The following is a 54,829-nucleotide window of genomic DNA, read 5'->3' on the forward strand; positions in this document are numbered from 1 at the left end:
CTTTCAGAAGTTGAGTTTGTGACTGATGCGCATGAAGAATCTCTTCATTTGCTTGTCGCAACTTCTCTTCTACTTCTTCAAACATCTCTTTACGCATCGAGCGAAATGCTTCATGTATCAGTGTCCGTGCATTTCCGCTATGGAAAATGATATCAAAAGAAGTCACTTGTAGTGTTTCACTGTTTATTTTTTCAGCCATCTGTTTTCCTCCTTATTCGATCAGTTTGATAAATTTACTGCTGAAATTCTCAAAAATAGGTTCAGCTAAGATTTCCTGCTGTACTTTTAGCTGGTCAACTAACCTAACGATTGCTTTAGTCACGACCGTAATTCCTTCATTTTCGACATAAGAAGGCGAAACTAAAAAAACAAAATGAATTTCTTGATATTGATCCCACTGCATCCCAGAAGGAATCAATGCAACGGCTACCTTTGTTTCGATTCCAACTGGAACAGCGGGATGTGGGACTGCCACTGTATCACTGAATATGATTTGTCCCATATTTTCACGTTGCTGGATCTGCTTTCGCATTTCTCTTATATATCCTTCTTCTTCATTTATGCTCAGCTTTTGCAGCAAATCATGAAGAATTTCTTCCTTTTTCGGTTCGTACGTATAAGTCTTGAAAAATTTTTCAGACAACTGTTCGGTGTAAATCTGCTTTTTTTGCTGTAGAGAAAATGCTGGTATCGGTCTATCTGAGGAATGATAGGGTATAGATTCTCCAACTACCTTTCGTATTTTACGAACATCATCTTCATTCAAAAAAATACTGACATGTAAAACTGGAATTTTGAAAAACATTGTCGAAAGATCAATAGAAGAAATAATCAGGTCGATTCCTTTTAAAGTTGTTTCATTGATCTCATAATAGCCTTTTACACTTACCACTGTAATATTTTTACCGAATTCACTGACTACGCGATTCTTTAATAGTTGGGCACTGCCGTAACCCGTTGCACAGATAATCAATGCATGTAGTTTATGCGCAGCTCTTTCTTTTTCCAATGCCGCCATGAGATGCAAAGCCAAATAGGCCCATTCATCTTCATTGATGGTATAGTTTTTCAAAGCCGGCATGTTGCTGAAATGCCTTTTTACTGCGTCAAAGACTTTGGGATTTTCTTTCTTTATCTCCTCAGTCAATGGGTTCTCAATGCGAATACCTCGGCTCAATCGAATCATCATCGGTGACAAATGATCGAGTAGTCCATTGAAAAGCTGGAGATCCTCTACTAATGAAAAATGAAATTCCTGAGACAATCTTTTCAGAACTTTCGCTAATTCCTTTGATAGTTCCTGATCATTTTGATTTTCTTTGTGATTCGACTTAGCCATGAGATGTAATGTCAAATAAGCAATTTCTTCTTCGGGAAACGATACACCTGCGATTACCTCAATACGTTGAACGATCCGCTGCGCCACTTGATACTCTACTCGCTTAGAAACTTCTTGTTCGATGCCTAATTCCTTGATTTCAAACCCTTCTCGGAGCCGTTTGATCCCCAAAGCCAAGTGTAAAGTCAGATTCTGTATGATAAAATCCGAAACTTTTAACTTAGCTTCTCTTGTTTCATCGAGAATGATAATGACTAGCTCTTCAAAACTGATGTCTGGGAAAAAACGGCTTTGTCCTAAATATTCTTTCAATGAATTTCCATAATGGTTTCCAAAAAAAGTATCCATGATAAAATGCCGTCGATTTCTTTCTTCCCCTTCGATCCATGTCCCTTGACCATGCTTAGAAACGATTTTTAGTGAATATGGAATCAATCGCTCCTTGATTTCTTGCATGTCCTTTGTCAAACTGGAACGACTGATATAAAGCTCTTCTGCCAAATCATCCATAAAAAGAATGGCATCTTCCAAAAGCAATTGGTTCAATATATACTTTTGTCGATCTTCGGACTCATAAAATCCTTGCGGTTCTCTAGCATATCCAGGTACTATTTCTTGCCGACTCAAAAACAAGTCAAATGTCAGTCTTTGTAAAATATGCAGTTGGTAGCCATAACCTGGTTTAGCAATGATCTTACCTCCGTTTTTTTCTACTAACTCTTTGATCCGCTGCAAGTAATTACGGATTGTCCGATCAGATAATAACAATTCAGAAGCTAAACGTTGACTGGTGACATACTCCTTCTTGTGATCAATCAAATATCTCAACAGCAATTTTTCCTTCTGTTTCATTATCATCCACTCCTATTCCATCATATGTTCTCTTCGATCACCTCTGCTAACTTCTGGATGCCTGTAGGGATTGGGACATACGCTTGGAAAGGGATACTAACAACAGGCTTTCCAACAGATTCTCCTAATTTTTTGAATTTATCCAAAAACATCGTCGTTTGCGGGCTGATCAGAAATAAATCAAAATCACTATTCTTAATCATATTATCGCCTTCTGTAGCTGAAACTGCATCTACGAGTACCTCTTCTCCTTTTTGCTTAAAGAAATCCGTTGTCTTTGAGGCCATCATCGAGGATGACATTCCTGCCGCACAAATAATCAATGCTTTTTTCATAAATCAATCACTCCTTTTATTTTTATAAAACAAGCATATCTTGTAAGCGTTTTCTATTCAAAATATATATTTCCGTAGCATTGCGGAAAAAATGTGTATCATATCTTGAATAATAATTTCTGGCACCGTGATATACTAGTGATAGAATTTTTTCAGGAGGGGATTTAGTGAGTATCACAGTGAATATTTTGTATACAAGTACAAATGGACAAGCCAGAAAATTTGCAGAAGAAATGGTCGAAAGAAACATTGTCAAAGCGATTCGTGCAGAAGAAGGAAACGAGAAATATGACTATTACTTTCCACTAGAAGATCCAGAATCTCTTTTACTGATCGACCGTTGGAAAGATGAAGAAGCAATCGAAAAGCATCACAAATCCGAAATGATGGCTCAAATAAACGAACTCCGTAAAAAGTATAAATTAAAAATGAAAGTCGAACGTTTCACTGATTTACCGTAAAAAGATACACATGGAATGATAGCAATTTATCATCCATGTGCATCTTCACTTTTTCCTTATTTTTTATTCAATCTCATCTAATGATTCAAACCGTGTTTTTCTCTTATTTTTCGGATAAGTATTTCAGTCACCCCAATATACATGATTCCTAAACATACCCCAAGGATATTCTCAAAAATGCGGATCGTTACTGCTCCTGGAACCCCGAATAAACTGGCAGTGATTGCCAAAGCACCAAAAGAATTAAAAACTGTTTTATATCTATAGGTAGAACAAACACCTAAAGCTAGACCACCTAATATACCGACCCAGTTAAAAGGAATAAATTGGCTGATACCAATAAATAAAACACATCCAATCAATGAGCCAATGATTCGGTCTACTGCTCGTTCTTTGAAACCAATCGACATCAATCCATAGCTAGATACAATAGAAGAAAATGCAAACCCTGCCCACATCAATCGCTGAAAAGGGACATACTCTCCTGCAACGATCAAAAGACTAATGCCAAATGCATAGATGAGCATCCAAATTTTTTCCTGCGAATACATGCCTTTCAAAAAAATCTCTTTAAACAAGCTTTTGTCTTTGTTCTTTTCTCGATGTTTTCTGTAAAGGAGAACTGAAAACCAACAAAAAAACAAAAATAATAAGCTACTTGTTTGTGTAAAGAAATTCTTGTTCAACGAATCTTTAGGTAACGAATAAACAATAAAGAGATATGAAAAGCCGTACAAAGAAGCATTCCCCATTTTGGGATCACTAGCGGTTGCCATTAATATGCTGCTTAGTAAAATAAAATGAATCAACATGCCCATAACTGACCATTTGATCAGCTGGACATACGGTGCTACTAATAGTGAGAACATGACGATTGCTAAACCTATGATCGAATGGGAAATCTTATAACCAAAGTCAACAAAACGAATACTCATCAACATACAGAATAAAACCACAGCGTATGGTTTATGCTTCGATTCAAATAATGTTGTAATTATAATGATAAAACAAATGGCAAACAATACGATGAATAATGATCGTAAAAACAATGAACAAATATACATGCACTTTTCTTTTTTAGAAGCTGCTTCTCGTATTTTTTGTTTTAAAATAAACGGATCTAGTTGTAGAGACTGATAAAAATCCACCTGTTGTCGTCCTTTCTTTTTACTTTTATTTTTTACAGTCATCTATGACAGGTTGTAAATACTATGGAACATCATATGGCGTTGTCATTTTCTTGTCAACTATTTTTCCTATTCATGTTTTTATAAAAAAACATATCGTTTTCTTGTATGATTAAATCATCACAAAATAAACAACTGAGAGAACGATATGCTTTATGAATGGTTCTATCAAAAAAATTCTGAGATCAATAGACAAAAATTTGATGATTACAGAGGTCTCTTACGAAACCTTACAGAAGAAAAAAACATTGATCGTTGCTGCAGTTCTCTTCCCTGCTCCATGTGTCTGTAGAAATTGTGGTTCTGCTGTGGTAGATGGAAATAGGAAATTAATGGTGGTGAAAAACAAGAAGAAGGAAACCATTGTCCACTTTGAATAATATAATCATATGCCAATGGTTATACGCCTAAAAAAGCAGCGCTATACCTGTAAAAACTGTCGAAGCCATTGGACCGCTCAAAGTTATTTTATCCGTCCAAGGCACTCGATTTCAAATCATGTCAGACATAAAATCACTTCTTTACTGACTGAAAAAGTGTCGCTATTTTTTATTTCGAAAAGTTGTTAGGTATCTTTGACAACCGTTATTCGCACATTGAAAGAGTTGAAAAGCTATTTACCAAAGTCTTCCAAAAGAATTCTGTCTTGAGTGTTGAGGGTTGTGAATTTCGTTCTCACGTTTCCGTTGAGGATAAACTGAGTTTTATTTCCGCGGATGGCGAGACAGAAAAATTAATCGAGAAAATTTACCTACACAAAAAATTCCTCGATTAACAAACTATTTCCTTAGCTGCACTAATCCTAAAGAAATAGAATTCTTAGTTACAGACATGAACGCCACCTACTTTCAGCTCACCAAACATGTTCTACCAAATGCGAAATTGGTGATTGATCGATTATTTGGTTTTTCCACGCCTTTCAAGGAGGCGTAACCTTTATTCACGAGTTGGTTGAAGCTTTTCGAGACAAAAGACCCGACTTGTTTTTCTCCTTATTGACAAAGAGCCATTAAAACTAGAGAAAAAATTACAACTGATCGCTGATTATTTGTAGAAAGAAAATCAAAGTATTACCCAATAAACTTGAGTTATTAGGAAAAAAACACTGCGAAACTCAAGAATGATTTTCGCAGTGTTTTTGTATATTTTTTATTAACTAGTATTACTACAAAGGTTTATTTTTCACTTCTCAACGCAGCACAAAATTGTCTTTACTTATTTACTGGTTGGGTTCAACCTTCTCTACTTCGATACTAATATTTGTTTGTATACCCCTTCTAAAATCGGTAGTTTCCATTCAATTGATGGGTACTAGTTAATTTTAAAAACTATGCTTATTCAATTTTTTATTTTAGCTCATATATTTCGTTTCTTTCTAAATTTTATACTGATGAAAACAAGTAGCACACCCAATATTGACAATATAAACTGGCTAATGGTGGTTTCTCCAGTTTTTGGAAGATGCTTATTTCCACTGCTTGTTGGAGTGTTTCCTCTTATATCTGAGCTATCAGCAACTTTTCTATTCTCTTTTGTTAAAAAGATCGCCGCTTCTTGTTCTTTTTCGATCTTGAAAGTTACTGGTGTCGCATCCAATTCATACCCCGTTGGCGCTTGAGTTTCTACCAGCTGATATGCTCCTGGTGCTAAGCCATCTATCGCCAGTTTTCCATCTGCTCCTGTAGTTAAACCGGTTTGTAGTGTTTCTCCTTCTCGGTTCTGTAACTCAAAAACAGCTCCTTGTAATACTTCCCCGCTTTGGTCATCGATCTTTGTCAACACGACACCGCCTGGTGTAAGTCGATTTTCTTTCGTCAATTCTACCACCGCTGTCTGACTTCTTTCGATCTCAAACTCGATTGGTGTCGCATCCAATTCATACCCCGTTGGCGCTTGGGTTTCTACCAGCTGATATGCTCCTGGTGCTAAACCGTCAATTGCCAGTTTTCCATCTGCTCCTGTAGTTAGACCGGTTTGTAGCGTTTCTCCTTCTCGGTTCTGTAACTCAAAAACAGCTCCTTGCAGGATTTCCCCGCTTTGGTCATCGATCTTTGTCAACACGACACCGCCTGGTGTAAGTCGATTTTCTTTCGTCAATTCTACCACCGCTGTCTGACTTCTTTCGATCTCAAACTCGATCGGTGTCACATCTAATTCATACCCCGTTGGCGCTTGAGTTTCTACCAGCTGATATGCTCCTGGTGCTAAACCGTCAATTGCCAGTTTTCCATCTGCTCCTGTAGTTAGACCGGTTTGTAGCGTTTCTCCTTCTCGGTTCTGTAACTCAAAAACAGCTCCTTGAAGGACTTCACCACTGCCTTCAGCATGTTTAATTAGTTCAACACCACCCGTATCAAGGATGTTTTCAATGGTTAACGTCACTTCTTCTATGGAGTATTCATTTATAAAAACATCATGTACCGTCGCATCTAAAAGATACCCTTCCGGTGCTTCTGTTTCTCGGACTTGATAGCTACCTACAGGAAGCGGTTCACTTAAAAATTCTCCGTTTTCTGCCGTTATACCTTCTTGTATCACTTGTGAATCGCTTGATAAAATTTCAAATTTTGCTCCTGCCAGCCTTTGGCCATTCTCATCAGTTTTAATTACTTTAATACGCCCATCGATTTTCCTTGTTCTTACAGTACTCGTATTCAATCGACTGTCACTATTCACAAGCGTTGCAAAGTTTAAAATTTGATCGCCGACTGCATACGCCTCTACATTGACCTTAAAAGAGAGGGTAAAACTTGTCGGCCCAACAATCATATTATTCGCACTGAAACGAACCATTCCATTATTGACTTCGGCATCAATGAAAGAGGGAATATCTGATAGAAATGACACAAATTCCATGCCTTCTTCCAAAACATCTTCAATAACGAGTGTATTGCTTGTTCCAGAAAACATCGAGACATGCAGAGTATACGTTAGTTCATTTTCATTGAGATTGATAACATTTTTGTCCACACTTTTTCTTAAAGAGATTGCCGGAAGATTACTTTCAGGGATTCTCAAGCGGTAGTTTCGGCTCATTACCTGATTATTGTAGGTCATACTCGCTCGATTCCGAGAAAACCCATCCTCTTGTCTTCCTTCATTGAACAAGTCGACATCGGTCACTTCAAGAGCATATTCAATAAAATACGATTGACCCTCTGCTAGATTACCAAAGTCCACAACAAGTGTATTCGTTTCCTTATTAAAAGATACTTTGTCCACAAATTCCTCGGAAACATAATGAGTTCTAACGTTTGCTTCACCTGGATTCGTTACTTCTGCGATCCGAACCCCACCTGAAATAGGTTCTCTATTTCCAGTGGAACTCCATGGAGTCGGATTCGGTGCCAAAGTTGTTCCTTGCGGTAGTACATCGGTAACCACTACACCGTCTTTTCGTGATCCTTCATAATTTACCTGCAAAATAAATTTATTACTGTTGGTCACGTCTTGCCCGTCAATCAGCAGATTCCCAAAATTTCCTTGGCTGTCGATTTCTCTAGAGCCATAGTATAATTTCGAAAAAATGGGTCTTGATGAAGGAATAGGTGTAATTGAAAATTCCGTGTTTACTACTCGCTCAGCATAAGTAAGACTCACTTGAAAGTCATTATTTGGCTCAGTACCGCCTGATTGAAAGAAAGCAACTTCAAACGTGATACTGAATGTATACAACTGAGCGGCTTCATTTAATCCTTCATAATCAAAGGTAAATGGAAAAACAACGTCTGTGCCTTCTTGGTAAAATGCCAGTGGCTTTAACGGAGAATCATCAGCGACCTCCACTCTAATGAACTCAATTAAGCCAATCGATGCTCTAGGAACTCGTACGACCATCTCCCCATATTCTTCAAGAATATCGCCAGCGCCTCCTTGAATGTATCCCTTTAACGTTTGTGTATGCCTGCTCGGCAAAGTGGGGCGCTCAGCAGAGATGCCGATGTCATAATTCAAGTGCTCCTCTTGTCTTTCAATTTGAAATTCCTGCGTCATAGATGGCTCAGATGATCTCGCTTCATTAAAAGACTCACTTGTGCTTTCTTCTGGTACATTGATTTCTATTGAGACCGTATTTGATTGAATATCACCGCTTCTTGCGGTCAATTCGTATTTACCTGAATGCTGGGAAGAATAAGTAATCAGACGTTCGTAATCATTGAGTTGCTTCACTTCCCCTTCAATCAAATCCTCACTCTTATTAATGACCAATGCATTTAGCAGGTCTGGTGTTCCTCTGACTCGCAACTGGAACTGCTCACCCAAAGCAACCTCCTCTTGATCAACTTCGATTGTCAGCGAACGCTCTGGCTGTTCTGCTAAAGACTCAGCTAGAACCGTTATGTTCCCAAATTGATTGATCACAATAAGCATAACTAGAAACATACTTAACAGTTTATGAAATTTGTTCCTCACTATTACTCCCCCTTATAATTTTGACTAAACAACAAGGTACCCGATAATTTTCTAAAAAGATTCCCCAACTCAAAATGGCTGCGTTACCTCCCTCGTATTTTCGGTTCAACTCAAGCGTTGCAATATAAGCTGTAAACAAAGCTAATGATTGCCGATTGTCTTCTGTTGATTGATTCGATAGCTTTGTATGACTTTTAGTTGTCCGTGTGGCTTAACCATAATTATGATTTCACGATTCCTCCTGCCAGTGCCTTGCACAAGCTGGAGCGTAACCCTAATAGTTGTTTTGTTAATGTACTTATATACTTTTCCATTAGAAACAATCACTAAATCGTTGATACCAAGGTCAGACTCTAGAATTTCATCAGTGAGTCCCTGTATTGGTTAACCTTCATCAATCCCAAAAAAATATATCAATGCTTAGCATCAAAATGAATATATAGTTTAGAATACTTGGGATTCATCGATAACTGATCGCTTATTTGGCCATATTATTTGGCACTTGGTTCAACTAAACGCATTTAGGATGTTCCTTCATTCTCGTCATGGATGTTCTCAAACCGTCATTACTAATAAACTGTCCACCGAATCGATGGTTCATTTCTTGCATTTTCCACGTCCAATTACTCTTTTTGCTCTTTATTTGGGCGTAGTTTTACTTTCTTAACTTGTATCGTCTTCCATCAACTCCTTAATCATCTTCTTAGCTTTATTGGCTCGGTTTCCTTGTAAAAGGTATCTACAAATAGTGACAATCTGTATTAAATCTTCATCATTTTCTGTAATGTCAATAATTTCTATATTCTGTACCATATATTGCAAAGGGTTTCACTAAGTTCATAACCGAAGCGAATTAAACAACTTTTGTATAGAATAACTACCTTTTCTATTTTTCCATTAGTAATTCTGTCTATTAATTGGTTTAATCCTTTTGTTGTAGTTGATTCCACTACCAAGATGATTCTCTCGAATTTTAAAGCTTGAAGATGTATTGCTATTTTTGCTAACTGGCGTATTTGCAACTATTCTCCCCTTCTATTCTTCCTTCATTGATTCCCCTCTAAAATTACTATCCATAAAAAATTGCATAAATGACAATAGTATTTATATTAGTCATACTGCTTTTTAACGCAGCAAATTCCAGAAAAACATTCGTTACATATTTGTGAATTTTTCCAAAAAATAACATTTTTATAAAACGACGAAAAATAAATCACTACCAGTCAACTTCTATAATATTACCAAATAACAAACTAACTATCCATCAATAACGTGTTTTATTTTTTAAAATTTCTATAAAAAAATAATCATTCTTAAAATGAATATCTAAAAATAACAATAAACTTTGTGATTTTTCTTGTTTGAAGAATGTTAGAAGAAAAATCTCTAAATACTTATAATTATTTTATAAGCAAAAAAATGCTATCGGTAGTATCACCGATAGCTGAGGAAAGTCACAGTAGGGACTATTTGATTAAAAAATATGTTTATTCAATCCATCTATTTATTTTTACCTTATTAACATATTGTAATAATGTAATCAACAATGTATTTTAAGTGTAATGCTTTTATGCACCTATTTAATTTATCATTCTCATCTGATACAATCTCACTCATAACAATATGAATTTTTCTTCTCATTAGTCTCAGTTCACCATGAATTATACATAACACCCAATACAATTATTTTTCCATACTTTTTTAAGAGGACAATTACATCGTATATATCGCTAAGAATTGCAACCATTCCATTTTTAAAGACATATTTCCTCTAAAAAACTAAAATTCTATCTATCCACGACTAATAATCCCCCACATTAAACCCGTAATCGAACCAGAAAATTTTTCTTTATAACTAAAACAACCATCATTTTCGAGTTATCTTAAACACATATTTCCTATTTTTTCATTTCTATCCATGCATGATAATATTCAGTTCTGATATTGTTTTCATCCGTATTCGTCAATAGATACTGGCCGATCACTTCTCCTGTTTTCCATCCTTTTTCATACATTCTTTCTCTGATTTCTAAAATATTATTACGTTCCGCATGGTTCATCTCGGATTTCAATAAGAATCGACGATAAACAGCCGTATCTTTTTTCTCCCAAATCACGTCTTGAGTAAATAAATGTACTTCACTAGGGTCGATAAAAAATCCATACATCGTCTGTGAACTGGAAGCTGGCATACTCATCATCCCAAAGCTTGAATAGTTAGGTAGAAATTTTTTGATTTCCACAATATCTTCAAACTCCGTTGAGATCATACAGTCAAAAGGGATCTCTTCTACAGGAAACTCTTCCTCGTTTGTATCGATCATCAATTTCAACTGTTTTTTTCGCGCCCTTATCTCTTTTTGTTTTTGTTTCATCACCACCAGTTCTTTATGGATTCTTCTTTCTGTTTCATCAAGTGTCTCATATAACTCCGTCAATGTTTTTCCATATAAATTCTTCATCTGTTTGATCGGTATATCTAATTTTCTATAAAAAACGATATCATAAAGCATAAAAATATCATCGATATCAAACAATCGATAATCATTCTCTTCTTGTCTACTTGAACGGATTAATCCTTGTTCATCCCAATAGCGGATCGTTGATTTTGGCAAATCAAATAGTTCCGATACTTGGCCAATCGTATACATTTTTTTCATTTTTTCTCACCTCTTTTCCAGTTTATTCTTTTTTCTATTGACCTTCAAGTTACTTGAAGGTATAGAATCGAAAAGTATCAGAAAAAAAGGAGGAATAATATGTCTATCTTAAAAACATTCTTACAGAAAAACAAAGGACTAGCTCTCCTTACCTTTGTGATGATCTGTTTACAAATCGCCGGTACATTAGGTGTACCAAAATTAGTAGCAAAGCTGATCGACACAGGTATAGCAAGTGGCGAAGCCTCAGTTATAAAAAAAATCGGAGTTGAAATGCTGCTTGTAGCGTTTCTAGGAACGATTGCTGCGGTTGCCTCTAGTTACTTTTCAGCATTGGCATCCGCTAGGTTTGGATTCCAAACGCGGGAGAAATATTTCCGTAAATTCCAACAGCTGTCAATGAAGGATATCAGTCGTTTTAGTTCTGGATCTCTTTTGACAAGAATGACGAATGATGTCGATAATGTCCAGCAAATGATTGTTTTATTTTGCCAAATGATCTTACCAGCACCGGTTATTTGCGTTTTCACCATTCTCATGATGTTTCGTTATTCTCTATTACTAACATGGGTTACATTGATCTCTGTTGTTTTTTATGTATGGATTGTTTATCGACTGATGAAACGAGGGGCACCTTTATCTTTGAGTATCCAGCCAAAAATGGATCGGATCACCATCACATTGAGAGAATTCTTTACTGGGATTAATATGATCCGTGCCTTTGATAATCAATCATATGAAGAAAAGCGAACGAATAAGAGCTTTGCTGACTATGCTAATCAAATGATCAAAGTGAACCGAATATTTGCTTGGGTCACTCCAATTGCTTTTTTGCTCATGGGAATCGTTTATGCTTCTATTTTGTGGTTTGGCGGAAATCTTGTAGCAGAAGGAGCATTACAAATCGGTGTCGTGACTGCTGTAGTCGAATACTCTATGCTGACACTTGCTTACTTGATGATCGCAGCTATGGTATTGGTCATTATCCCTAAATCGTTTGCCTCATTACGACGGATAGAAGAAATACTGCAAGCAGAGATCGAAATTGAGGAAGAGACGATCAAAACAGTAGCTGAACCAACCTTTGATCAGACAAATGCAGCTGCTTTTGAACATGTCACATTTAAATATACTGAAATCTCTGATCCAGTTCTAGAAGATATTGATTTCACAATACCTAAAGGAAAAACAACAGCGATCGTTGGCGGGACCGGATCTGGAAAAAGTAGTTTGGCGAAACTTCTCTTGAGACTTAGTGACCCTACGATAGGAAAAGTAACCCTTGGTGGTATTCCTCTTACTCAAATGACTCAAGAACAGATCCGCTCCCACATCAGTTATGTCCCTCAGAAGGCTTTCTTATTCAGCGGGACAATTTTAAGCAACTTGCAGATGGGAAATGAATATGCCTCAACAGAAGAGTTGTCTAAAGCGATCAAGATCGCTCAATTAGAAGAACTAGTGGACACCCTTCCTGACGGATTGGACAGCTTTGTTGCTCAAGGCGGTTCTAATTATTCAGGGGGCCAGAAACAGCGGATATGTATTGCTCGAGCGTTGATCAAACCAGCAGAGATCTATGTATTCGATGATAGTTTCTCCGCTTTAGACTATAAAACAGATGCAGCATTAAGAGCAGCCCTTCATAAACACATGTCGGAGAAAACTCTCGTGATTGTTGCTCAACGCCTCAGTACAATCCAACAAGCAGATAACATCATTGTTTTAGATGAAGGAAAAATCGTTGGACAAGGTACTCATGAAGAACTACTGTCTAATTGCCAAACTTATCAGGAGTTTGCAAAATCACAAGGAATATAGAAAGAAGGGATACGATGGAAAAGAAAAAAACGTTGAACACGCGTGCTTTGATACGTTTTTGGAAAATGATCAAACCTGAACATAAATATTTTTACGGATTGTTTCTATGCAGTTTATTCGGGAACCTATTAGTCGTAGCCATGCCCTTGATCATGGGAATCGGGATCGATGATCTCTTATCAGAAATAAGAAAAACAGGTATTGGACAGCTTTCTTTCAGTGATATCAAACAAGCATTGTTGTTCCCTGTCTTATTGCTGATCGGCTGTTCAGTCTTAAGCAGCATCACTTCATTTATTCAGGAACGGACAATGGCAGCGTTAAGCGAAAAGATCACATTGAGGGTGCGAAAAGAAATCACAAAAAAATTCAAAACATTACCGATGTCGTTTTTTGACAATCATCAAGTAGGTGACATCATTAGTCGGACAACTACCGGTCTCAATCAACTTTCTCAAGTGTTATTGACAGGTATCAATCAATTTTTTACTTCTGTCGTAACAATAGCTGCTGCCGGTCTGATGCTGTTTTATATCGAAAGCAAGCTTACTTTGCTCGTCTTATTGCTGATCGTTGGCAGTTCAATTGTTACAACTAAGATTGCGAACAAAAACAAACAGATTTCTGAACAGAATCAGTATGAACTGGGTGTTTTAAATAATCGAATGGAAGAAATCTTAGCTGGTAATCTAGTGGTCAAAACATTCAATCAGCAAGCTCATGCAGAAGCTGCTATACACGAAGTAAATAAAAAGCAATACAACGCTTTTAAACGTGCTCAATTTATGAACTTTGCTATCTATCCGGCCATTCGTTTCATTAATCAACTCGCCTTCATCATAAGTGCGGTATTCGGTGCTATGCTTGTTCTATCAGGTGGTGTGACGATCGGCTTCTTACAAGCTTATCTTCAGTACATCAATCAGATTTCTGAACCAATTTCTACCGCTTCTTATGTGATCAACTCGATCCAATCCGCAATGGCAGCAATCGATAGGATATTTGAGATATTAGATGAAACAGATGAAATTCCAGACCTTCCAGATGCAAGACTTTTAGAACAACCGAAAGGAAAAATAGCTTTCAAAAATGTACAGTTTGGTTACACATCAGATAAAATATTGATGAATCAAGTCGATTTTTCAGTAAAGCCAAAACAAACGGTAGCGATCGTTGGTCCAACTGGTGCAGGAAAAACGACTTTAGTCAATCTGCTGATGCGTTTTTATGAACTGAATAAAGGAAAGATCGAATTCGACGGTCTTGATATTACCAAGCTTTCACGTGGAGAACTACGTCGTTCTTTTGGGATGGTTTTACAAAATACCTGGCTGTTTGAAGGAACGGTAGCTGATAATATCGCCTACGGGAAAATGGATGCCACAAGAGAACAAATTATCGAAGCGGCTGAAATCGCACAATGTGATCACTTTATTCGAACACTGCCAGACGGATATGATACGATCATTTCTAGCGAAAACGGCACGTTATCTCAAGGACAGCAACAATTATTGACAATTGCGCGAGTCATTCTAGCGAATCCTCCTGTCGTTATTTTAGATGAAGCAACTTCTAGCGTAGATACACGAACAGAAGCATTGATTCAGCAAGCAATGGAAGCTGTGACAAAAGATAGGACAAGTTTTGTGATTGCACACCGTTTGTCAACGATTGAAAATGCAGACATGATCCTTGTAATGAAGAATGGCGATATCGTCGAAAAAGGAACACATTCTGAACTACTCCAATCACCAACGCTTTATGCCAGTCTTTATAATAGTCAATTTCAGATAGCGTAACAAACATTATCTAAAAAGCTATCGATCATGTATGATTAGTCCATGATCGATAGCTTTTTTAAATGTACTAGTGGTGCCACTAGAAACACAAAGAATGATACTAATGATACTTTTTGGATAGCTCCTTCAGTTTCGTTCGGTAAGTAGTGACAACAGTCTTGTCACAATCCCTTTTTACGAATAAACGGTGTTCAAGAGACAACCTATCGGCAATAAGACACGATCTTGTAAAATACGAGAAGCTATTCTTCAAAATCGCTTCTTGTTGCTCTTGCCAACTCCGAGTCACGAGTTACACTATTCAACAAATATGAGAAGCTGTTTTTTGAATTTGTTTCTTGTGACTCGGAGCTGAACGTCAGGCTCACAATCTCTATTCTTTAATCTCCTTGTTCTACTTGCGATAGTTGCTGAACGAATTGCCATGTTTCCCCGTTATCAGTTGAACGGAAGAGGCAGGCAAACATTTTCCCTGCATCGATTGGTCCTTTTTTCAACAAATAAAATTTTGTCTCTAACGTATTCGCGCTTATTTGAGTAACTTCATTTGGTGATTGAAAAAGATCTATCCCCCCTGTCTGATAGTTTTCCGGAATCGACAGAACTGATTCTTTGAATGAGCGTCCTCCGTTATTTGTATAAAACAAACTTTCACGTGTCGAAACAAAACCTAAAGAAGTTGTAACGAAGCTGACATTTTGTACTGGCTGATTGATCATTGTACTTCCACTTTTTATCCAAGTGATTCCGCCATCCATAGTAGTGTAAATGTACAAAGTTTCTGCAGACATCCCACTGGCTGATGTACAGATAAATAGACCATCGTTGCCATAAAATACTGCTTTTCGATAACGTATCGGCTGAACTGATTGGGTGATAATAGACGTTTGCCATGTTTTACCATTATCTCTTGAAGTCAGCAGACGTACATCATCCCCAGAAGAATAGATAAACCATGAGAAATCGGCGGAAATATCATATGTGTTGTCCATCCAATAACCTTCAGGAATCAGCCCCGTTGTCAGGGTGTATTCGCCAAAACGCAACCATTGCGAATCAATCGGCACAAATACCCAATTAGCACCACTATCTGTTGTCATATAGAGAGAGTGCGTCTCTGTATCAAGTTTGAGATCATTTATCTTTTGTGTTGTCAAATTTACCTTTTGCTTAGGATCAGCTAACAACCCTTCATTTGTCTTTTGTATATGCGTATCGTTAGTTGAGTTCATTGTCATGTGAGAAGCAGCATTTATATGAGAAGACATTTTTGGCTGAGTGTATCTCCCATAATAGATTGTTCCAGCTAAAAGAATGAGGAAAAAACCAGTGACTAATGTACTCATCTTAGTTGTCAGGTATCCACCAGGCGAAGACTGGCTTTTTTCCCATCTGGGTTCGTTTTCTAGTAAAAAAATATGGAATGTGTTCATTCCGAATTTTGATTTGCTTTCGCCTAAGTAGACAGGTAAATCATCAAGTGATCTCAGCAATAACTGACAATCACTTTTTTGTATCCGAAAAGCTTGACTCGTCGAAGTCTTCTCAAAATAAAGATAGTCATCATCTTGAGAAGTTGGTTTATTATGTAAAAACTGTTGTGCTCTTTGACTAAGCCATTGATCGAAATGACGCGACAATTGATGGTAACGGAGCCAAATAAGTAGAAGAAAAACAATAAGCACAACAATTGTTATTCCGCCAACTCCCCACGAAAAGTGATACAAATTATTTAATTTTTGCATCCCTTCAGCTGAACGGACTACTGCACTCATATGGCGATATAGGAACGATACAGCTCCGAAAAAAAGCAAACCAGAGAAAAATACTAAGCTTAAAAGCTTGAACATTATTCTTTTCGCTCTTTTTTTCGCTTTCTCGATAATTTTTTGTTTAGCTGATAATACTTCGATAATAAATAGTTCTTGATCCATTTGTCTCTCCTTTTCTCATACTTCATTCATTATGCGTCAAAATCCATACAATCACTAGTCCCCCTAATAAAAAATTTATGAATTTGGTATGTACTCTCAATTTCAGGTAGTTTATACATCAAAAAATACTAAGATTAATAGACAAAAATTTGATGATTACAGAGATCTCTTACAAGACCATTCAGAAGAAAAAGACATTGAACGTGTTTGAGAACATGAAAATCAAAACTTTTGTGATCAATCAATTAATCAATTTGAAATAACAAAAAATCTGAGACAGAATGAAGTTCATTCTGGCCCAGATTTGATTTTGCACAACTCATCAGTCCTTATTGACAAAGAGCCAATTAATTAGCAACGATATTGACTAACTTGTTTGGTACCGCAATAACTTTTCTGACTGTTTTGCCTTCAATATATTCTTGCACTATTTCATTGGCTAATGCTGCTTTTTCTAGCTCATCTTTTCCTAAGTCTCGGGGAACATTGCTTTTCGCACGAACTTTACCGTTTACTTGGAAAACAACTTCTACTTCGTCTTCAACAAGTGCTGCTTCATCGTATGTTGGCCATGGTGCGTAAGAAATACCACCATCATTTCCAAGGATTGCCCATAGTTCTTCACCCATGTGAGGAGCAATCGGTGCGAGTAGTTGAACAAATCCTTCGATATATTCATAAGGCAGAGCGTCCACTTTATAGGCTTCATTGATAAAGACCATCAATTGGGAGATTGCTGTATTGAAATGAAGATTTTCATAGTCTTCTGTCACTTTTTTCACTGTTTGATGATACACTTTATCAAGCTTGCCATCATTCAATGTAGTGATACGGTCACGCATTTTATTGTTCTCATCAACGATCAAACGCCATACACGATCCAAGAATTTACGGCTTCCTTCTAAGCCATTTTCGCTCCAAGCAATCGAAGCATCTAATGGCCCCATGAACATTTCGTACATGCGCAGTGTATCTGCACCGTAAGTTTCGACCACATCATCAGGATTGACTACATTACCACGAGATTTTGACATTTTTTCGTTGTTTTCGCCTAAGATCATTCCTTGATTGTATAGTTTTTGGAATGGTTCTTTTGTAGGAACAACACCGATATCGTATAAGAATTTATGCCAGAATCGTGCATATAGTAAATGAAGTACCGCATGTTCTGCTCCACCAATGTAGATGTCAACTGGTAGCCAACGCTTCAACTTTTCATAATCTGCTAGTTCTTTTTTGTTATGAGGGTCGATATAACGCAGGTAATACCATGAGCTTCCTGCCCATTGTGGCATTGTATTCGTTTCGCGACGGCCTTTTTTACCTGTTACAGGATCAACGACATTGACCCACTCCTCGATATTTGCTAATGGAGATTCTCCAGTACCGCTTGGCTTGATGTTTTTTGTCTTAGGCAACCGTAATGGTAGCTCTTCTTCTGGGACAGCTGTGACTGTTCCGTCCTCCCAATGGATGATTGGGATTGGTTCACCCCAGTAACGTTGACGGGAGAATAGCCAGTCACGTAAGCGATAGCTGACTTCTTTTTTCCCTACGCCATTTTCTTCTAGCCATTCATTCATTTTATCGATTGCTTCTTGTTTGTTCATGCCGTCTAGAAATTCAGAGTTGATGTGCGTACCATCTTCTGTGTAAGCAGCTTTTTCAACATCTCCACCTTCGATAACTGGAAGAATTTCTAGTCCGAAAGTTTGAGCGAATTCAAAGTCACGTTCATCATGTGCTGGAACAGCCATGATGGCTCCTGTGCCGTATGAAGATAATACATAATCGGCGATCCAGATTGGGATTTCCTTGCCATTAACTGGATTGATTGCATAAGCACCAGTAAATACTCCTGTTTTTTCTTTTGCAAGATCCGTTCTCTTTAGATCTGATTTTTTAGCTGTCTCTTCGATATAAGCTTCTACAGCAGCTTTTTGTTCAGGGGTCGTAATTTCTCTAACAAGATCTAGTTCAGGTGCAAGAACCGAGTAAGTTGCACCGAATAGAGTATCTGGTCGTGTCGTAAATACGGTATAGGATTTATCCGTACCAGCCACTTTAAATTCAATATTTGCTCCTACTGAACGACCGATCCAATTTCTTTGCATTTCTTTAATGCTTTCTGGCCAGTCAACTAATTCTAGATCATCCAATAAGCGATCAGCATAAGCAGTGATTTTCAGCATCCATTGGCGCATTGGTTTTCTGACTACATCATAGCCACCACGTTCACTTTTCCCATCGATCACTTCTTCATTTGAAATAACTGTTCCTAATTCAGGTACCCAGTTTACCGCTACTTCTGCTTCATAAGCTAGACCTTTTTCATAAAGCTTCGTAAAGATCCATTGTGTCCATTTATAATACTCCGGATCAGTTGTATTCACTTCGCGATTCCAGTCATAACTAAATCCTAAAGAATTGATTTGGCGTCGGAATGTTTCGATATTTTTTTGGGTAAACTCAGCCGGATCGTTTCCTGTATCTAGCGCATATTGTTCAGCAGGCAGACCGAATGCATCCCACCCCATTGGATGCAGTACGTTGTATCCTTGACTTCTTTTCACACGTGAAAGGATATCCGTTGCCGTATAACCTTCAGGATGCCCTACATGTAGCCCTTGACCGGATGGATAGGGAAACATATCCAGTGCGTAAAATTTTGGCTTTTCAGGATCATCATGGGTGTTGAAAGTATTCGTTTTTGCCCAGTATTTTTGCCATTTTTTCTCAATTTCTTTATGATTGTAACTCATTTGCTGTCCTCCTGTTCTATTGAAAACACTTGTTTCTATTATAAATATAACGAAAAAACCGGCAGAATCTGTTTATTTTTATTTCCTTTTGCTTTGTTTTCTCAAACTTCACAAAAGAAATAAAAAAATCCTATAAAAAGATTGCTCTTTTTATAGGACGTAATCTACGCGGTACCACCTAATTTTACCTTAGTGAAAAGGCCTCGAACGTTGTAACGGCCGTCACCGCCGCTTGCTTACTCGGGTATTCAGCAAGGGCAACTCAAAGGCGAGTTCAAAAGCATCCGTGCACATTCTCACCAGCCATGCGCTCTCTGAAACTTCAGTCTTTTTACTACTTCCTTTTCAAGTGTTGTCATATTTAAGTAGCCTTATAGTAACAAATATTTTTGTGGAATTCAATCGTTATTTCTTCGAACAGCTATTTTATTTAGCTACAATCAACGTTTGACCTGGATAAATAAAGTTGTTCTTAATATTGTTCCATTCGATTAGTTGAGCCATTGTAATTCCATGACTGTCAGCAACACTCCAAACAGATTCTCCAGATTTCACAGTATAGGTTTTCGAACCAGTAACTGATTGTTGGTTTGTTGATTGAGATGAACCTTTCTTCACAATCACTTGCTGTCCTGGATAGATGAAATTATTTTTGATATTATTCCATTCGATTAACTGATCCATCGTGATATGATGTTTGTTCGCTACGCTCCAAACTGACTCGCCCGCTTTCACGGTATACATCGTATTACCAGTGGATGATGTACTTGTCGTAGCAGACGTATTCGGTGTATTTGGTTTCGCTGCAGAAGTAGTTGAACCTGTATTTGTATTTGCCGAAGTTCCACCTTTAACGATCAATTGCTGTCCTGGATAAATGAAGTTGTTTTTGATATTATTCCATTCGATTAACTGATCCATCGTGATGCCGTTTTTATTTGCCACGCTCCAAACAGATTCACCTGCTTTCACGGTATAAGTGCCTTGAGACGAACTGCTGCCAGTATTAACTGAACTGCTGTTATTTGTATTGGTTGACGAACCTGTATTACCTGACGTGCTGTTTGTTGATCCACTGTTTGAAACAGTCAGTTGTTGTCCTGGGTAGATAAAGTTATTTTGGATATTGTTCCATTGGATTAGCTGAGCCATCGTAATTCCGTATTTATTTGAGACACTCCAAACAGAGTCTCCGGCTTTAACTGTATATTTCGTTCCTGAAGCTGTATTAGAAGAACTTGAGCTGGACGAACTAGAGCCACTTGTATTCCCAGTATTTGAGCCAGTATTTGCTCCAGCATTAGAAGAACCGCCATTTGATACGATTAGCTGTTGTCCTGGATAAACGAAATTGTTCTTGATATTGTTCCATTCAATCAATTGAGCCATCGTAATTCCGTGATCATTTGAGATCTTCCAAACAGAATCACCAGATTGAACAGTGTATTTCGCACCAGTTGTTTGTCCTCCGTTTGATGTACCAGCATTTCCTGAAGAATTGGTATTGTTACCGGAATTATTCGTCGAAGAGCCATTTTCCTGGCTACCTTTGATTGTCAGTTTTTGTCCTGGATAAATGAAATTGTTTTGGATGTTGTTCCATTGGATCAATTGATCCATTGTGATACCGAATTTATTTGAGATTCCCCAAACAGAATCACCAGATTGGACAGTATAAGTGGTCGAAGTTGCTGAACCTGAGTTTGTATTACCAGAATTGCTTGAACCGCCAGTACTACCTGTACTTCCAGTATTATTGCCACCTGTAGTCGCTCCACCGCCTGCGTTTCCGCTAGCTGGTGTATCATATTGGGTCAATCCGTAAGTTGCGATGATATTATTTAATTTGCCTGCGTAACCAGGATCAGTCGCATAACGCCCTGTCAAACAAGCTGTCGCATCTGTATAGGATTTCGTGTTGCTCTTCCAAGTACCGGCATAGTAATAACCGTTGCCAAATGAAGTATTTCTAAGTACATAGGCATTGTCATTGAAAGATTCAGCAAAAGAAGGATATTGTCGGAAAGGCTCCTTTTTATTTACCCATTGATTATTTAAAAATTCAAGCGTATCCATGTAGACGGTTTGTCCTTGATAGCTGCCTTTTATCCCAAAAAGATTATAATAAGGTGCTTGAGATAACGCACTACTGCCCCAACCGCTTTCTACAACTGCTTGTGCGATCATCACTGATGCATATAGATCGTTGGCTTGAGCGATTGGTTGAGCATAAGTAGCAATTTCTGTGATAAATGCCGCTGTATTGATTCTTGCGCCGAACTGAACAGGTGTTTCATCCGCTTGAACAGGAACCGGCTGTACTAATGGGGCAGCGACAGAACAGCCTACCATCGCAGTTCCCACGATTGCTGCCCCTCGTTTTGCTTTTCGAAAACGTTTGGTCTGTTCTAAACGTCTCCGTTCTTTTCTTGCAATGTTTTCCATCTTCTATCCTCCAACTTCAATTTATCTATTATTAATAATTATAACTTCTCTTAATATTTATTAAAAGTTATTTAAGAGCTTTGTTGTTTTTTGTAATCATATTGTAATTTACCGTAATGAACAACTTCTGTTCATTTTCAAGTTCTTCCTACGTCTACGTTCTTGTTTAAAAGGATTTCGAAAAACACTGATTTTATTTCCCTAACATTTCATTTGCATTACCAAAAAATGTCTTTCCGATTACAGTTATTTTTTTTATAAGAATATTGGTTATTCAAAGAGGAATCATACATTGGTTTTATCTCTTTACCGTTTTTTTCGCTGGACCAAAAATGCTATAATAAGTCATTGCTTCAAAGGAGGAATTGTATGAAATATAAAACATCATTTCAGGTGGCTGGTAGCTTCTTTCTTGTCCTGTTTTTCATTTTGGGCTGGATCGTAAAGTTCCATCTGTCGTGGCTTTCTGGTTTCGATCAGTGGTTTACAGGCATTGTCAGAGCTTCTTATCCTGATCTGAACAGCTACCAACTCTTTATGACTAAATTCGGTAATCCTCTTACCGTCATCATTTTATTTGCTTGTGCGGCTTTATGGATGTGGTATAAGAAAAAAAGGGCAGAAACATTTTGGTTCGTTTCTGGATTTATTGTAATTGCTGGAATCATCAACCCGGTTATCAAACTATTTTTCATGCGAGAGCGTCCTTCATTGGCGCACTTAGTAGTTGAAACAAGTTACAGTTTCCCTAGTGGACATGCAGCAGGCAGTATGATTCTTTACGGTTCTTTACTATTTCTGCTTCCAGCTTTTGTTCAAAAAAGAACCTTACGCACATTGCTTCAATTGCTGATGGTGTTTATTATAGTAAGTGTCGGGATAAGCCGCATTTATCTGGGCGTTCATTTTCCTACTGATATCATCGGCGGCTACTTACTCAGTCTTTCTTGGCTGTGCCTGACTTATCCAGTGTATAGAGAAAAAAGAAAACAAATAGATAACTCTTACAGAAAGAAGGACTTTTAATGATTTTTCCTTATTCAGAAGGAAATAAAAGATATCATTCTTGGAATTACGCTTTACGAAATGAGTTTGGCGGGAAAATTTTCAAGGTGCCGATCGATGGAGGATTTGACTGTCCGAATCGAGATGGGACTGTTGCCCATGGCGGTTGTACTTTTTGCAGTGTATCTGGTTCGGGAGACATGATCGTTGCACCTGAAGACCCTCTTCCAATCCAATTCCAGAAAGAAATCGACATGATGCATCAAAAATGGCCTCATGTCCAACAATACATCGTTTATTTCCAAAATTTTACAAACACCCATGCGCCAGTTGAAATAATCAAAGAACGATTTGAGCAAGTAGTCAATTTACCAGGTGTCGTAGGATTATCAGTCGGTACACGACCGGATTGTCTGCCAGATGAAGTAGTTGATTACCTTGCTGAACTGAACGAGCGGATGTATTTATGGGTAGAACTTGGATTGCAAACAACTTTTGAAGAAACTTCAAAACTGATCAACCGAGCACATGATTATCAAACTTATTTAGATGGCGTGGCTAAATTACGCAAACATAATATCCGTGTTTGTACGCATTTGATCAACGGATTACCAGGCGAAAGTTTAGAAATGATGAAAGAAAATGTCAGACGCACCATTTTAGATTCAGATATCCAAGGAATCAAGCTTCATTTGATGCATCTGATGCGCAAAACGAGAATGTTGCGGGACTATCATGAAGGTCGCCTTCAATTAATGAGCCGTCCTGACTATGTCAATGTCATTTGCGACCAGCTGGAAATGATACCAAAAGAGATCATCATCCATCGTTTGACAGGGGATGCGCCGTGGGATTCCTTGATTGGACCAATGTGGAGCTTGAAAAAATGGGAAGTCTTGAATGCAATTGATGAAGAACTTCTTCGCAGAGATAGCTTCCAAGGAAAATATGATGTACGGAAAAAGGTGAGCGTCTGATGTTGCAAACTGCTTTGCATTTCAGCCATACATTACTGCAAGAAATCTTGCAACCAGGGGATCACGTCGTAGATGCAACGATGGGCAATGGCCACGATACGGTTTTTCTAGCAGAACACATCGGAAAAACTGGTCATGTCTATAGTTTCGATATCCAGCAACAAGCAATCGATGCTACTCGTGAAAGGCTAGAACAGCGTCAGTTAGAAGAACGTGTCTCATTGTTTCTACAAGGCCACGAAACGTTAGGAGAAGTGATAGCTGAACAACAAAATCTCAAAGCAGGGATTTTCAATCTAGGGTATCTCCCAAAAAGTGATAAAGCAATCATCACTATGCCAGAGACTACACGCACAGCTATGGAAGAAATATTGAAACGACTTGTGCCTCGCGGACGATTGATCCTTGTCGTCTACTATGGTCATGAAGGTGGAGAAAAAGAACTGGATATGGTTGATTCTTTTTGTTCCAAACTGCCACAGGAAACATATAATGTGCTGAATTATCGGTTTATCAACCAAAAGAACCAGCCGCCTATTTTATATTGTATTGAGAAAAAAAGATAAATAAAAAACGCAAAACATAAATGATATGTTTTGCGTTTTTTTCTCTAATACTCAGGTTAGAGCGTTGATTTCATAACCTCTTTATTCACGGTGCTCAAAAGCTTATATCTGCGGTAATAAGTCCAACCAAATCAAAAACATGAGAAGCTGTTTTTGATTGGCTGTTCTTATTACTTGATGCAGGACAGCTTTTTCACAACCTCTTTATTCAAATACAAATTGAAATTGAATATGTTTTTTTGATATATAACAGATATATAAAAGAATAATAAAAGCATTGATATATAAGCATTTTTAAAAGATTTTATATTTTTGTATGTCATTCATATATCAATAGCTAACTTAATATCAGTCAAATTATGCCCCTTTTTTGCCCCTGAATCATAAAAATAACCACTCCAAAGAGTGGCTGAAGAATAAGCATTATTTGCAAGGTGAGTGCCTTACTCAGTTATTATATCATTAAGTTCAAAGTTTATGTACCCTGTAGGACTCGAACCTACGACCGGACGGTTATGAGCCGTCTGCTCTGACCAACTGAGCTAAGGGTACAGGTTGTGCCACAACAAGCCATACAAAATACAAACGTCTGGAAATAAATCGTGGCAACAAACCTGTTATCGCATAGCTTGGAGTGTGACTATTTATGGGTGATAGTGAAGATATGCGATAACATCACTATTTTATCGAATGATTTTTATAGTTGTCAATACGGTTATGTATAGCTCTTCAAGTCGAGGTGCTATGTTCGAAATAATTAAAAAGTAATAAACGACTTTATGCAAACAGTCGCTTATTACTTTTCATTTTGCAGTTTTTGGCTTTTTTAAAACGAGATACAACACATATATAACTATTATTGCAGATACTATTGGGATACCCCACGCTAATATATTAAAAAATAATTTATTATTTCGTGAAAAATCGTAAATCCCATATATATATTCATATGACTCGATGTATTCTCCTAGTATAAAAACAAAGATAAAAGAAAATACTGCGGAAAATAGTGTTCTATGTCTCTTAAACATAGAGTGATTACACTCTTCTCCATTTTTATAGCAATCACATGAAGTTAATTTTCTTCCAGTAATTCTAGCCACCCACTGTAGCAAAGCAAATATCAATAAAGTTAAGCACAACATTATTCCAGAACTTATTATTAAAACTTTTCCCATTGACCATTTAGAGCTTAAATTGATAATAGCTTTAGATAAACCATCAAAACTACCAAATAAACCAAAAATTAAAGCTGAAAAAATACCAAGTATAGCAATAAATTCGGTATAAATACTACCTTTTATTTTTTCAATGTCTTTGACTTTATTCTTTGCAATTCGAACTTTTTCTTCCATTTCATTCAGCTTTAATTTAACTTCTTCTATTTTAGTTTCTGCTTCCTCACTAATCTTTAGAGCCTTTTTAGAGCTATCCATAATATGCTTTTGCTGAATAACAGCTAAGTTCACATGCCTTCGTATTGAGTCAAAAAAATACTCAACATTTTTATAGTCAGCATAATTTGTAATATGCTTTTCGAATATTTCTTCACTAAAATCAAAAAGTGCGATCAATTCATCCGCATTATCTATATCGTTCTCAAAAATATAAGTAGTTAAAAGGTCATAGGGAGACGGACTATTTAATTCGTTTATTTCTTTTAAAAGATGCACAATGTTTTCTTCATTTTTAGATAAAAAATTTTCATTGTTAGCTTGTAAAATTATTTTGGTTCAGTATAAATTCTTGTGTAAATAGAAATTAGATAACAAAAAAAGAAGGGTTGTCCCTTACAATGTTAATAACGACAAAAACATGGGGAGCCCTTCTTACTATGAATTATACAGAACTGTCAGTTACTACTCAAGATGTTATGCCTAACAAAGGTGTCTTATCCTTTAATTCTGGTCTTACCGACTTTATTCAAGTTGGCGAGCCAATTCAAAATGAAGGTGGATTAACCTTTGTAGGAAAGCTAGATGAGCGTGGTGATACCTTCTGTCCTAATTGCTCAAGAAAACTAGTTAAAAATGGGTCTTTAGAATCTACCCTTAAGCACGTCGCTATTGGTGGAGTACACACCAATATCAGAGTGTCCTATGCACGTTTTCGTTGTCTTAACATTGATTGCCAATTCAACACTAGAAGCCAGTCTATCCCTTTTAAAGCTGATGGTTATCGCATCACCAAACCTTTAAAAGAATACACTGAGAAACTGTTAAGCTATGGCCTTACTCTAAAGGCAGTGGCTTGGCTTACTGGCTTGGACAAGATGACTGTAAAGTCAATTCACAAGTCTCTTCTACTGTCTAAATTTACAACTGATGGCAAGACACTCATAAAACCTGAAAGGCAGGCAAAATACTTAGCCATTGATGAGTTTAAGCTCCACGATGGCCATAAGTACGCCACCGCAATCATAGACTGGGAAACAGGGTATATTCTCTACTTAGCCCATGGCAAGAAGAAAGCCGTTGTTTTCGAGTTTATGGATCATGTTGGCGATGAGTGGATGTCAAAAGTTGAGGCGGTGGCTTGCGACATGAATTCAGACTTCGAAGAAGCTTTTAAAGGGCGCTATCCCAAGCTAGACATCGTCTATGATCGCTTCCACATTATCAAGAATTTCAACGATAAAGTGGTTTCAGAGATCAGAAAGGATGAACAAAGACGGCTGGCTGAAGAAGGCTCTCCAGAGGCTGCTAAGTTGCTTAAGAACTCACGTTACATCTTGATGTCTAAGAGGTCCACATTAGTTCAGAAGGACGAGGATGCCCGTCAAGGCAAGCTAGTGTCTACTGCTGGTGAAATATTCAATACACCAGAAATAAAGGCTTATGGCGGTAATGAAGCATGGTATGACGAGCTGTTGGAAGAAAACAAGCTCTTCTTCACAATAGACCTCGTCAAAGACTTGCTAGACCAGGCATACAACTCACATGACGAGGTGGAAATGTGCGTTAGACTTGAAGGGATCATAGACATCTGCAAGGCAACTGAGAATAGCCACTTTATTTGGTTTGCGCGTCTCTTAAATAACCATTTGAGAGGGATCTACACGTTCGCCAAATACGGGATATCAACTGGCAAACTTGAGGGTATCAACAATAAGATCAAGACTGAGAGACGTAAGGGTTATGGGTATCCAGATGATGAATACTTCTTTCTGCGATTAATGGAAATATCCCGAAAGGCATCCTAAATCTCACAGCCGTTTACACAAGAATTTATACTGAACCATTATTTTTATAAAATGTTCTGGTGATTTTTTACTAACTTCTTTTACCATATTCTAGCTTCTTCATGTTCCTTAAAATAATTTTTCAATGCTTCTTGATTATAAACAAGATGCGGAACCCCTCTAAGAATCCTTTCCTCGTCATTTTTCCATTCGTTGTGCTTATGTGTTTCTTCAACTAACTCATAAGAAGTATAATTAGAAAGATTTTCGATGCTATCTCTTATACTGTTTTTAATTTCATCAGGGATTGATTTTTCATCAAAACAATTATTTTCGATTTTGATACCATCTTCGCTGAAATTGATCGTTTCATGTTCGCTAAGTTCCATTATTTTATTACCTTTATTATTTTTATACTCATGGTACACTTCACTGACGACTGGACCAAATTTCCATTTTTCGATTGGCTCTTCAAATAACGGCTTTCCGCTTTCGCATAAAAATTTAGCGTTTACAAAGTATAGATATTTTTGCAATTCTAAATTTGTAATGGGCCTGCCTGAATCTATTCTATTCTTTAAAATAAAATCTGCTACATCCATTACTTTAAGCATCACGTTAACCTCCTTAATTACTTTTCACTCTTTATTTAATATTATCATATATGTCAAGAGTGTACTAATATACATATTTCAGATTCTATAAATAAAACATATGTATGCCCCTCAATGAGGGGCTATTTTTATCGTTGTGGGATATTCAAGTACCACCGTTTATCGTGGAAATCTTGTGCTCCGCCTTTAGTATTACCTTCAGGATCATTAGTTGCTCGCATCATAACGTATACTTTCTTATTAGGGAAATTACGCATGTTAAAAGATACATGATAGCCAACATTTCCAGATGTCCCATATGCTTGATTTACATCTGGTCTATATATTCCATCAGCTTTTACTCTAGCTAATTCTTTCCCAGTATTGTAATCCATAATGAAGATATACTCGTATTTATAGTTAGCAATGTGCCATCCAGCTACATGCAAGTTTGCGTTTTCGATTTCTCCGAACTGATCAATGTGGGCGTAATTTGTTCCATCTGTCAGCGTAGGATTTGCAGCACCTGCTCTAGTTGGATCAATGACTGGTTTATCATCTGAAGTAGTTGGATTTTCATCGGTAAATCCATGAGCTAAATCATAAGCAAGCTTTTCTTTGCTGACTCCCATTTGCGATAAGTAACCATATGGATCGGTGTGATTCCCCCAAACATAATTTGTTACCCACAAATGAGAAATGATTCCTTTTGTAAATAAAGAAGTTCCTTGATCAAGAGTCAATGGAATTCCATATTTTTTTGCACAATCTCTTGTATATTCAATGTAAGCTCGATAGTTTTTCTCAAACAATGCTTTATCATATGTGCGCTGTAATTCAATCTGTACAGGCGCATAAGGATTGGCGTTACCAGCACCCCACGAAACATATCCTTGCTCACCCACACGGTAGACAATCCCACCGTCACCAATAACGTCTGTGGTATAAGGATTACTTCCGTTATAATTATTTTTCATGTTGGCTGCTACATTTCTTGCTGGTGCATCTATTCCAGTTTCGTGCAAAATAATTTTGTTAGGAATTGCTAATCTGGAGTCTCCTTGATTCGGCGCTAAATTATACTCGTCATTAATAGTATAAGCAAACGTATTAATGGGTAATAAAAAAAGAGCCATCATAAGGCCCATATATAAAGTAATTTTCTTTTTCATTCCTATCCCTCCACTTTATTTTCATAAAAATAAAGAAGCACGAAACTATTTTCGTACTTCTTTCTCAATCTCGGTGACTTTGTTTTCAATTCGTCTCATATCTGAACGCATAAATTCAAAGCCCTTATTTAATTCATTTAAAGTGGCTAAGAATTCACGCCGATCCTGTTTTGAATTTTCTCTTTCATCATGCAATTCTTTCCGATAGTAAGTATTCATTCGCCAGGAACCAAAAATAATAATACCTACTAAAATAATCGTTAAAGGTAAAAAAATTACGCCATCAGCTTCTAGTACTTTTCTAAAAGCTTGATCGATTCCTTCCATAAATTCTCACCTTCTTCCTATTCAGTGAGAATTTCTTTCGCTTCTTCTTTCGTAATACTTCCCTGCTCAACAAAACTCATCACATCTGATGTAGTATAAATTCCCATTTCATAAAAGAATTGGATATCTTCTTTACTTGGATACATCAGGCATACCTCCTTCTGTAATGACTAAATCTTCTGGAAAAACAACTTTTTGAATTTGTTCAACCATATTTTTTAATTTCGTAACTTCTTTCATCGTATTCGCTGCTATTTGATTGGAACGAACATACAAATCGTATGGTACGCCTCGAACCCAGATCCATTGATTGGTTTCCCAATCAAAACCTGCAATCATCACATCTGGTCCTTTTGGTGGTACAACATCTGTAAATGGACGTGATACTAGAGAATCAATAGGTGCTTCCCACTCCTCATAGTTTTGTCCAACGACTCGATAAACTGTTTTTTTCTCTTTAGACATAAGAAATTCCTCCTATTGTTTAAAAACTTCATTCCATAATTGTTGAATTTGTGTCTGCATTTGGCTAATCGTAGGATCACGTTTGTAATAGAGAATATCGGTCAAATAGATGCGATAAGTAAATTGTAATGTAGCTTTTCCATAAAATAGAGAAACATCTTCTGCATTTTTGCCAAACATTAAAATATTTACGCGTCCTTGATTATCTAAAAACAAACTGGAATTTTCTTTAACAATTAATTTTTCCATTGTTTTATATTTCTTATCCTCATTTTTGGCGTACTCTATCCATTGTTCTAAATGGTTGTCATACCATAAGCTAGACATTCCGCCAGCTCTTTGAGAAGAAGATTCCTCACGAGTTCCATGTTGAGCATAAGCATAAGTACTAGGAGTAATAGAACTCAAACCTTTTTCCACAATAGTAATTTGTTGACTAAGCTCTTTAGCTTTCAATCCCTCAAAGTATTCATCACCTAGCCACCGTTTTATTTCTTCCACAATATTCCATTGAATACGTAGGCATGGATATATTGTAGTCCGATTACTTTCTGTACTAGCGCCATAAGTACTATTTCCTCTTAAAGCTTCATAACCTAATGCTGTCTTAGCATCTGGATAAGGATTTACCTCTAATAAATTTGTATATGGCGTAGGCATTTCAAATTGATCTGCATAAATAAATCTAACTTGACTCGCAATATTAGGATTTTCTATTACGCTTCCCACGATTTTTCCATTGAAATTAAGCTCTCTTGTAAATTCAAAATATCCTCGTGTTAAGCCAAGAATCAAATCATTCACAGTAAATAATCCATTATCAGCAATCAACTGAAGCAATCGATTGGTTTCGCTTTGATTAATTTCTACTTTTTGACTAAGTGATTGGACTTGTTCTGTCAATTGACCAACACTAGCTTCTAATTCTGGTCTCAGTGATTCGATGTCTTCCTTCGCTTGCTCAGCTAAATCAAAAACTTCTTTTTTGATTTGTTCAAAGTCTTGGTACTTGCATAGCATTAATCGCTGGTGAAATATCCAAATACTCTAAATTATTTAAAGATGTTTTTTTCATAATTTTTCACTCTCCTAGTTAAATTGTTGAAGAATTTGTCCTAATTGTTCTTCTGGATTTGTAAATGTTTCATTGTTCTGCTGAACTTGGTTATTCAATTGTTGAGTTCCACCAAATGCAGACTTCATTTGTAGTTCTTTTAATGCATCTGCATGTTTCTCATTAATTGCATTCAAAACACTTGTAAAACCTTCAACAGCATTCTTAGTGAAATCTGTATCCGAACTAACAAGATTATTTAGCATAAATTGAGAAATAGATTCTTTTAACTCTCCATCTAGTTCTAATCCAGCAATTTGTTCTGCAACAAATGCTTTATTATCACTTGTCACACGCAACGCTTTTTCTGCTTCAAATTCAGCTTGTAGTTTTTCCAGTTGAATTTGCTCAGGTGACTTGTTTTTCTTAGATTCCTCATATTCCTTGATGGTATCCTGTTTAATTTTATCTAAGTTATTTTGTTTCCAAGCTTCCAATTGTTTGTCGGCAACACTTTGAGATTGTGACTGAATAAATTTTTGAGCTTCTTCATTGGATTCCACAAAAGATTTGAAGTCATCAAAAGAAAACTTTTGATCGTCACCTTCGGCAAAGTATTGCAAATTCATTGGCATTAATGATTTGTGTTTCATGCTCATTCTCCTTTCGCCCCACGATTCGTTTTCACGCCCCGCATTGCTTTGAGTTTTAATAATTGCGCCCCACCATTCAACCAAGCCCAGTATTGCGCTAGTTTAACGTCATTTCGGACAAAATAAAAAAGCCTAATTACTAGACTTTCCTTTTTTGTAGTCAGTTCTAACAACAATACATCCCATCTTTTCATACCAATCAACTGTTTCTTTGAAATTTGGTAATGAATGAGATAATAATTGAATCGTTAAATTAACGGTATTCTTATCAACTGGAGTATTATCTTGATAATTAACAGTTTGATCGCCAATAACCACGTAGGCATAATTGCCATTCCAATTATCTCTCAAGCCATTAGGATGGTTCTCAGACTCAATAGCTGTTTTGTAGGCTTCTGCAATATCAGCATTTACATTAATTGTTAGTACTGCTTCAAAAAAATCTTTCATTCTACTTCCTCCGTTTCAAATTAATTCCAAAAGAATCATGTGCAAACTCATCTAATAAATCGCCAAATAAACGGTCATATTCTTCATCAATATCCTTTCCTAATTTTGGTAAATTAGGAACATCCGTACATCTACAACGACTATGGAAAGGTGCTCGATTTTCACCTATGACAGCATCTTTCAGTTTATAGGGATTCTTACTTGCCTTTCCTCCACAAATCCGGCAAACTCTCTCATCTTTTGCAGTCAATACGTTGTATTCCTCAATACCTGTTTCTAAATATGATTTTTCAATACCATCTTGTGCAAATTTTGCATACTCCGTTCGAACGAGATTTTCTATCGCTTTGTTATACTTTGATTCTTCTAACTTAAACATGTCACAAATTTCTGAGTCTAATCTCATGGTGTTTAATGCGTGTATAACGCCTTCTCCACTAGCAACACTTTTTACAATAGCATTAGAGAGTTTCTGTTCAAGCGATGAAATATTTCCCCAAAGTCTTCTTGAAAATGTCTTTCCTGACCATGGATAGTTCAAATAATGTTTAATTTCATTTTCTGGTAAATAATTTGGTATATCAACGTTTAAAAGTTGAACAAAAACATTAGCATTAGAAGAATATGTTCTTTGAAGAATTTCCTCTAAGCGATCAGAAAAATATTGATTCACATCTGCATCCATCGCATATTCTGCAAGAATTTTAAATACATCTGATCGTATTTGTAATAAGCGATTGACTTTTGCATAGTCAAATGGTGGAAAAAATTCATCGATAAACTCTTTGTATTTTGCATCATACATTTTTAATGACTTATAATTTTTTTCCACATATTCACGATATTTTTTCTGATTACTTGTACTATAAAACTCCATCATTTCTGGATAAGTGATATTGTGTAAGTCAGCTTGTGATAATAGTTTTGCTTGTATCTCTTTTAATGCTTCTGGAAATACACTAGATAACTTTTTAAGTGTTTGGTTTTCTAATTTGAGCCTTGCTTGATCCTCCAGTTCTCGACGTTTGGTCCAATACTTCGTTTCTATCATCATTATTGTCACCTCCGCCAAAATTGTATTCACTATCTGGATAAGCATTTCCACTTTCTAATTCCATCATCTCATTTTCATAATCAACATCTGTCACAAATGGTATTTGGCTTTGAATTGTTCGCTTAGATACATAAGGTGCTAGCTTAGGCAAAGCTTCAGCTAAATAGCTCAAATCAGTTGGTAAAGATCTAGAAAAAGTGAAAATAATTTTTTCTGGTTCAATGTCTACTTTGTCATTAAATTTAAGAAAAGCTGCAATTGTTTCTGCACACTCTTTCAGTCCTTCCCTGAAATATTGTTCTTTAGTGTTTGTTTTTGCTTCTAAACTAATGATCTGCCATTTACGTGCTTCTCCAGAACTATTTGATTTAAACACCTCATCATTAAAATCGATTGCTTTACAAATGGTATAGAATTGTTTTTTTAATAAATCCATATGATATTCATTGAAATCTTTTGCTAAATTTTTTGTGACATATTCCGCTTTTGCCGCAGGGTCTTTTAAGTTGATGATCCCTAGCTGATTCATCATTTCTTTAGCAGTGTCTTTGCTCATTGTCGTACCAGTAACAAGCATGTACGCAAGCTTAAATTGTTCGATTTCGTTTTGTTGATCAGACAAAGCACGATCAATTGCATCTCCAATTTCCTCGGCTACTTCAAAATCACAATAACGATTCGTATTATTTTTAAATTCGGATAAATTAATCACTTCTAAAGGATTTTTTGTTTCATCGATTTTTTTGAATGTTCCGTTAGTAATAAAATCTAAGTCACTATAACAAGCATATGTCGTAATTTCATTTCTAGTTATAACTTTCATTTCTTGGAAAAACTTTTTCTGATAAGAGTCATACTTTTCTTTAATATAGATTCCAGCATTTCCATATCTTTCAGCTCTCCAAGGTTCAATATTGCTTGCTCTTAACTCCCAACCGTGATCTCCTTCCACAGGCTCTAACAATCGGAAAGCTACTCCACAAGCTCCTTGAAAAGTTGCAGTTTCAGAATCAAGCATTGCGAATCTCATGGAATCAAGATTGCTTGTTAATTTGTTAAAAGCTTCTGGAACTGTTGGAAGTTCTATATCATTTTTTAAGAATTTATCTTTTAATCTTTGAATGAGTGTTCTTTTTTGTTCCGATACATCGTAATCCCATTTGATAGGTATACCAGTAAAATGATTGACTGCTTGGTCTACGACAATTGAATACATACCAGCATGAAGTTTATTATTAACTTTTACAATATCAGTGTTGCTGTTCATTTTCTGGAGTAAGAAACTCGCTGAATTGTTCTACAAAGCTTATAACAAACTCTCTGATTTCTTTATTAAAGTCATAGCCACGATTAAATGAAACTAATGATTCATAATGTTCTCCTACTTCACGAGGAATCTCATATTCTAGGTCGAAATTTTTAGATATAACATTTTTAAAAGTAAGTGTCATTGATTTTTCTCCACCTTCAAATTTACTTTTCCGTACTTCACTAAGTTTTCTAAATATCTTACTTGCTGAGCAACATATGCTTCTTCTTTACAGCATTCTAAGCGATGATTTACATCGCTTAGAACCGACAATGGAAAATCATATTTGTTTATTAACTCATTAATTTGATCGATTGCTGGCATATTATTTTTTCTCCGTCACAGTAAAAGGCACAATACTTTCTGGCATGTAATTTACCTCGTATTTATATTCATTTACCTTAGCACCTTCTAAATCTTCAATTACATACATATTCCAACTAGTCATGTTTACAAGATGTTTTTTGTACTGATTCTTTCCTGTTTCAACTAGAATAACGAGTTTGTTTTTATCTTCAGTATCAACAGATATTCGACCTATCGCTTCAAACTCCACCTTATCTGTTCGAGTATTAATTACTGCTACTCGACGAATCACATTGAAATTGTCTGCTTCTTGACTGACATTGTATGAAACTTTGTCACTCTCTCTCCCGCTACAAGCACCTAGATTTATTCCCATTCCTAATACACTGATCAACAAAATAATTTTTTTCATTTATATTCCCTCATTTCTTCAAATGGAACGATAGTTTTTCCACTACGCTCAATTACTAAATGATCATCTTTTAAATGAGTACTCTTAATGATTACCATTGCTGATTTGTTATAAATATGTTTTACATACCCTATGAACGGATAAATCCATGGAGTATCACGATCTGACTTACAACAAAAACATTCAACCTCTTGTCCGACTTCTGGAATAAATTTTCTTTTTTTACTCATCTTTATTCCCCCCGCCCAAAAATACGACGTTCTTTTTCTTCGGCTTTATTTAAATCAAGATAGATTCCTTTTCCATCTTCCAGATATTCCGGTTTTACGTAATATGTTTTATTTTCAATATCCCACTGACACAACTTAGACAGAATACTAAGAAATCTACTACTTTGGATACTAGGATTTTTAGCAGTTTTATTTTTAGGTTTGTAAAATGCAACTGCTTCGTTACTAGTTTTGGATGCTGGAGTAATTGCAATCATTTTTGATCTATCATTTAAATAAACTAGCGCATACTCTGAAAATTTCAGACATTCTGCTGCTGCTTTACTAAAATTCACGCCATACTTTGAGATAGTAACAATTGGTTCTCTTGCCTGAGAATTTAACGAAATCAATTTAAAATCATCTGTTAGTTTCATAGAGTTAACTCCTTACTGTTTTTTCATCCAAGCTTGATTGCTTTTTGTTTGTTTCTCTTTTGTTAGTTTTGAATGTTTAGATGTATTGTTTTTATTTGCTTTACTAGAGTGTGTTTTAATTTCCACTATTTCTCCATTGCTCACATAAGCTGCTAGTTCAGCCATTTCTTTTGAATCATATCTCTTTGCCTTTTTTAAATCAGAAACTCCATTTCCTTCTGAATCGACATAACACATTGCTTTTACAACATATGCCATGTTCAAACCTCCAACTGCTAATTTCTAAATGCTTTACGTACAATATAAGCTTCATTGATAATTTTCTTTAACGTGTCTGATGGATAGATTCGATGCTTTGCCTTTTTGGTATCTTGCTCATACATCCAATCAAGCTTTGCTAAAGTGTCGTCATCAAGAGAAAATCTTGGTCTTTTCTTAGGTGTCCCACCTGTTTGTTTTAGCTGTCCCACCTAAGCTACTGCTCCTTTTATTGATTTGATTGGATTTTTTCCGCTCTTTACTAATGCTTTGTTAATACCTTTAATATATTCATCAAAAGTTAAACCTAACCATCTTTTTTCACGATACAACCGAGGATAGAGCTGGAAAATGAAATACGGACGCATATAATAAACAAATCGCTCTTTTGCTTGTTCCTCTGGCATTTGATTTACCTTTTCATCTCTAATTCCTCTATAAGCTAGTCTTAAATCTTGCTTTGCTGATTCTGTTGTAGTGATTTCTTCCAGACGATGAATAATATCCAAGTAATCCATTTATCATGCCCTCCTCTTAAAACGGGACATCTTCATATCCACGCTTAAATTCCTCTTCTTTTCGTTTGTTATAGCCTTCGGGATCGTTGAGCCAATTAGGAATCGGCTCTTTGCGAATGTGGCTTTTTTTAAACGATTTAGGTATATTCTCAGCTTTCCATGCTTCATCAGCTAACTTTGCATCCTCTACCGTCTTAACTCCTCGTCTTTGCCAATCATTTAATTTTTTAACCACATACCCTGCCGTATGTCCGCCGTCTCTTGCAGAAAGTTCAATGGCGTATAGAATTACCTCAAGGGCGACACCGTCTTCTAAAAAGCTTTGCACACGATCGATGTTTTGAGGGCTATCCATTGGTTTAATTTTTTGCTGGTAAAGTTGTGAGATCTGAGCCATCGCTGCTAGCATGCTTGTAGTCTCTGTGGTAGTCTCTGGGAAGTCTATGGTATTGGTGAGGTCATTTTGACCTAATCCATCAGTGCAATTTGACCTATCCGTCGGGTCATTTTGACCCAATCGTTGGCTCACCTCTTCAAGCTTGTCGTAATCGATGGAATACCAAATTGTTTTATCAAATCCTGCTTTGTTATAATTTGCCTTTATAATCAAATTTTGTTTACTTAGCGAAGTGAGAGTACGCTTAACTGTTGCTACGCTCCAAAATGGAAATTGTACTTGCCATTCTTCATAAGTATTATGAATCCATCTTTTTCCTTTAATCATTTTTGCACTTTTGCTATTTAGCCAATAATGAAGTTGTTGCAAAATAATTGCCTCATTCAATCCAATGAATTCTGCTGTTCGTTTAGCTTTTCTTCATGTTTATCTAACGCTGATGTTTCTTCTTCATGTCGTTTCTTTTTTTCTCTTTCTTTCATCTTTTCTAACGCATCGGAAGCTGTTTGTATCAATGCTTCACAAGTTTCTACGTCGATATCTTCAAATTTCCCAGCATATTGTAAATGCGTTAAGAATCTCGTCATCGCTTTCTGTTGTGTCATATTAGCAAGTCTTGCATTTTCATCAACGAGTTTCTTGGCTTCATCTCGTTGCTCTTTCGTTGCCTTTGGTAACATTGGTAAATCCTCACCAGCGTAGATATAAAGACCTAATCCAAACATCGCTAAATTTTTCACCAAACAACGCATAATTGTTTTATTAATATCAAACATTGAGGCTTTCTCAACTGGTATATTTTTTCTGTTTTTTGTATCGTACGTGTAAGGTTCTGATTTCATTGCTTTGTTTGAACTATCCATTACAGGTAGCCACATTTCATGAGTTATCCCATCTATTGTCACCTCAGTAAAAACCATATAACCTGTATTTTCATCAAATACATATGGCAAGTTATTCTCGAATTTTAGTATTCGATAGGAAGCATCTGGGAAACGTTTTTTTACTGCTTCCCATGCCCAAGCCCATGAAAGATACGATAACTCAATATTTCCTGTTTTCTTTTTTTCAACATGTTCATTAACATTGAGAGAATTCAAAGTTAAGAATATATTTTCCTTTTCTTCACTCATCAAATCTCGACTCCAATTCCTGAATAAATTTTTCTCCTCGTCCGTAGTACTGAATATCAATCAAATTATCACGTTCAAATTCATCTAATGCTTCAAGCAAGCCATCTTCGATAACATGAATATATTCTGGTTTTCCGCAATATTTACCTAAGTGGATAATATAAATATGATCATACTTAGTAATCACATTTCCTAAGTCATCTTGATCATTTTCTAAATGTTGACCATTTAAAAGATTATTACGGTATTTTTTATCCATATTTTTTTCTTTACATTTAGGTACTCCCCAATGTTTAGATATTAAATAGGTATCTAAATTGGCTAACTCATTCATTCCTCAGTCACTTCCTTGAGAGTAGAATTGGCAAACCAAGTAAAGACTAGTGCCATGAAATATATCCAACCGCAACGGATATCAATACTTGCAAAGCACATACCCACACCAACGAGGGCATATGCTCCCTTCACATTAATTCGTGTCTTTTTCATTGAAATTCCCCCTTGAAAATACGGGTCATCACATCAGCGAAATCTTCCTTGTTATTAATAACAAAAGTATGTTGTGTGGAAGAAACTTCATCATCAACCGCATTAATGACTTTTCTTATTTTCTTACACTCTTCACAATGGCAATTGCCTGCAGCGATTTCTATATATTCTTTTCCTTGCAATAAAGCACCCATAACAGCAAGATTAGCTGGACCAGCAGCTATCATTCCAAATGTTTCCTCATTTACTAATGATAAAGAAAGACCAATATTTTCTTTGTCGCATTCTTTCTTTAATTCTTCGATAAGATTTTCAATTTTCTTATTCATGTGATATAATTCTCCTAGTTTTATAAATTTGTTTGTGACTCTTTGCTGGCTGGCAGAGTCACTTTTTTTGTATCTATTTTTCATGTGTGATAAACTTCCGTTTAGATATAGTCACTTGCCTACATTAGCGGAAACTAATGTGGGCTTTTTATTTCCTGCCACTTTTTCTGGCGTTCACGCCATTGTCTACCTAACAACTCAGATTTCATATCTTCGTGATATTTTCGATTCAAATCTTGCATTAATCGTTGATGCTCTTGTAAAGTCATTCGATTCCTCCCTTAATCTTTTATCTTCACCACCTCCAAGAAGAGGAGTTGCCAAAATGAAAAAACGTGGACTTTGGCGAATTTGAAAGGAGAGCAGCAACTCCTCTTTTCAGAAGTGGTGAATTTAGATTTTTTAGCTATTAACAAACAGCTCTAACTCTAAATCGATTTTTAGAACGCCATGTTCTAAACTGTTCATATAAATCAACATCAATTGTTATTTCTTTGGCAGTAACTGCGTTATACCCCTCACTAAAACGTGATTTTTTAAATTCCTTCATTCTTCTTTGATAAGTACTTTCAGAATATTGATATCTCTCTTTAAACTCCGCTTTGCTCAAACGTTGTACCATTTTTACGCCTCCTGTTCTGATGGCTGATCATTAGAATCTACTTCTAACTTGATATCCAAAAGTTCTTCGATTTGTTTTAAACGTTCCTTAGGTTTTCTTTTTTCGATAAAGATATCTCGTAAATAAGTAATTGATATACCCATTCGTCGAGCTAATTCTCTTTGACTCCAACCTTTCTTTACTAAAGCAATTAATACTTGCTGTTTTAAAGTCATTAAATATCACCTTTCTGTATTGATTATTTACAATTGTTTTAATCAATTTTATTGACAAAAAATTGATTATAATCCATAATGTAAGCATAAGAAATACAGCACACAAAAAGTGAGCTTTGCTTAGGTCTGGGGAGACTATTCAGTACTGCTTATTTATTTTGTATGCCGTAAATATCTTGCTTACAAGTAAATTATAATTGATAATAATCAATAAATCAATAATTATTTTGCGTTTTTATCAATTTTATTTTGTTTGATAGCAGAAAGGTTGATTTTATGCTATTAGAAAAAGTTAAAGAACTTTCAAAAGAAAAAGGAATAACAATAGCTGAACTAGAAAGAAAACTAAATTTTAGCCAAGGAAGTATATCGCGTTGGATAAAACAGTCTCCTTCTAGTGAAAGATTACAAAAAGTAGCAGATTATTTTGATGTATCAACCGACTATCTTTTGGGACGTACTGATAAACGTAACTACTATGATTTAACAGAAAAAGATAAACATGATATTGCTTTACAAGCTGAAAAATTACTTGAAGGCTTAGATTCAGATGCTGAAACAAATTATTATGGTGAACCTTTAGACGATGAAGATAAGGAAAAATTATACGATGCCATTCAACTTGCACTTGCCTTAACCAAAGTTAAAGCAAAGAAAAAATTCACTCCTAAAAAATATCGTCAATAGGTGGGCTTTTGTATGCATTTAAACAAATACTGGATATTAGAAGAAATAGAAAAATTATTTGTAGAGTTTGGATCTGATGCGATTAATCCATATAAAATAATCAAATATTCTGATATAGATTTAATTGAAACTGATTTAGGGAATAAAACATTAGGACAAACGATACACAATAAAAGATGTTATGTGATATTAATTAATCAAAACCTATCACCTTCTATGAAAAGATTTGTATTATGGCATGAAATAGCCCACGTTAGACTCCATAAAGGTATTTGCACAGCAGCTTTTAGAGCAAACAACCTTAGTTGTATGATTTATGGTATAGAAGCAGAAGCTAACATGTTTGCAATTGAAATGTTAACTAGAACAATAGATGAACAAGATTTATCTTATATGAGTCAGTTCCAAATTATTGAATATTTAGGGCTTCCTCATAATCTTGAACATTTAGTATTACAACATTAAAAATAAAAAAGCCCATGCTTCCACATGGACCTTTCCTCATTTCTGAGATTTGCTACAAAAAAATTATATAAAACTAAACTTGAAATCACAAGGAGGAAATTTATGTTAAAAAGTTTTGGAAAAGGTATGTTCGGTTGTTTTGGGGTATTTGTTGGATTTATCATATTATGTATTTTAGGATTTGCTTTTTTAGGAAGTGGAAGTAGTTCTGATTCAAATTCTAGTTCTAATAATACAAAAATTGAAAGTAGTTCTAATGATAATGTACCTCAAGAATATAAATCTGCATTAAACAAAGCTGAATCCTATTCTAATACTATGCACATGTCTAAAGCAGGAATTTACGATCAATTAACTTCTGAATATGGAGAAAAATTTTCTGCTGAAGCAGCACAATATGCAATTGATAATTTAAACGCAGATTATAATGCTAACGCTCTTGCCAAAGCAAAAAGTTATCAGGAACAGATGTCAATGTCTCCTGAAGCAATTAGAGACCAATTAACTTCTGATGCTGGAGAAAAATTTACTCCAGAAGAAGCTAACTATGCAATACAACATTTAAATGATTAAAGAAAAGCCTTCGGGCTTTTTCTTTTAACAATTAATAGGAACGTATATTCGAAAGGAATAGAAATAATGTGGGTAGAAAAAATAAATGACAAAAAATTTAAGTACACCGAACGTTATACGGATCCCTTAACTGAAAAAAAGAAAAAAGTGTCCGTAACTTTATCTAGCAATTCACGCCAAGCTTGGAATCAAGCTAACTTACTTTTGAATGAAAAAATCGCAGAAAAAATAAAACGAAATGAAGAACTACCACTAACTTTTGGAGAATTAAAAACTAAATGGGATGAAAAATACAAGCCAACTGTAAAAGAAAGTTCCTATCGAACAACTCAGGTTTATCTATCATTAATTTCAAAATATATAAAAGATGATGTACTTGTAAAAAACGTTAATAGTAATCTTATACAAGATATGCTAGATTACTACTATTTTGAAAAAAATTTATCATATAATTATGTAATACATTTAAAAACTTAGTCAAGTCCATAATCCTGTGTAAAATACTATACAATGTTTTACCGGTCTCTCATTGATCAAACTTAATATATTTTCTTGTAGAACTGAGCCATTCGTCATGAAGGTCCATAAGGACAGCTCCAATTAATCGATTGGCAGACGTTCGGTTGGGAAAAATCCGAATAATCTTTTCTCTTCTGCGGACTTCCTGGTTCAGTCGTTCAAGAAGGTTGGTGCTTTTTAGCCGATTATGACTATTTCCGATAACCGTGTATTGAAAGGCATCTTCGAAGCCATTATCCAATATTTCGCAGGCTTTTGTATATTTAGGCTGGTCGATATATTCACCGACTAAGGCATTCTTAGCTGTTCGAGCGAGTTCAATATCCGTAAACTTAAAGATCGCTTTTACTGCTTCTCTAAACGGTTTTGAATTCTTTTTTGGAATGGAACTGAAGATGTTTCTTAAAAAATGGACCTGGCATCTCTGCCAACTTGCGTTGGTAAATGACTTACGAATCGCAGACACTAGGCCTTTATGGGCATCAGAAATGATGAGTTCTGTCCCCTTTAGGCCGCGTTCTTTTAAGTATTCAAAGAAGATGGACCATGTGTCATCACTTTCTTCATTTTGAATCATGAAGCCAATGATTTCACGGTCGCCACCTTCTGTTATCCCGATCGCAATATGGCAGCTTTTAGAAAGCACTCGATGGTCCTCACGGACTTTTATGTAGAGAACATCAGTCATCAGATAAGGATAATTCGTACCTGAGAGTGAACGGTTCTGCCATTCGTTGACCATCGGGTCTAACTGCTCAGTCAGGCTAGAAACAAAAGATTTCGATACAGATTTTCCACATAGCTCTTCAACAATCTTTGAAACTTTACGTGTCGAAACGCCCGAAACATACATCTCAAGCATTGAAGCGAGCAGTGCCTTTTCATTTCGCTGATAACGCTCAAACACCGTCGGTGAAAATTCACCATCACGTGTTCTAGGCACTTTTAATTCGAGTGTACCCACACGAGTCGTAAAGTCTCGCTCATAATAGCCATTTCTTTGACTCTGACGACTTTCTGAACGTTCATAGTCATCGGCTTGAATATATTCTGTTCGTTGATTTTCCATCAATTGGTTGAAAACAGTGGTTAAAATATTTTTAGAAACATCATCTTTTACCGAATGTTCAATAATACTTTGAACCTCTTCGTTGTTCAGTGTAAAATGTACTTGGGTCATGTAACGTCCTCCTGGGTATGTTTTTGTGGTTAAAAACATTGTACCGTAAAAGGGCTGTTACATGGCCTTTTATCTTTTACACAATTATATGGACTTTATCAAAAACTTTTACAGGAATGATTTTTAAATTCGCCAACCGTCGATATGGATTAAAATATAATCCCGTAAATGGGGTTTCTTTAGCAAGAAAACCTAAGACAAACGAAGAAATAAAAAAAGAAAAAGATGGTTATTTATCAAAAGAAGAAGTTCAAATGATTGCTAGTAAACAAAAAAGTTCACATCAACAGTCACGTTATTCTTTAATTACTAAATTTTTGTTTTTAACTGGACTACGTTATGGTGAATTGATATCTTTGACTGAATCTGATTATGATGGTAATAAAATTACGGTTTCTGGTACTTATGATTACGAGTTAAAAATTAAAACAACAACTAAAAATACAGGTTCTTATAGAACCATTGAATTATCAAGTAATGCTAAAGAAATCATAGATCAATTAATTGAAGAAAACAAATTAATTAAGAATAATAAAGATAAATACATTTTCATCTCTAAAAATGGTAACCCGATATCTATTCAAGCATATAATCAATCTTTAAGAGCAGTATCCAAAGAATTAAACATAGATAAAAAAGTTTCTTCTCACATGTTAAGGCATTCCCACATTTCTCTACTTACAGAATTAGGAATCCCATTAAAAGCCATTATGGATCGTGTAGGACATGAAGATGCAAAAACAACATTAAAGATTTATACTCATACAACTAAAAATATGCAAAATCAACTAGTAGAAAAACTAGGAAAAATAGAAATTTAAATTGCCCCTTTTCTGCCCCTTATAAAAACAAACAACATAAAATATATAAAAAGAACCCCGTTATAACGAGGTTCTTTTAATTTAACTTTCAAATACAAATTGATTATGATAAAGTTCCGCATAAAATCCATTTTTTGCTAATAACTCGTGATGACTGCCTTCTTCAATGACTTCCCCATCACGCAAGACAACGATTCTATCTGCATTCAAGATTGTTTTCAGCCGGTGAGCAATCACAAAGCTGGTTCTTCCTTTGATTGCTTCATCCATTGCTTTTTGGATCCTTGCTTCTGTTACCGTGTCTACATTACTTGTTGCTTCATCCAAAATCAATAAAGATGGATTTGTGATGATCGTTCGAGCAATACTGATCAACTGCTTTTGACCTGTACTGAATAAGTTATTTTCTTCGGATATCTCTGTATCATAACCTTTTTCTAACGTCATGATGAAGTCATGAATATTCGCTTGTTTTGCTGCATTGATGACTTCTTCATCTGAAGCGTCCGGTTTGCCGAATGTGATATTGTCTTTGATCGTTCCGGAGAACAATACAGATTCTTGCAAAACGATTCCTACATGTCTACGTAATGCATCAAGATCATAATCTCGGATATCTATTCCATCGATGACTACTGAACCATCATTGACATCGTAAAAACGGTTTAGCAGATTCATGATCGTCGTTTTCCCCGATCCTGTTGGACCAACAAGAGCAACCATTTCTCCTTTGTCCACATTGATCGAGACATCTTTCAAGACTAGTTTTTCTGGAGAATAACCAAAATCTACGTGCTGCAACGCAAGACCTTTTTCAACACCATCAAATGCTTTACCGTTTTCTGGTTTGACTTCATCTTTTTCATCAAACATTTCATTCAATCGTCTTGCCCCTGTAATCGCTAATTGGATCATGCTGTATCCAGATGAAATCTGCATCAGTGGTTGGTAATATTGTTGTGAATACTGGACGAATGTCACAACTAAGCCTAATGCCACCGAACGTTCCAAATCACCATTTAATGCTAACCAGCCGCCGAAAAAGATAACTATCGCTGTATTGACCAGTGACATTCCTTGCATCATCGGAAATAGTAGACCAGAATAAGCTTGTCCTTTGAAGGTTGCTTCGCGAACACTTTGATTATGCTCTAAGAATCCTTCAATCGTTTCTTCTTGTAAGCCATTTGTGATGATGACACGTTGTCCGCTGATTTTTTCATCCATATAACCATTTAGTTTCCCCACTTCATCTTGCTGAAGATCCACATATTTCCGTGCTTTGCGGATAATCAAGACAGCTATCAAAACGGCTATTGGAGTGGAAGCAATTGTAGCCCAAGCTAACTCTACATTTTGGCGGAACATCATGATCAAGATCCCGACAAGTAAAACAGCATTCGTGATGACTTGAAGCAAAGCTTGGTTCAAACTATTTTGAATATTATCTAAGTCACTGGTAAAACGACTTAAAATTTCACCGTCTTGATGAGAATCAAAGAAACGGATCGTCAATTTTTCCAATTTGTTGAATAGACCGATACGCATTCGGTTCGTTGACTTCCCTACTACTTGTGTGAACAAAATACTATAGATAAAGTTGGCTGCACTAGCTAGTACATAAAACAGCAAGAGTTTCCATATTACAGAAACAAATTTGCTTTTATCGTCTACGCCTTGCATCAAGCCTCCTACGTAATTAGCTAATTCTTGAAAAGCTTCCCCGATGTATTGAGGTGCCTTTACTTGTAGATAGGTAGCAATGATCACTGTGATAAAGATAAAGAAAAAGGAGAGTTTGTACCGCTTCAAATAGTGATAGAAAAATTTACTTGCTTTTATTAGATCAGTCATACTTACTCCTCCGTTCCTTTTTGAGTTTCAAAGATTTCCTGATAGACACGGTTTCCAGCTACCAATTCCTCATGGGTTCCTTCGCCGACTAATCTGCCTTCATCCAATACTAAGATGCGGTCTGCTTTGACAACAGAAGCAATTTTTTGTGCGATGACAATCGTCGTTGTTCCCTTCAAATCTCGATCGAGTGCTTCTCGGACCAGCTTTTCAGAGCGAGCATCCAATGCACTCGTACTGTCATCTAGGATCAAGATCTTTGGATTACCGATAACGCCACGAGTAATGGATAAACGTTGCTTTTGACCACCAGAAAAGTTACTGCTACGTTCTTCTACTGGTGCTTCGTAACGATCAGATAACTTTTCGATGAATTCTTTTGCTTGAGCAATAGAAGAAGCATGTTCCATCTCTTTTTCTGTTGCATTCTTTTTCCCTTGACGCAAGTTTTGAGCAATCGTTCCTGAGAATAAAATTGCTTTTTGCAAAACAAAGGAAACCGTTTGTCTTAAACTCTTTTCATTTACTTGACGAAGATCTACACCACCTACTTCAACTTTGCCTTCTGTCGGATCAAATAGACGAGGGATCAATTGTGCTAGTGTTGACTTCCCGGCACCAGTCGCCCCGACGATACCAACCATTTCTCCAGGTTTGATAGAAAAGCTGATATCTTTAAGCGTATCTGTATCCTCACCAGGATAACGAAAAGAAACATGGTCAAAAGTGACAGAACCCGTCAACTCTTGTTCTGGAACGTCTAAATAAGTAAGATCTGGTTCAGCATCTAAAATTTCCGTGATCCGCTTCAGCGATACCGCTGCTCTTGAAGTCATCATCATCATCATTCCGCCAATAATGATTGCCATCATAATCTGCATCAAGTAGTTCATGAATGAAGCAATTCCACCAATTAACGTAGGATCATCTTTAACAAGATCGCTCACAAAAAAAATCGCACCGACAACAGCCAAATTGGCAGCCAACATGAAGGACGGGATCATCACAGAAAATAATGTACCGACTATGATGTTGTGTTTTGTTAAGTCCTCACTTACTTTGCTGAATGTCTTCAATTGGTTTTCTTCCTGTACAAAAGATTTCACCACACGAATCCCTAGTAAGTTTTCTTTTGCAATGCTATTCACACGATCAATCAGTTTTTGAATGATCATGAAGTGCTTGCCCATCCTTGTAAATGAAAGTGCCGTAATCAGAAATACCGTAACGATAAGCGCTACGATGATCCACCATAATTGCGGCATCGTGATCATAGCTAAAATGAACGCACCAATAAATAGAAATGGAATTCGAAAAAGTGATTGCAAAGAAATCATCACTAAATTTTGGATTTGCGTGATATCATTTGTTAGACGAACAACAAGATTTCCAGCAGAAAACTGTTCGATATTCCCAAATGAAAATGTCTGGATCTTTCGAAAAGCTTCCTCTCGGATGTCTGCACTTACGCCTTGAGCTACTTTCGCAGAGAAAATCGTGTTCGTTACACCTGCGGCTAATCCTAGCAAAGCCAGACTGATCAGGTAAATACCAATTGTTTTCATTTCATCATTATCTTCTGTAATAATAGCTTCCAATACTTGCTGTAGTAACTTAGGTTGCCATAATGCTGCTGCAACCATGACTGCTACGGACAGCAAGGAAATAAAAACAGCTACTTTATATTTTTTCGCATGTCGTAAGATTAATTTCATTCGTTGATTACACCCCTTTGTTTAAATTGACAGGACTAATTTAACACTGTAAAATTAGACCGACTAACAATTTACCATGTTTAAAAAGATAATGCAATACACGAGGTTGATAAAATGGAAATAAAGCTTTCTCAAGCAATCATCATTCAGGCCGCCTTTGATATCCTGGCTGAAACACAAGCTCTTTCGCAGCTTTCCATGCGAAACATCGCAAACAGAATTCATGTTCAAGCACCTGCTTTATATTGGTATTTCAAAAACAAACAACAGCTCTTGCAGAAAATGGCTGAAACAATGGAAGATGAATTAGCGCTTCCAGATCCAACTTTGCCTTGGAATGAACAGTTGCTGCAGTATATGGAAAATTACTATGACCTTTACACACGTTTCCCTTGTGGGGCAGAATTAGAAATCAATACTGTGCCCGCTTTTCCGAGTCGATTAGAACATTTGGAGCAAATGATCCAATTACTTGTTCGTGAAGGATTTTCAGTCACCCAAAGTCATCAGGCCATTGCCTCTCTCCACAATTTATTGATTGGACAGTTAATGGATCAGCAGCATGAACAGCAGCTTCGACAAAAGATTATGGACGGAAATGAATTTTTGAAAGAAACAGTTCTATTTATGCGTAATTATGTAGTTGAAAATCAATTAGAGGGATTTAAAGAAAGTATGCAGTCCCATGCAGAATTGAATGAAAAAGCACTCTTTCTAACGAGTGCACAAACCTATATTGAAGGCTTATGCCAACAAAATAAAAGAAGAGAAAACGAGCAGTAAAAAAGCTCCTATAGAGATCACTATGTTTGTGATCTCTATAGGAGCTATCTTTTTAAGACTCTTTTTTTATTTTTCTTCCATTAGCCACGCCAATGCACGTTGAATCCATTGGTCCCAGAAGATCCAGTTATGATCGCCAGGTCCTTGTTCAAAGGTGACCGCCAAGCCTTGTTCCTGCATAGCAGATACCATTTCCTGATTTGCCTGATAAAGAAAATCAGATTCCCCACAAGCCATATAAAATCTTGGAACTGGTTTTCCGCTTTTTACTAGTTCTTTCAATAAGTATTGCGGATCATTTTTTGAACCTTCGATTTGATCCAATGGTCCAAAGATCCCTTCCCAAAAAGCTGCTTTACGAACCATCAAAAGATCATCCATTCGATTTCCTACAGAAACAGCGCCTGAAAGAGAGATTACTGCTGCGAAATTTTCTGATTTTGCAAGGCCTAGTTTTAACGCGCCATATCCGCCCATCGATAATCCAGCGGCATATGTTTTTTCTCTTTTTCTTGTTAATTGCGGGAATAATTCATGACAAATCTCAGGTAGCTCTTCTGCAATGAATGTCCAATACTTCATGTCATAAACTGTATCTGTGTACCAGCCAAGATCAGTAGATGGCATGATGACAGCTAATCCGTAGTCTGCTACATAACGTTCAATCGACGTACGTCTTTCCCATACACTATGATTGCCACCCATTCCATGAAGTAAATATAAAACAGGTATATCCGTTGTCTCTTGCTCTGAACTGGTGCCAATCACCTTTTTTGTTGTTTGCGGTAGTATCACATTTAGATTGACTTCCATTTCTAACACATTCGAATAAATATTTGCTTGAATAAATGCCATATTTTCGCCTTCCTTAGTAAGAAGTTATTTTTGAATAACTTTAAATTTGAATGATTCGGCTACGTACATATCTTAACCGAAACTACTGTTTTATTTTACCACTTTTTTCATGAACGAAAAGCGTTAAGACCAAAGCAATGATCACGAGTAACAAGCCAACTAGATAAACGGAATGTAATCCATCATAAAGAATTTTTCTTAATGGTAACAAAATATCCGCATCAATATATTTAGCCGTTTGTGGATTCACCAGTTTATTCATGATATCTGCATCATTTGTTAAATTTGCTGCTGCAAGTTCTCGTTTAGTTACCCCATTTATCAATAAACCAAAAATAGAAACCATGACTGTTTGACCAATTGTTCGAACTAACGTATTAAAAGAAGTTGCTACACCAAGCTGGTCACGAGATACACTATTTTGTGCACTGACAGTCGAGGTAGTCATGGTCACACCTAAGCCTATACCGATGACCGTTGATATAGCAAAAAACCATAAATAGTTACTTCTGAAAGGCATAAGATACAACCAAGCGCCCCCAATAGCTGCGATTAGTAGTCCAATTCTCAAGACCCAATGAGTTTTCATTTGAGTCATCCACTTGCTTGCAAGGAAAGAACCGACCATCCAGACTAGTGATAATGGTGCTAATACCAACCCACCAATTGCTGCATTCAGTCCTAATACACCTTGCATCCACATAGGAATATAAACATCGATTCCCATCAAAAAACCACTAGCCAATGCTGCAGCCAAGTTTACCACAACAAATAGTGGATTTTTGAATAAATGCATCATGATGACAGGATCTTTAGCTCTTTTTTCAGCAAAAATAAAAACACCCAACAGTACGATACTGCCTAGCAACAAAGCAGAAACAAGCGGACTCATTCCCTCGTCTCCTAATAATTGGAACCCTAACAGCAATGAGACCAGCATAGCCATCAAACTAAAACTACCAAAAATATCCATTGGTTTAGACTCATGTATGATTTTTGGTTCATTTAAATATAGCCAAATCAAAATAATTAATAGAATACCGATCGGCACATTGATAAAAAAGATCCAGTGCCAGCTGATCGTTTCAACGATGAATCCTCCCGCAAGCGGTCCAAAAACACTGGCAATCCCCCAGGCTGAACTATTCAAACCTAAAACTTTTGCTCGCTTTTCAATAGAATAAAGATCGCCGATGATCGTCAAAGCTACTGGCATCATTGCCCCAGCACCCATCCCTTGAATCGCACGAGCAGCAATCAACCCAATCATGCTTTGAGATAAACCGCAAAATAACGAACCGATAATAAACAATAATGTCCCAAAAATAAAGATTGGTTTCCGTCCCACTTTATCCGCAAGTTTTCCGTAAATCGGAGTAAGCATAGCGTTTGTCAGTAAATAAATCGAAAATACCCAGTTCATGATTTCCATTCCATGTAATGAACCGACAATCGTTGGCATAGCGGTTGTTACGATTGTACCTTCAATAGCCGTCATGAACGTTGCAATGAAAATACTCACTGTGACCAAAGTAACATTTGTTTCTTTTTTCATCTTATTCCTCCCTTTCATTATGACAGGATCTAAAAATAGATAAATAATTACTATCTTTTTCAAGAGGTTAACTGCCATAAAAAAAGCTGGAACAACCACCACTTGGCGATCGTTCCAGCTGAATATAACTTATTTTGCTAAACTTGCTTTCAACGCATCTACTTTGTCCGTATGTTCCCAAGGCAAATCTACATCTGTACGACCAAAATGACCGTAAGCAGCTGTTTGTTTGTAAATCGGACGACGCAAATCAAGCATCTCGATGATTCCTGCTGGCCGAAGATCGAAGTTTTCTCTCACTGCAGCAATCAGTTCTTCTTCCGGAACCGTTCCAGTACCGAAAGTATTGATTGAGATCGAAACAGGTTGAGCAACACCAATCGCATAAGCTAGCTGTACTTCTGCTTTGCGAGCAAGCCCTGCTGCAACAATGTTTTTAGCAATATAACGTGCAGCATAGCTGGCAGAACGGTCAACTTTTGTCGCATCTTTACCGGAAAAAGCACCGCCACCATGACGAGCATAACCGCCATACGTATCAACAATGATTTTTCTTCCTGTTAATCCGGCATCCCCTTGAGGACCACCAATGACAAATCGGCCAGTCGGATTGATATAATATTTCGTTTGATCATCTAATAATTCAGCTGGAATAACTTCCTTCACTACTTTTTCGATGACATCATGACGAATTGTTTCATTATCTACTGCATCATCATGCTGTGTTGAAATAACGATTGTATCTACGCGTTCCGGTTGTCCTTGATCATCATATTCAACCGTTACTTGAGATTTTGCATCTGGACGTAAATACGTTAATTCATTTGATTTACGCAAATCTGCCAAGCGGCGTACCAGACGATGACTCAAAGCAATTGGTAAAGGCATCAATTCTGGTGTTTCATCTACAGCAAACCCAAACATTAAACCTTGGTCGCCAGCACCAATCTCATCTAATACGTCTTTTTTATCTTCATCCCGGATCTCAAGTGCTTCATCAACTCCTTGAGCAATATCAGGAGATTGTTCATCAATCGCAACCAATACAGCTGCTGTATCTCCATCAAATCCGAATTTTGCACGTGTATAACCAATTTCTTTTATTGTTTCCCGTACGACTTTTTGAATATCTACATATGCCGTCGTAGATATTTCTCCAAATACTAAAACAAGACCAGTTGTTACAGACGTTTCACACGCTACTCGTGCTGTTGGATCTTGTTTTAAAATTGCATCCAAGATTGCATCACTGATTTGGTCAGCAATTTTATCTGGATGTCCTTCAGAAACAGATTCTGATGTAAATAAGTGTCTTTCTACCATTATAATGATTCCCCCTAGTTAAATTCGGTTACAAGGCATCTCCGTCCTGCGGATCCTTTCGGGAACTTGCAACGAACCAAGTATAGCAGATAAAACAGTTTTCTGCTCGTATTTTTTCATTTTTTTGCTTAAAAAATATAAAAATATTTTACATTAGAACTGTCCAAAAAAGCTTAGCACAATCATCCATAAAGATAACTCTGCTAAGCTTTTTAAAATCATTCTTTCAGATAAAAAGAAAAAGATACTCAACAAGTATCTTTCATGACCCGTACGGGATTCGAACCCGTGTTACCGCCGTGAAAGGGCGGTGTCTTAACCGCTTGACCAACGGGCCAATAAAATAAATGGGCCTAAATGGACTCGAACCATCGACCTCACGCTTATCAGGCGTGCGCTCTAACCAGCTGAGCTATAGGCCCATAAAAACTAAAAGCGGGTGACGAGAATCGAACTCGCGACAACAGCTTGGAAGGCTGTGGTTTTACCACTAAACTACACCCGCATAATGGCGCGGGACAGAATCGAACTGCCGACACATGGAGCTTCAATCCATTGCTCTACCAACTGAGCTACCGAGCCAAACGGTTCCGACGGGAATCGAACCCGCGATCTCCTGCGTGACAGGCAGGCATGTTAACCCCTACACCACGGAACCAATGTTTTTAGTTTTTAATTGCGGGAGCAGGATTTGAACCTACGACCTTCGGGTTATGAGCCCGACGAGCTACCAGACTGCTCCATCCCGCGATAATATGAAAAAGGAGGATAAGGGATTCGAACCCTTGCACGGTTTTACCCGCCTGACGGTTTTCAAGACCGTTCCCTTCAGCCGGACTTGGGTAATCCTCCATGTAAAACTATATTAAATTAATGACCCGTACGGGATTCGAACCCGTGTTACCGCCGTGAAAGGGCGGTGTCTTAACCGCTTGACCAACGGGCCAGGTAAAACAAAATATTGAAACGGAGAAGGAGGGATTTGAACCCTCGCGCCGGTTTCCCGACCTACACCCTTAGCAGGGGCGCCTCTTCAGCCACTTGAGTACTTCCCCAAAACCAATAAGATTTTGTACTAATGGGCCTAAATGGACTCGAACCATCGACCTCACGCTTATCAGGCGTGCGCTCTAACCAGCTGAGCTATAGGCCCATAAAAAACTAAAAGCGGGTGACGAGAATCGAACTCGCGACAACAGCTTGGAAGGCTGTGGTTTTACCACTAAACTACACCCGCATGGCGGTTCCGACGGGAATCGAACCCGCGATCTCCTGCGTGACAGGCAGGCATGTTAACCCCTACACCACGGAACCAGTGTTTTTAGTTTTTAATTGCGGGAGCAGGATTTGAACCTACGACCTTCGGGTTATGAGCCCGACGAGCTACCAGACTGCTCCATCCCGCGATAATATGAAAAAGGAGGATAAGGGATTCGAACCCTTGCACGGTTTTACCCGCCTGACGGTTTTCAAGACCGTTCCCTTCAGCCGGACTTGGGTAATCCTCCATATGAAACTTACAACGCCACAATGGACCTTGTAGGACTCGAACCTACGACCGGACGGTTATGAGCCGTCTGCTCTAACCAACTGAGCTAAAGGTCCAGGCTCTTAAAAATCGCGGCGGAGGGGATCGAACCCCCGACCTCCCGGGTATGAACCGGACGCTCTAGCCAGCTGAGCTACACCGCGAAAAAGATATTCATTATTTAAATGAAATGGAGCCTAGCGGGATCGAACCGCTGACCTCCTGCGTGCAAAGCAGGCGCTCTCCCAGCTGAGCTAAGGCCCCGTGTTTAAATTTATAATTATCGGGAAGACAGGATTCGAACCTGCGACCCCTTGGTCCCAAACCAAGTGCTCTACCAAGCTGAGCTACTTCCCGTTTAATTAACGCGCCCAAGAGGAGTCGAACCCCTAACCTTTTGATCCGTAGTCAAACACTCTATCCAGTTGAGCTATGGGCGCATATTTGAAATGCCGAGGACCGGAATCGAACCGGTACGGTGATCACTCACCGCAGGATTTTAAGTCCTGTGCGTCTGCCAGTTCCGCCACCCCGGCGCGATTGCTTTGGCAAAGCGGAAAACGGGGTTCGAACCCGCGACCCCCACCTTGGCAAGGTGGTGCTCTACCACTGAGCTATTTCCGCGTGTTTAAAGATGCCGGCTAAAGGACTTGAACCCTCGACCCTCTGATTACAAATCAGATGCTCTACCAACTGAGCTAAGCCGGCATGTAAAACTTAAATTATGCGGGTGAAGGGACTTGAACCCCCACGCCGTAAGGCGCTAGATCCTAAATCTAGTGCGTCTGCCAATTCCGCCACACCCGCAAAAATATGAGCCGTACAGGGCTCG

At 37.0% G+C, this 54,829-nt stretch carries 54 protein-coding genes, 25 tRNA genes, 3 pseudogenes, 1 riboswitch and 1 other annotated feature (2 of these 84 running past the window's edge); of the genes and pseudogenes, 14 read left to right on the forward strand and 68 right to left on the reverse strand.

Annotated features, from left to right (window positions below; genetic code table 11):
* The 3 genes in view from IGL15_RS12545 to IGL15_RS12555 are tightly spaced (at most 20 nt apart) and all read right to left on the reverse strand, a layout consistent with a single transcriptional unit that may run on beyond the window.
* On the reverse strand, nucleotides 1–199 hold the 5' portion of the coding sequence (locus tag IGL15_RS12545) for a PTS cellobiose transporter subunit IIA (RefSeq protein WP_002285954.1). 128 nt of this gene lie to the left of the window's left edge; only the first 199 of its 327 coding nucleotides appear in the window; the start codon lies at nucleotides 197–199; its stop codon lies beyond the left edge, outside the window.
* 12 nt (nucleotides 200–211) lie between these two features.
* Nucleotides 212–2,191, reverse strand: a complete 1,980-nt coding sequence (locus IGL15_RS12550; RefSeq protein ID WP_002285949.1) for a BglG family transcription antiterminator — start codon at nucleotides 2,189–2,191, stop codon at nucleotides 212–214.
* 20 nt (nucleotides 2,192–2,211) lie between these two features.
* Nucleotides 2,212–2,526 (reverse strand): PTS cellobiose transporter subunit IIB, encoded by a 315-nt coding sequence (locus tag IGL15_RS12555; protein ID WP_002297720.1) that lies wholly within the window; start codon nucleotides 2,524–2,526, stop codon nucleotides 2,212–2,214.
* A 167-nt stretch (nucleotides 2,527–2,693) separates the two neighbouring features.
* Between IGL15_RS12555 and IGL15_RS12560 the strand changes: the two genes are divergently transcribed.
* The gene (locus IGL15_RS12560; protein ID WP_002285944.1) at nucleotides 2,694–2,987 is read left to right on the forward strand and encodes an antibiotic biosynthesis monooxygenase family protein; all 294 of its coding nucleotides are present in this window, start codon (nucleotides 2,694–2,696) and stop codon (nucleotides 2,985–2,987) included.
* 77 nt (nucleotides 2,988–3,064) lie between these two features.
* On the opposite strand, the gene IGL15_RS12565 is transcribed toward IGL15_RS12560, so the two are convergent.
* Nucleotides 3,065–4,177 (reverse strand): FUSC family protein, encoded by a 1,113-nt coding sequence (locus IGL15_RS12565; RefSeq protein WP_002321621.1) that lies wholly within the window; start codon nucleotides 4,175–4,177, stop codon nucleotides 3,065–3,067.
* A 152-nt stretch (nucleotides 4,178–4,329) separates the two neighbouring features.
* Here IGL15_RS12565 and IGL15_RS12570 point away from each other — a divergent pair.
* Nucleotides 4,330–5,169 (forward strand): annotated as a pseudogene (locus tag IGL15_RS12570) (transposase); the annotation flags it as partial.
* 361 nt (nucleotides 5,170–5,530) lie between these two features.
* Here IGL15_RS12570 and IGL15_RS12575 read toward each other — a convergent pair.
* From IGL15_RS12575 to IGL15_RS12585, 3 genes and pseudogenes are all read right to left on the reverse strand, one after another.
* Nucleotides 5,531–8,587 (reverse strand): LPXTG cell wall anchor domain-containing protein, encoded by a 3,057-nt coding sequence (locus tag IGL15_RS12575; RefSeq protein ID WP_104765208.1) that lies wholly within the window; start codon nucleotides 8,585–8,587, stop codon nucleotides 5,531–5,533.
* A gap of 663 nt (nucleotides 8,588–9,250) precedes the next feature.
* A pseudogene (locus tag IGL15_RS12580) lies at nucleotides 9,251–9,544 on the reverse strand (IS607 family transposase); the annotation flags it as partial.
* Nucleotides 9,545–10,485: 941 nt separating this feature from the next.
* Entirely contained in the window at nucleotides 10,486–11,247 is a 762-nt protein-coding gene (locus IGL15_RS12585; protein ID WP_002307953.1) for a MerR family transcriptional regulator, read from the reverse strand.
* A gap of 99 nt (nucleotides 11,248–11,346) precedes the next feature.
* Here IGL15_RS12585 and IGL15_RS12590 point away from each other — a divergent pair, with 99 nt between their 5' ends.
* Together IGL15_RS12590 and IGL15_RS12595 are read left to right on the forward strand one after the other, a co-directional pair.
* On the forward strand, nucleotides 11,347–13,068 hold the full coding sequence (locus IGL15_RS12590) for an ABC transporter ATP-binding protein (protein WP_002285920.1): 1,722 nt from the start codon (nucleotides 11,347–11,349) through the stop codon (nucleotides 13,066–13,068).
* 14 nt (nucleotides 13,069–13,082) lie between these two features.
* Entirely contained in the window at nucleotides 13,083–14,867 is a 1,785-nt protein-coding gene (locus tag IGL15_RS12595) for an ABC transporter ATP-binding protein (RefSeq protein ID WP_002285918.1), read from the forward strand.
* A 380-nt stretch (nucleotides 14,868–15,247) separates the two neighbouring features.
* On the opposite strand, the gene IGL15_RS12600 is transcribed toward IGL15_RS12595, so the two are convergent.
* The 3 genes from IGL15_RS12600 to IGL15_RS12610 form a co-directional block, all read right to left on the reverse strand.
* Complete coding sequence (locus IGL15_RS12600) at nucleotides 15,248–16,801, reverse strand: WD40/YVTN/BNR-like repeat-containing protein (RefSeq protein ID WP_002324598.1); 1,554 nt, start codon at nucleotides 16,799–16,801, stop codon at nucleotides 15,248–15,250.
* 347 nt (nucleotides 16,802–17,148) lie between these two features.
* On the reverse strand, nucleotides 17,149–19,563 hold the full coding sequence (gene leuS / locus IGL15_RS12605; RefSeq protein WP_002285916.1) for a leucine--tRNA ligase: 2,415 nt from the start codon (nucleotides 19,561–19,563) through the stop codon (nucleotides 17,149–17,151).
* A 150-nt stretch (nucleotides 19,564–19,713) separates the two neighbouring features.
* Nucleotides 19,714–19,920: a binding site (T-box leader), on the reverse strand.
* 69 nt (nucleotides 19,921–19,989) lie between these two features.
* Nucleotides 19,990–22,008, reverse strand: coding sequence for a LysM peptidoglycan-binding domain-containing protein (locus tag IGL15_RS12610; protein WP_002307949.1), 2,019 nt, complete (start codon nucleotides 22,006–22,008; stop codon nucleotides 19,990–19,992).
* Between the two features lie 369 nt (nucleotides 22,009–22,377).
* Here IGL15_RS12610 and IGL15_RS12615 point away from each other — a divergent pair, with 369 nt between their 5' ends.
* The 3 genes from IGL15_RS12615 to IGL15_RS12625 are packed head-to-tail and all read left to right on the forward strand — an operon-like array spanning nucleotide 22,378 to nucleotide 24,556.
* A complete protein-coding gene (locus IGL15_RS12615; RefSeq protein WP_002297384.1) occupies nucleotides 22,378–23,034 on the forward strand; it encodes a phosphatase PAP2 family protein in 657 nt (218 codons plus the stop codon).
* Entirely contained in the window at nucleotides 23,034–23,990 is a 957-nt protein-coding gene (locus IGL15_RS12620) for a TIGR01212 family radical SAM protein (RefSeq protein ID WP_104765207.1), read from the forward strand. The genes IGL15_RS12615 and IGL15_RS12620 overlap by 1 nt, the downstream gene beginning before the upstream one ends.
* Entirely contained in the window at nucleotides 23,990–24,556 is a 567-nt protein-coding gene (locus tag IGL15_RS12625) for a class I SAM-dependent methyltransferase (protein ID WP_002285906.1), read from the forward strand. Before IGL15_RS12620 ends, IGL15_RS12625 begins: the two co-directional genes overlap by 1 nt.
* Before the next feature lie 478 nt (nucleotides 24,557–25,034).
* On the opposite strand, the gene IGL15_RS12630 is transcribed toward IGL15_RS12625, so the two are convergent.
* Together IGL15_RS12630 and IGL15_RS12635 are read right to left on the reverse strand one after the other, a co-directional pair.
* Nucleotides 25,035–25,108: transfer RNA gene (locus tag IGL15_RS12630), tRNA-Ile, on the reverse strand.
* Between the two features lie 251 nt (nucleotides 25,109–25,359).
* Complete coding sequence (locus IGL15_RS12635) at nucleotides 25,360–26,229, reverse strand: hypothetical protein (RefSeq protein ID WP_104765206.1); 870 nt, start codon at nucleotides 26,227–26,229, stop codon at nucleotides 25,360–25,362.
* A gap of 161 nt (nucleotides 26,230–26,390) precedes the next feature.
* Between IGL15_RS12635 and IGL15_RS12640 the strand changes: the two genes are divergently transcribed.
* Entirely contained in the window at nucleotides 26,391–27,758 is a 1,368-nt protein-coding gene (locus tag IGL15_RS12640) for an ISL3 family transposase (RefSeq protein WP_043921381.1), read from the forward strand.
* A gap of 80 nt (nucleotides 27,759–27,838) precedes the next feature.
* On the opposite strand, the gene IGL15_RS12645 is transcribed toward IGL15_RS12640, so the two are convergent.
* The 26 genes and pseudogenes from IGL15_RS12645 to IGL15_RS12770 form a co-directional block, all read right to left on the reverse strand.
* Nucleotides 27,839–28,351 (reverse strand): Panacea domain-containing protein, encoded by a 513-nt coding sequence (locus IGL15_RS12645; RefSeq protein ID WP_104765664.1) that lies wholly within the window; start codon nucleotides 28,349–28,351, stop codon nucleotides 27,839–27,841.
* Nucleotides 28,352–28,479: 128 nt separating this feature from the next.
* Nucleotides 28,480–29,502: a peptidoglycan recognition protein family protein gene (locus tag IGL15_RS12650; RefSeq protein ID WP_104874670.1), complete on the reverse strand. Its 1,023-nt coding sequence runs from the start codon at nucleotides 29,500–29,502 to the stop codon at nucleotides 28,480–28,482.
* A gap of 45 nt (nucleotides 29,503–29,547) precedes the next feature.
* On the reverse strand, nucleotides 29,548–29,829 hold the full coding sequence (locus tag IGL15_RS12655; protein ID WP_005874738.1) for a hypothetical protein: 282 nt from the start codon (nucleotides 29,827–29,829) through the stop codon (nucleotides 29,548–29,550).
* A gap of 17 nt (nucleotides 29,830–29,846) precedes the next feature.
* The gene (locus IGL15_RS12660) at nucleotides 29,847–29,975 is read right to left on the reverse strand and encodes an XkdX family protein (RefSeq protein ID WP_005874740.1); all 129 of its coding nucleotides are present in this window, start codon (nucleotides 29,973–29,975) and stop codon (nucleotides 29,847–29,849) included.
* Nucleotides 29,962–30,294, reverse strand: a complete 333-nt coding sequence (locus IGL15_RS12665; protein WP_005874742.1) for a hypothetical protein — start codon at nucleotides 30,292–30,294, stop codon at nucleotides 29,962–29,964. The genes IGL15_RS12660 and IGL15_RS12665 overlap by 14 nt, the downstream gene beginning before the upstream one ends.
* Nucleotides 30,295–30,306: 12 nt before the next feature.
* The gene (locus IGL15_RS12670) at nucleotides 30,307–31,314 is read right to left on the reverse strand and encodes a hypothetical protein (RefSeq protein WP_438767872.1); all 1,008 of its coding nucleotides are present in this window, start codon (nucleotides 31,312–31,314) and stop codon (nucleotides 30,307–30,309) included.
* A 69-nt stretch (nucleotides 31,315–31,383) separates the two neighbouring features.
* On the reverse strand, nucleotides 31,384–32,007 hold the full coding sequence (locus tag IGL15_RS12675) for a DUF4355 domain-containing protein (RefSeq protein WP_179293594.1): 624 nt from the start codon (nucleotides 32,005–32,007) through the stop codon (nucleotides 31,384–31,386).
* 126 nt (nucleotides 32,008–32,133) lie between these two features.
* A complete protein-coding gene (locus IGL15_RS12680; RefSeq protein ID WP_096637974.1) occupies nucleotides 32,134–32,451 on the reverse strand; it encodes a hypothetical protein in 318 nt (105 codons plus the stop codon).
* A 1-nt stretch (nucleotide 32,452) separates the two neighbouring features.
* Entirely contained in the window at nucleotides 32,453–33,505 is a 1,053-nt protein-coding gene (locus IGL15_RS12685) for a minor capsid protein (RefSeq protein ID WP_179293592.1), read from the reverse strand.
* Nucleotides 33,423–34,763, reverse strand: a pseudogene (locus tag IGL15_RS12690) (phage portal protein); the annotation flags it as partial. The pseudogene IGL15_RS12690 and the gene IGL15_RS12685, both read right to left, overlap by 83 nt.
* On the reverse strand, nucleotides 34,756–34,956 hold the full coding sequence (locus IGL15_RS12695; protein WP_258077684.1) for a hypothetical protein: 201 nt from the start codon (nucleotides 34,954–34,956) through the stop codon (nucleotides 34,756–34,758). The gene IGL15_RS12695 and the pseudogene IGL15_RS12690, both read right to left, overlap by 8 nt.
* Nucleotides 34,953–35,138: a DUF6877 family protein gene (locus tag IGL15_RS12700; RefSeq protein ID WP_104765286.1), complete on the reverse strand. Its 186-nt coding sequence runs from the start codon at nucleotides 35,136–35,138 to the stop codon at nucleotides 34,953–34,955. Before IGL15_RS12700 ends, IGL15_RS12695 begins: the two co-directional genes overlap by 4 nt.
* A gap of 1 nt (nucleotide 35,139) precedes the next feature.
* On the reverse strand, nucleotides 35,140–35,532 hold the full coding sequence (locus tag IGL15_RS12705) for a hypothetical protein (protein WP_005874793.1): 393 nt from the start codon (nucleotides 35,530–35,532) through the stop codon (nucleotides 35,140–35,142).
* On the reverse strand, nucleotides 35,529–35,762 hold the full coding sequence (locus IGL15_RS12710; RefSeq protein ID WP_086325084.1) for a hypothetical protein: 234 nt from the start codon (nucleotides 35,760–35,762) through the stop codon (nucleotides 35,529–35,531). Before IGL15_RS12710 ends, IGL15_RS12705 begins: the two co-directional genes overlap by 4 nt.
* Before the next feature lie 2 nt (nucleotides 35,763–35,764).
* A complete protein-coding gene (locus IGL15_RS12715; RefSeq protein ID WP_086325085.1) occupies nucleotides 35,765–36,178 on the reverse strand; it encodes a hypothetical protein in 414 nt (137 codons plus the stop codon).
* A gap of 12 nt (nucleotides 36,179–36,190) precedes the next feature.
* On the reverse strand, nucleotides 36,191–36,436 hold the full coding sequence (locus tag IGL15_RS12720; RefSeq protein ID WP_005874796.1) for a hypothetical protein: 246 nt from the start codon (nucleotides 36,434–36,436) through the stop codon (nucleotides 36,191–36,193).
* 17 nt (nucleotides 36,437–36,453) lie between these two features.
* Nucleotides 36,454–36,648 carry a hypothetical protein gene (locus tag IGL15_RS12725; RefSeq protein WP_005874797.1) on the reverse strand — a complete coding sequence of 65 codons (195 nt, stop codon included), beginning with the start codon at nucleotides 36,646–36,648 and terminating at the stop codon, nucleotides 36,454–36,456.
* Nucleotides 36,649–36,954, reverse strand: coding sequence for a hypothetical protein (locus IGL15_RS12730; protein WP_005874798.1), 306 nt, complete (start codon nucleotides 36,952–36,954; stop codon nucleotides 36,649–36,651).
* A gap of 16 nt (nucleotides 36,955–36,970) precedes the next feature.
* Nucleotides 36,971–37,738 carry a DnaD domain protein gene (locus IGL15_RS12735; RefSeq protein ID WP_258077685.1) on the reverse strand — a complete coding sequence of 256 codons (768 nt, stop codon included), beginning with the start codon at nucleotides 37,736–37,738 and terminating at the stop codon, nucleotides 36,971–36,973.
* On the reverse strand, nucleotides 37,735–38,484 hold the full coding sequence (locus IGL15_RS12740; RefSeq protein WP_104765288.1) for a DUF1071 domain-containing protein: 750 nt from the start codon (nucleotides 38,482–38,484) through the stop codon (nucleotides 37,735–37,737). The genes IGL15_RS12735 and IGL15_RS12740 overlap by 4 nt, the downstream gene beginning before the upstream one ends.
* Nucleotides 38,477–38,818 (reverse strand): hypothetical protein, encoded by a 342-nt coding sequence (locus IGL15_RS12745; protein ID WP_086325090.1) that lies wholly within the window; start codon nucleotides 38,816–38,818, stop codon nucleotides 38,477–38,479. Before IGL15_RS12745 ends, IGL15_RS12740 begins: the two co-directional genes overlap by 8 nt.
* Complete coding sequence (locus IGL15_RS12750; protein WP_005874809.1) at nucleotides 38,815–38,973, reverse strand: hypothetical protein; 159 nt, start codon at nucleotides 38,971–38,973, stop codon at nucleotides 38,815–38,817. The genes IGL15_RS12745 and IGL15_RS12750 overlap by 4 nt, the downstream gene beginning before the upstream one ends.
* The gene (locus IGL15_RS12755) at nucleotides 38,970–39,302 is read right to left on the reverse strand and encodes a hypothetical protein (protein WP_096637987.1); all 333 of its coding nucleotides are present in this window, start codon (nucleotides 39,300–39,302) and stop codon (nucleotides 38,970–38,972) included. The genes IGL15_RS12750 and IGL15_RS12755 overlap by 4 nt, the downstream gene beginning before the upstream one ends.
* A 134-nt stretch (nucleotides 39,303–39,436) precedes the next feature.
* On the reverse strand, nucleotides 39,437–39,571 hold the full coding sequence (locus IGL15_RS12760) for a hypothetical protein (protein ID WP_005874813.1): 135 nt from the start codon (nucleotides 39,569–39,571) through the stop codon (nucleotides 39,437–39,439).
* Between the two features lie 140 nt (nucleotides 39,572–39,711).
* Nucleotides 39,712–39,924, reverse strand: a complete 213-nt coding sequence (locus IGL15_RS12765) for a hypothetical protein (RefSeq protein WP_005874815.1) — start codon at nucleotides 39,922–39,924, stop codon at nucleotides 39,712–39,714.
* Between the two features lie 2 nt (nucleotides 39,925–39,926).
* Nucleotides 39,927–40,139 (reverse strand): helix-turn-helix domain-containing protein, encoded by a 213-nt coding sequence (locus tag IGL15_RS12770; protein ID WP_002297388.1) that lies wholly within the window; start codon nucleotides 40,137–40,139, stop codon nucleotides 39,927–39,929.
* A 276-nt stretch (nucleotides 40,140–40,415) separates the two neighbouring features.
* On the opposite strand from IGL15_RS12770, the gene IGL15_RS12775 reads away from it, so the two are divergent.
* The 4 genes from IGL15_RS12775 to IGL15_RS12790 all read left to right on the forward strand — a co-directional run bounded on the left by IGL15_RS12775 (nucleotide 40,416) and on the right by IGL15_RS12790 (nucleotide 42,341).
* Nucleotides 40,416–40,826 carry a helix-turn-helix domain-containing protein gene (locus IGL15_RS12775; RefSeq protein ID WP_005874818.1) on the forward strand — a complete coding sequence of 137 codons (411 nt, stop codon included), beginning with the start codon at nucleotides 40,416–40,418 and terminating at the stop codon, nucleotides 40,824–40,826.
* A 12-nt stretch (nucleotides 40,827–40,838) separates the two neighbouring features.
* Complete coding sequence (locus tag IGL15_RS12780) at nucleotides 40,839–41,291, forward strand: ImmA/IrrE family metallo-endopeptidase (protein ID WP_005874819.1); 453 nt, start codon at nucleotides 40,839–40,841, stop codon at nucleotides 41,289–41,291.
* A 102-nt stretch (nucleotides 41,292–41,393) separates the two neighbouring features.
* On the forward strand, nucleotides 41,394–41,864 hold the full coding sequence (locus IGL15_RS12785; RefSeq protein WP_096637988.1) for an Ltp family lipoprotein: 471 nt from the start codon (nucleotides 41,394–41,396) through the stop codon (nucleotides 41,862–41,864).
* 66 nt (nucleotides 41,865–41,930) lie between these two features.
* A complete protein-coding gene (locus tag IGL15_RS12790; protein WP_258077686.1) occupies nucleotides 41,931–42,341 on the forward strand; it encodes a hypothetical protein in 411 nt (136 codons plus the stop codon).
* Nucleotides 42,342–42,390: 49 nt separating this feature from the next.
* Here IGL15_RS12790 and IGL15_RS12795 read toward each other — a convergent pair whose 3' ends face one another.
* On the reverse strand, nucleotides 42,391–43,563 hold the full coding sequence (locus IGL15_RS12795) for an IS256-like element IS1542 family transposase (RefSeq protein ID WP_002323245.1): 1,173 nt from the start codon (nucleotides 43,561–43,563) through the stop codon (nucleotides 42,391–42,393).
* Between the two features lie 23 nt (nucleotides 43,564–43,586).
* Between IGL15_RS12795 and IGL15_RS12800 the strand changes: the two genes are divergently transcribed.
* The gene (locus tag IGL15_RS12800) at nucleotides 43,587–44,384 is read left to right on the forward strand and encodes a tyrosine-type recombinase/integrase (RefSeq protein ID WP_438767884.1); all 798 of its coding nucleotides are present in this window, start codon (nucleotides 43,587–43,589) and stop codon (nucleotides 44,382–44,384) included.
* A gap of 81 nt (nucleotides 44,385–44,465) precedes the next feature.
* Here the strand turns inward: IGL15_RS12800 and IGL15_RS12805 are convergent, their stop codons facing one another.
* Nucleotides 44,466–46,238: an ABC transporter ATP-binding protein gene (locus IGL15_RS12805; protein ID WP_104765318.1), complete on the reverse strand. Its 1,773-nt coding sequence runs from the start codon at nucleotides 46,236–46,238 to the stop codon at nucleotides 44,466–44,468.
* A gap of 2 nt (nucleotides 46,239–46,240) precedes the next feature.
* The gene (locus IGL15_RS12810; RefSeq protein WP_002299074.1) at nucleotides 46,241–47,953 is read right to left on the reverse strand and encodes an ABC transporter ATP-binding protein; all 1,713 of its coding nucleotides are present in this window, start codon (nucleotides 47,951–47,953) and stop codon (nucleotides 46,241–46,243) included.
* A 114-nt stretch (nucleotides 47,954–48,067) separates the two neighbouring features.
* Here IGL15_RS12810 and IGL15_RS12815 point away from each other — a divergent pair, with 114 nt between their 5' ends.
* Nucleotides 48,068–48,736, forward strand: a complete 669-nt coding sequence (locus IGL15_RS12815) for a TetR family transcriptional regulator (RefSeq protein ID WP_002299075.1) — start codon at nucleotides 48,068–48,070, stop codon at nucleotides 48,734–48,736.
* A 66-nt stretch (nucleotides 48,737–48,802) separates the two neighbouring features.
* On the opposite strand, the gene IGL15_RS12820 is transcribed toward IGL15_RS12815, so the two are convergent.
* The 27 genes from IGL15_RS12820 to IGL15_RS12950 form a co-directional block, all read right to left on the reverse strand.
* Nucleotides 48,803–49,591: an alpha/beta hydrolase gene (locus IGL15_RS12820; protein ID WP_002299077.1), complete on the reverse strand. Its 789-nt coding sequence runs from the start codon at nucleotides 49,589–49,591 to the stop codon at nucleotides 48,803–48,805.
* Between the two features lie 82 nt (nucleotides 49,592–49,673).
* The gene (locus IGL15_RS12825) at nucleotides 49,674–51,146 is read right to left on the reverse strand and encodes an MDR family MFS transporter (RefSeq protein WP_002318392.1); all 1,473 of its coding nucleotides are present in this window, start codon (nucleotides 51,144–51,146) and stop codon (nucleotides 49,674–49,676) included.
* A 129-nt stretch (nucleotides 51,147–51,275) separates the two neighbouring features.
* Entirely contained in the window at nucleotides 51,276–52,469 is a 1,194-nt protein-coding gene (gene metK / locus IGL15_RS12830; protein ID WP_002289731.1) for a methionine adenosyltransferase, read from the reverse strand.
* Nucleotides 52,467–52,546, reverse strand: a riboswitch (SMK box riboswitch). It overlaps the preceding gene by 3 nt.
* 188 nt (nucleotides 52,547–52,734) lie before the next feature.
* Nucleotides 52,735–52,806: transfer RNA gene (locus IGL15_RS12835), tRNA-Glu, on the reverse strand.
* A gap of 11 nt (nucleotides 52,807–52,817) precedes the next feature.
* Nucleotides 52,818–52,891 (reverse strand) — tRNA-Ile (locus IGL15_RS12840).
* Nucleotides 52,892–52,903: 12 nt separating this feature from the next.
* Nucleotides 52,904–52,974 (reverse strand) — tRNA-Gly (locus IGL15_RS12845).
* Nucleotides 52,975–52,978: 4 nt separating this feature from the next.
* Nucleotides 52,979–53,051: transfer RNA gene (locus IGL15_RS12850), tRNA-Phe, on the reverse strand.
* A gap of 3 nt (nucleotides 53,052–53,054) precedes the next feature.
* Nucleotides 53,055–53,127 (reverse strand) — tRNA-Asp (locus IGL15_RS12855).
* An 18-nt stretch (nucleotides 53,128–53,145) separates the two neighbouring features.
* Nucleotides 53,146–53,219: transfer RNA gene (locus tag IGL15_RS12860), tRNA-Met, on the reverse strand.
* Nucleotides 53,220–53,231: 12 nt separating this feature from the next.
* Nucleotides 53,232–53,321 (reverse strand) — tRNA-Ser (locus IGL15_RS12865).
* A 22-nt stretch (nucleotides 53,322–53,343) separates the two neighbouring features.
* Nucleotides 53,344–53,415 (reverse strand) — tRNA-Glu (locus tag IGL15_RS12870).
* Between the two features lie 21 nt (nucleotides 53,416–53,436).
* Nucleotides 53,437–53,524 (reverse strand) — tRNA-Ser (locus tag IGL15_RS12875).
* 24 nt (nucleotides 53,525–53,548) lie between these two features.
* A tRNA-Ile gene (locus tag IGL15_RS12880) sits at nucleotides 53,549–53,622 on the reverse strand.
* A gap of 13 nt (nucleotides 53,623–53,635) precedes the next feature.
* Nucleotides 53,636–53,706 (reverse strand) — tRNA-Gly (locus tag IGL15_RS12885).
* A gap of 1 nt (nucleotide 53,707) precedes the next feature.
* Nucleotides 53,708–53,783 (reverse strand) — tRNA-Asp (locus IGL15_RS12890).
* 18 nt (nucleotides 53,784–53,801) lie between these two features.
* A tRNA-Met gene (locus tag IGL15_RS12895) sits at nucleotides 53,802–53,875 on the reverse strand.
* A gap of 12 nt (nucleotides 53,876–53,887) precedes the next feature.
* Nucleotides 53,888–53,977: transfer RNA gene (locus IGL15_RS12900), tRNA-Ser, on the reverse strand.
* Between the two features lie 23 nt (nucleotides 53,978–54,000).
* Nucleotides 54,001–54,074, reverse strand: a tRNA-Ile gene (locus IGL15_RS12905).
* Nucleotides 54,075–54,087: 13 nt separating this feature from the next.
* Nucleotides 54,088–54,161, reverse strand: a tRNA-Met gene (locus tag IGL15_RS12910).
* Nucleotides 54,162–54,188: 27 nt separating this feature from the next.
* Nucleotides 54,189–54,261, reverse strand: a tRNA-Ala gene (locus IGL15_RS12915).
* A 19-nt stretch (nucleotides 54,262–54,280) separates the two neighbouring features.
* Nucleotides 54,281–54,354 (reverse strand) — tRNA-Pro (locus tag IGL15_RS12920).
* Between the two features lie 9 nt (nucleotides 54,355–54,363).
* A tRNA-Arg gene (locus tag IGL15_RS12925) sits at nucleotides 54,364–54,437 on the reverse strand.
* Between the two features lie 10 nt (nucleotides 54,438–54,447).
* Nucleotides 54,448–54,533, reverse strand: a tRNA-Leu gene (locus tag IGL15_RS12930).
* A 16-nt stretch (nucleotides 54,534–54,549) separates the two neighbouring features.
* Nucleotides 54,550–54,621: transfer RNA gene (locus IGL15_RS12935), tRNA-Gly, on the reverse strand.
* A gap of 11 nt (nucleotides 54,622–54,632) precedes the next feature.
* Nucleotides 54,633–54,705: transfer RNA gene (locus tag IGL15_RS12940), tRNA-Thr, on the reverse strand.
* Nucleotides 54,706–54,722: 17 nt separating this feature from the next.
* Nucleotides 54,723–54,804, reverse strand: a tRNA-Leu gene (locus IGL15_RS12945).
* A gap of 7 nt (nucleotides 54,805–54,811) precedes the next feature.
* Nucleotides 54,812–54,829: transfer RNA gene (locus IGL15_RS12950), tRNA-Lys, on the reverse strand; it runs 55 nt beyond the window's last position.

Origin of the sequence: Enterococcus sp. DIV0436a (genome assembly GCF_051711605.1) — a bacterium.
In the GTDB taxonomy this organism is placed as follows: Bacteria; Bacillota; Bacilli; order Lactobacillales; family Enterococcaceae; genus Enterococcus_B; species Enterococcus_B faecium.

Coding starts and splice junctions, on each gene's coding strand:
- IGL15_RS12675 (WP_179293594.1), bottom strand. CDS start 32,007: ATGAGCATGAAACACAAATCATTAATGCCAATGAATTTGCAATACTTT.
- IGL15_RS12550 (WP_002285949.1), bottom strand. CDS start 2,191: ATGAAACAGAAGGAAAAATTGCTGTTGAGATATTTGATTGATCACAAG.
- IGL15_RS12745 (WP_086325090.1), bottom strand. CDS start 38,818: ATGAATGAGTTAGCCAATTTAGATACCTATTTAATATCTAAACATTGG.
- IGL15_RS12565 (WP_002321621.1), bottom strand. CDS start 4,177: ATGACTGTAAAAAATAAAAGTAAAAAGAAAGGACGACAACAGGTGGAT.
- IGL15_RS12625 (WP_002285906.1), top strand. CDS start 23,990: ATGTTGCAAACTGCTTTGCATTTCAGCCATACATTACTGCAAGAAATC.
- IGL15_RS12705 (WP_005874793.1), bottom strand. CDS start 35,532: ATGAAAAAAATTATTTTGTTGATCAGTGTATTAGGAATGGGAATAAAT.
- IGL15_RS12790 (WP_258077686.1), top strand. CDS start 41,931: ATGTGGGTAGAAAAAATAAATGACAAAAAATTTAAGTACACCGAACGT.
- IGL15_RS12720 (WP_005874796.1), bottom strand. CDS start 36,436: ATGGCATATGTTGTAAAAGCAATGTGTTATGTCGATTCAGAAGGAAAT.
- IGL15_RS12650 (WP_104874670.1), bottom strand. CDS start 29,502: ATGAAAAAGAAAATTACTTTATATATGGGCCTTATGATGGCTCTTTTT.
- IGL15_RS12700 (WP_104765286.1), bottom strand. CDS start 35,138: ATGCCAGCAATCGATCAAATTAATGAGTTAATAAACAAATATGATTTT.
- IGL15_RS12775 (WP_005874818.1), top strand. CDS start 40,416: ATGCTATTAGAAAAAGTTAAAGAACTTTCAAAAGAAAAAGGAATAACA.
- IGL15_RS12760 (WP_005874813.1), bottom strand. CDS start 39,571: ATGACTTTACAAGAGCATCAACGATTAATGCAAGATTTGAATCGAAAA.
- IGL15_RS12615 (WP_002297384.1), top strand. CDS start 22,378: ATGAAATATAAAACATCATTTCAGGTGGCTGGTAGCTTCTTTCTTGTC.
- IGL15_RS12590 (WP_002285920.1), top strand. CDS start 11,347: ATGTCTATCTTAAAAACATTCTTACAGAAAAACAAAGGACTAGCTCTC.
- IGL15_RS12815 (WP_002299075.1), top strand. CDS start 48,068: ATGGAAATAAAGCTTTCTCAAGCAATCATCATTCAGGCCGCCTTTGAT.
- IGL15_RS12660 (WP_005874740.1), bottom strand. CDS start 29,975: ATGTATCCAAGTAAAGAAGATATCCAATTCTTTTATGAAATGGGAATT.
- IGL15_RS12620 (WP_104765207.1), top strand. CDS start 23,034: ATGATTTTTCCTTATTCAGAAGGAAATAAAAGATATCATTCTTGGAAT.
- IGL15_RS12695 (WP_258077684.1), bottom strand. CDS start 34,956: ATGACACTTACTTTTAAAAATGTTATATCTAAAAATTTCGACCTAGAA.
- IGL15_RS12770 (WP_002297388.1), bottom strand. CDS start 40,139: ATGACTTTAAAACAGCAAGTATTAATTGCTTTAGTAAAGAAAGGTTGG.
- IGL15_RS12805 (WP_104765318.1), bottom strand. CDS start 46,238: ATGACTGATCTAATAAAAGCAAGTAAATTTTTCTATCACTATTTGAAG.
- IGL15_RS12810 (WP_002299074.1), bottom strand. CDS start 47,953: ATGAAATTAATCTTACGACATGCGAAAAAATATAAAGTAGCTGTTTTT.
- IGL15_RS12670 (WP_438767872.1), bottom strand. CDS start 31,314: ATGCTATGCAAGTACCAAGACTTTGAACAAATCAAAAAAGAAGTTTTT.
- IGL15_RS12600 (WP_002324598.1), bottom strand. CDS start 16,801: ATGGATCAAGAACTATTTATTATCGAAGTATTATCAGCTAAACAAAAA.
- IGL15_RS12595 (WP_002285918.1), top strand. CDS start 13,083: ATGGAAAAGAAAAAAACGTTGAACACGCGTGCTTTGATACGTTTTTGG.
- IGL15_RS12585 (WP_002307953.1), bottom strand. CDS start 11,247: ATGAAAAAAATGTATACGATTGGCCAAGTATCGGAACTATTTGATTTG.
- IGL15_RS12765 (WP_005874815.1), bottom strand. CDS start 39,924: ATGGTACAACGTTTGAGCAAAGCGGAGTTTAAAGAGAGATATCAATAT.
- IGL15_RS12555 (WP_002297720.1), bottom strand. CDS start 2,526: ATGAAAAAAGCATTGATTATTTGTGCGGCAGGAATGTCATCCTCGATG.
- IGL15_RS12785 (WP_096637988.1), top strand. CDS start 41,394: ATGTTAAAAAGTTTTGGAAAAGGTATGTTCGGTTGTTTTGGGGTATTT.
- IGL15_RS12730 (WP_005874798.1), bottom strand. CDS start 36,954: ATGGATTACTTGGATATTATTCATCGTCTGGAAGAAATCACTACAACA.
- IGL15_RS12680 (WP_096637974.1), bottom strand. CDS start 32,451: ATGAAAGATTTTTTTGAAGCAGTACTAACAATTAATGTAAATGCTGAT.
- IGL15_RS12825 (WP_002318392.1), bottom strand. CDS start 51,146: ATGAAAAAAGAAACAAATGTTACTTTGGTCACAGTGAGTATTTTCATT.
- IGL15_RS12750 (WP_005874809.1), bottom strand. CDS start 38,973: ATGAAAAAGACACGAATTAATGTGAAGGGAGCATATGCCCTCGTTGGT.
- IGL15_RS12685 (WP_179293592.1), bottom strand. CDS start 33,505: ATGATGATAGAAACGAAGTATTGGACCAAACGTCGAGAACTGGAGGAT.
- IGL15_RS12640 (WP_043921381.1), top strand. CDS start 26,391: ATGAATTATACAGAACTGTCAGTTACTACTCAAGATGTTATGCCTAAC.
- IGL15_RS12755 (WP_096637987.1), bottom strand. CDS start 39,302: ATGAATAAGAAAATTGAAAATCTTATCGAAGAATTAAAGAAAGAATGC.
- IGL15_RS12820 (WP_002299077.1), bottom strand. CDS start 49,591: ATGGCATTTATTCAAGCAAATATTTATTCGAATGTGTTAGAAATGGAA.
- IGL15_RS12655 (WP_005874738.1), bottom strand. CDS start 29,829: ATGGAAGGAATCGATCAAGCTTTTAGAAAAGTACTAGAAGCTGATGGC.
- IGL15_RS12715 (WP_086325085.1), bottom strand. CDS start 36,178: ATGAAACTAACAGATGATTTTAAATTGATTTCGTTAAATTCTCAGGCA.
- IGL15_RS12780 (WP_005874819.1), top strand. CDS start 40,839: ATGCATTTAAACAAATACTGGATATTAGAAGAAATAGAAAAATTATTT.
- IGL15_RS12665 (WP_005874742.1), bottom strand. CDS start 30,294: ATGTCTAAAGAGAAAAAAACAGTTTATCGAGTCGTTGGACAAAACTAT.
- IGL15_RS12710 (WP_086325084.1), bottom strand. CDS start 35,762: ATGAGTAAAAAAAGAAAATTTATTCCAGAAGTCGGACAAGAGGTTGAA.
- IGL15_RS12645 (WP_104765664.1), bottom strand. CDS start 28,351: ATGCTTAAAGTAATGGATGTAGCAGATTTTATTTTAAAGAATAGAATA.
- metK (WP_002289731.1), bottom strand. CDS start 52,469: ATGGTAGAAAGACACTTATTTACATCAGAATCTGTTTCTGAAGGACAT.
- IGL15_RS12740 (WP_104765288.1), bottom strand. CDS start 38,484: ATGAGTGAAGAAAAGGAAAATATATTCTTAACTTTGAATTCTCTCAAT.
- leuS (WP_002285916.1), bottom strand. CDS start 19,563: ATGAGTTACAATCATAAAGAAATTGAGAAAAAATGGCAAAAATACTGG.
- IGL15_RS12610 (WP_002307949.1), bottom strand. CDS start 22,008: ATGGAAAACATTGCAAGAAAAGAACGGAGACGTTTAGAACAGACCAAA.
- IGL15_RS12795 (WP_002323245.1), bottom strand. CDS start 43,563: ATGACCCAAGTACATTTTACACTGAACAACGAAGAGGTTCAAAGTATT.